The sequence below is a fragment of the Pseudomonas sp. 1L-C-7-B-C1 genome, from assembly GCF_057291635.1.
The window spans coordinates 55,522-113,192 of sequence record NZ_JBXAWH010000017.1; the positions used below are offsets into that span (position 1 = coordinate 55,522).

General features: G+C 60.2%; 47 protein-coding genes, 1 tRNA gene and 3 pseudogenes (2 of these 51 only partly in view). 23 read left to right on the plus strand and 28 right to left on the minus strand.

Translation table 11 applies throughout. The features are described 5' to 3' along the window. A protein-coding gene (locus tag AC0Z8Z_RS23320) for an amidase (protein ID WP_485620677.1) crosses the window boundary here: on the plus strand, positions 1-1,307 show its 3' portion. 433 nt of this gene lie to the left of the window's left edge; 1,307 of the gene's 1,740 nt are visible here — the last part of the coding sequence; its start codon lies off the left edge, out of view; its stop codon occupies positions 1,305-1,307. A gap of 162 nt (positions 1,308-1,469) precedes the next feature. On the opposite strand, the gene mgrA is transcribed toward AC0Z8Z_RS23320, so the two are convergent. Next, complete coding sequence (mgrA, locus tag AC0Z8Z_RS23325) at positions 1,470-2,507, minus strand: L-glyceraldehyde 3-phosphate reductase (RefSeq protein WP_485620678.1); 1,038 nt, start codon at positions 2,505-2,507, stop codon at positions 1,470-1,472. A 238-nt stretch (positions 2,508-2,745) separates the two neighbouring features. On the opposite strand from mgrA, the gene AC0Z8Z_RS23330 reads away from it, so the two are divergent. Then, positions 2,746-3,498 carry an SDR family oxidoreductase gene (locus tag AC0Z8Z_RS23330; protein ID WP_485620679.1) on the plus strand — a complete coding sequence of 251 codons (753 nt, stop codon included), beginning with the start codon at positions 2,746-2,748 and terminating at the stop codon, positions 3,496-3,498. A gap of 109 nt (positions 3,499-3,607) precedes the next feature. On the opposite strand, the gene betT is transcribed toward AC0Z8Z_RS23330, so the two are convergent. Both betT and epsC read right to left on the minus strand, forming a co-directional pair. Next, on the minus strand, positions 3,608-5,563 hold the full coding sequence (gene betT / locus AC0Z8Z_RS23335; RefSeq protein ID WP_485620680.1) for a choline transporter BetT: 1,956 nt from the start codon (positions 5,561-5,563) through the stop codon (positions 3,608-3,610). Between the two features lie 519 nt (positions 5,564-6,082). Further along, the gene (gene epsC, locus AC0Z8Z_RS23340; RefSeq protein WP_485620727.1) at positions 6,083-7,027 is read right to left on the minus strand and encodes a serine O-acetyltransferase EpsC; all 945 of its coding nucleotides are present in this window, start codon (positions 7,025-7,027) and stop codon (positions 6,083-6,085) included. A gap of 215 nt (positions 7,028-7,242) precedes the next feature. Here epsC and AC0Z8Z_RS23345 point away from each other — a divergent pair, with 215 nt between their 5' ends. The 12 genes from AC0Z8Z_RS23345 to AC0Z8Z_RS23400 all read left to right on the plus strand — a co-directional run bounded on the left by AC0Z8Z_RS23345 (position 7,243) and on the right by AC0Z8Z_RS23400 (position 20,106). Continuing rightward, complete coding sequence (locus AC0Z8Z_RS23345; protein ID WP_485620681.1) at positions 7,243-8,244, plus strand: D-cysteine desulfhydrase; 1,002 nt, start codon at positions 7,243-7,245, stop codon at positions 8,242-8,244. A gap of 230 nt (positions 8,245-8,474) precedes the next feature. Beyond that, positions 8,475-9,272, plus strand: coding sequence for a cystine ABC transporter substrate-binding protein (gene tcyJ / locus AC0Z8Z_RS23350; protein ID WP_485620682.1), 798 nt, complete (start codon positions 8,475-8,477; stop codon positions 9,270-9,272). Further along, positions 9,269-9,937, plus strand: a complete 669-nt coding sequence (gene tcyL / locus AC0Z8Z_RS23355; RefSeq protein ID WP_485620683.1) for a cystine ABC transporter permease — start codon at positions 9,269-9,271, stop codon at positions 9,935-9,937. Before tcyJ ends, tcyL begins: the two co-directional genes overlap by 4 nt. Before the next feature lie 3 nt (positions 9,938-9,940). Beyond that, positions 9,941-10,684, plus strand: a complete 744-nt coding sequence (gene tcyN, locus AC0Z8Z_RS23360) for an L-cystine ABC transporter ATP-binding protein TcyN (RefSeq protein WP_485620684.1) — start codon at positions 9,941-9,943, stop codon at positions 10,682-10,684. Positions 10,685-11,255: 571 nt separating this feature from the next. Beyond that, positions 11,256-11,990 (plus strand): hypothetical protein, encoded by a 735-nt coding sequence (locus AC0Z8Z_RS23365; RefSeq protein WP_205486008.1) that lies wholly within the window; start codon positions 11,256-11,258, stop codon positions 11,988-11,990. 519 nt (positions 11,991-12,509) lie between these two features. Further along, entirely contained in the window at positions 12,510-13,751 is a 1,242-nt protein-coding gene (locus tag AC0Z8Z_RS23370) for an SfnB family sulfur acquisition oxidoreductase (RefSeq protein ID WP_485620685.1), read from the plus strand. 37 nt (positions 13,752-13,788) lie between these two features. Further along, complete coding sequence (locus AC0Z8Z_RS23375) at positions 13,789-14,994, plus strand: SfnB family sulfur acquisition oxidoreductase (RefSeq protein WP_485620728.1); 1,206 nt, start codon at positions 13,789-13,791, stop codon at positions 14,992-14,994. Continuing rightward, a complete protein-coding gene (locus tag AC0Z8Z_RS23380) occupies positions 14,994-16,361 on the plus strand; it encodes an LLM class flavin-dependent oxidoreductase (protein ID WP_485620686.1) in 1,368 nt (455 codons plus the stop codon). The genes AC0Z8Z_RS23375 and AC0Z8Z_RS23380 overlap by 1 nt, the downstream gene beginning before the upstream one ends. A gap of 207 nt (positions 16,362-16,568) precedes the next feature. Continuing rightward, on the plus strand, positions 16,569-17,363 hold the full coding sequence (locus tag AC0Z8Z_RS23385; RefSeq protein WP_485620687.1) for a MetQ/NlpA family ABC transporter substrate-binding protein: 795 nt from the start codon (positions 16,569-16,571) through the stop codon (positions 17,361-17,363). Between the two features lie 2 nt (positions 17,364-17,365). Beyond that, positions 17,366-18,493 (plus strand): methionine ABC transporter ATP-binding protein, encoded by a 1,128-nt coding sequence (locus AC0Z8Z_RS23390; protein WP_485620688.1) that lies wholly within the window; start codon positions 17,366-17,368, stop codon positions 18,491-18,493. Beyond that, the gene (locus AC0Z8Z_RS23395; protein WP_122536756.1) at positions 18,483-19,127 is read left to right on the plus strand and encodes a methionine ABC transporter permease; all 645 of its coding nucleotides are present in this window, start codon (positions 18,483-18,485) and stop codon (positions 19,125-19,127) included. Before AC0Z8Z_RS23390 ends, AC0Z8Z_RS23395 begins: the two co-directional genes overlap by 11 nt. Before the next feature lie 352 nt (positions 19,128-19,479). Then, on the plus strand, positions 19,480-20,106 hold the full coding sequence (locus AC0Z8Z_RS23400; protein ID WP_485620689.1) for a class I SAM-dependent methyltransferase: 627 nt from the start codon (positions 19,480-19,482) through the stop codon (positions 20,104-20,106). 40 nt (positions 20,107-20,146) lie between these two features. Here AC0Z8Z_RS23400 and AC0Z8Z_RS23405 read toward each other — a convergent pair whose 3' ends face one another. Next, positions 20,147-22,348, minus strand: coding sequence for a glycoside hydrolase (locus AC0Z8Z_RS23405; RefSeq protein ID WP_485620690.1), 2,202 nt, complete (start codon positions 22,346-22,348; stop codon positions 20,147-20,149). 317 nt (positions 22,349-22,665) lie between these two features. Between AC0Z8Z_RS23405 and AC0Z8Z_RS23410 the strand changes: the two genes are divergently transcribed. Then, positions 22,666-23,115: a hypothetical protein gene (locus tag AC0Z8Z_RS23410; protein WP_485620691.1), complete on the plus strand. Its 450-nt coding sequence runs from the start codon at positions 22,666-22,668 to the stop codon at positions 23,113-23,115. 168 nt (positions 23,116-23,283) lie between these two features. Here AC0Z8Z_RS23410 and AC0Z8Z_RS23415 read toward each other — a convergent pair whose 3' ends face one another. The 11 genes and pseudogenes from AC0Z8Z_RS23415 to AC0Z8Z_RS23465 all read right to left on the minus strand — a co-directional run bounded on the left by AC0Z8Z_RS23415 (position 23,284) and on the right by AC0Z8Z_RS23465 (position 37,117). Further along, a complete protein-coding gene (locus AC0Z8Z_RS23415) occupies positions 23,284-26,424 on the minus strand; it encodes an efflux RND transporter permease subunit (RefSeq protein ID WP_485620692.1) in 3,141 nt (1,046 codons plus the stop codon). Beyond that, a complete protein-coding gene (locus tag AC0Z8Z_RS23420; protein WP_485620693.1) occupies positions 26,421-27,491 on the minus strand; it encodes an efflux RND transporter periplasmic adaptor subunit in 1,071 nt (356 codons plus the stop codon). Before AC0Z8Z_RS23420 ends, AC0Z8Z_RS23415 begins: the two co-directional genes overlap by 4 nt. After that, the gene (locus tag AC0Z8Z_RS23425; RefSeq protein ID WP_485620694.1) at positions 27,488-28,627 is read right to left on the minus strand and encodes an efflux RND transporter periplasmic adaptor subunit; all 1,140 of its coding nucleotides are present in this window, start codon (positions 28,625-28,627) and stop codon (positions 27,488-27,490) included. The genes AC0Z8Z_RS23420 and AC0Z8Z_RS23425 overlap by 4 nt, the downstream gene beginning before the upstream one ends. A 465-nt stretch (positions 28,628-29,092) precedes the next feature. Continuing rightward, entirely contained in the window at positions 29,093-30,127 is a 1,035-nt protein-coding gene (locus tag AC0Z8Z_RS23430; RefSeq protein WP_485620695.1) for an ABC transporter substrate-binding protein, read from the minus strand. Positions 30,128-30,214: 87 nt separating this feature from the next. Then, positions 30,215-31,081 (minus strand): ABC transporter permease, encoded by an 867-nt coding sequence (locus tag AC0Z8Z_RS23435; RefSeq protein WP_485620696.1) that lies wholly within the window; start codon positions 31,079-31,081, stop codon positions 30,215-30,217. A 39-nt stretch (positions 31,082-31,120) separates the two neighbouring features. Then, a complete protein-coding gene (locus tag AC0Z8Z_RS23440; RefSeq protein WP_463582539.1) occupies positions 31,121-32,002 on the minus strand; it encodes an ABC transporter ATP-binding protein in 882 nt (293 codons plus the stop codon). 14 nt (positions 32,003-32,016) lie between these two features. After that, entirely contained in the window at positions 32,017-32,910 is an 894-nt protein-coding gene (locus AC0Z8Z_RS23445; protein WP_485620697.1) for a TauD/TfdA dioxygenase family protein, read from the minus strand. Positions 32,911-33,216: 306 nt separating this feature from the next. Then, positions 33,217-34,005 (minus strand): MetQ/NlpA family ABC transporter substrate-binding protein, encoded by a 789-nt coding sequence (locus AC0Z8Z_RS23450; RefSeq protein ID WP_485620698.1) that lies wholly within the window; start codon positions 34,003-34,005, stop codon positions 33,217-33,219. A gap of 216 nt (positions 34,006-34,221) precedes the next feature. Continuing rightward, positions 34,222-35,037 (minus strand): annotated as a pseudogene (locus tag AC0Z8Z_RS23455) (sigma 54-interacting transcriptional regulator); the annotation flags it as partial. 135 nt (positions 35,038-35,172) lie between these two features. Continuing rightward, positions 35,173-35,754: an alpha/beta hydrolase gene (locus AC0Z8Z_RS23460; RefSeq protein ID WP_485620699.1), complete on the minus strand. Its 582-nt coding sequence runs from the start codon at positions 35,752-35,754 to the stop codon at positions 35,173-35,175. Between the two features lie 292 nt (positions 35,755-36,046). Then, positions 36,047-37,117: a fatty acid desaturase gene (locus AC0Z8Z_RS23465; protein ID WP_485620700.1), complete on the minus strand. Its 1,071-nt coding sequence runs from the start codon at positions 37,115-37,117 to the stop codon at positions 36,047-36,049. A 110-nt stretch (positions 37,118-37,227) separates the two neighbouring features. Between AC0Z8Z_RS23465 and AC0Z8Z_RS23470 the strand changes: the two genes are divergently transcribed. Continuing rightward, the gene (locus AC0Z8Z_RS23470; RefSeq protein ID WP_122624361.1) at positions 37,228-38,235 is read left to right on the plus strand and encodes an AraC family transcriptional regulator; all 1,008 of its coding nucleotides are present in this window, start codon (positions 37,228-37,230) and stop codon (positions 38,233-38,235) included. A gap of 12 nt (positions 38,236-38,247) precedes the next feature. Here AC0Z8Z_RS23470 and AC0Z8Z_RS23475 read toward each other — a convergent pair whose 3' ends face one another. Then, on the minus strand, positions 38,248-38,958 hold the full coding sequence (locus AC0Z8Z_RS23475) for a Crp/Fnr family transcriptional regulator (protein ID WP_485620701.1): 711 nt from the start codon (positions 38,956-38,958) through the stop codon (positions 38,248-38,250). Positions 38,959-39,064: 106 nt separating this feature from the next. Between AC0Z8Z_RS23475 and AC0Z8Z_RS23480 the strand changes: the two genes are divergently transcribed. Further along, positions 39,065-39,601: an Mpo1 family 2-hydroxy fatty acid dioxygenase gene (locus AC0Z8Z_RS23480; protein WP_485620702.1), complete on the plus strand. Its 537-nt coding sequence runs from the start codon at positions 39,065-39,067 to the stop codon at positions 39,599-39,601. Between the two features lie 221 nt (positions 39,602-39,822). Here the strand turns inward: AC0Z8Z_RS23480 and AC0Z8Z_RS23485 are convergent, their stop codons facing one another. From AC0Z8Z_RS23485 to dibA, 6 genes are all read right to left on the minus strand, one after another. Next, positions 39,823-40,812, minus strand: a complete 990-nt coding sequence (locus AC0Z8Z_RS23485) for a sulfate/molybdate ABC transporter ATP-binding protein (protein WP_485620703.1) — start codon at positions 40,810-40,812, stop codon at positions 39,823-39,825. Between the two features lie 3 nt (positions 40,813-40,815). Beyond that, on the minus strand, positions 40,816-41,688 hold the full coding sequence (cysW, locus tag AC0Z8Z_RS23490) for a sulfate ABC transporter permease subunit CysW (protein ID WP_074890084.1): 873 nt from the start codon (positions 41,686-41,688) through the stop codon (positions 40,816-40,818). Between the two features lie 12 nt (positions 41,689-41,700). Further along, on the minus strand, positions 41,701-42,522 hold the full coding sequence (gene cysT / locus AC0Z8Z_RS23495; protein WP_172610085.1) for a sulfate ABC transporter permease subunit CysT: 822 nt from the start codon (positions 42,520-42,522) through the stop codon (positions 41,701-41,703). A 69-nt stretch (positions 42,523-42,591) separates the two neighbouring features. Next, positions 42,592-43,602 (minus strand): sulfate ABC transporter substrate-binding protein, encoded by a 1,011-nt coding sequence (locus tag AC0Z8Z_RS23500; protein ID WP_485620704.1) that lies wholly within the window; start codon positions 43,600-43,602, stop codon positions 42,592-42,594. An 80-nt stretch (positions 43,603-43,682) separates the two neighbouring features. Continuing rightward, positions 43,683-43,865: a sulfur starvation response protein OscA gene (gene oscA / locus AC0Z8Z_RS23505; RefSeq protein WP_065990977.1), complete on the minus strand. Its 183-nt coding sequence runs from the start codon at positions 43,863-43,865 to the stop codon at positions 43,683-43,685. 203 nt (positions 43,866-44,068) lie between these two features. Further along, positions 44,069-45,991: a phosphodiesterase DibA gene (gene dibA, locus AC0Z8Z_RS23510; protein ID WP_485620705.1), complete on the minus strand. Its 1,923-nt coding sequence runs from the start codon at positions 45,989-45,991 to the stop codon at positions 44,069-44,071. A gap of 177 nt (positions 45,992-46,168) precedes the next feature. Here dibA and desA point away from each other — a divergent pair, with 177 nt between their 5' ends. After that, positions 46,169-47,353, plus strand: coding sequence for a delta-9 fatty acid desaturase DesA (desA, locus tag AC0Z8Z_RS23515; protein WP_172610088.1), 1,185 nt, complete (start codon positions 46,169-46,171; stop codon positions 47,351-47,353). A gap of 139 nt (positions 47,354-47,492) precedes the next feature. Then, positions 47,493-48,470 (plus strand): GGDEF domain-containing protein, encoded by a 978-nt coding sequence (locus AC0Z8Z_RS23520; RefSeq protein WP_122536733.1) that lies wholly within the window; start codon positions 47,493-47,495, stop codon positions 48,468-48,470. Between the two features lie 27 nt (positions 48,471-48,497). Here the strand turns inward: AC0Z8Z_RS23520 and AC0Z8Z_RS23525 are convergent, their stop codons facing one another. The 3 genes from AC0Z8Z_RS23525 to gabD all read right to left on the minus strand — a co-directional run bounded on the left by AC0Z8Z_RS23525 (position 48,498) and on the right by gabD (position 52,803). Continuing rightward, entirely contained in the window at positions 48,498-49,721 is a 1,224-nt protein-coding gene (locus AC0Z8Z_RS23525) for an HDOD domain-containing protein (protein WP_485620706.1), read from the minus strand. 164 nt (positions 49,722-49,885) lie between these two features. After that, positions 49,886-51,166, minus strand: a complete 1,281-nt coding sequence (gene gabT, locus AC0Z8Z_RS23530; protein ID WP_485620707.1) for a 4-aminobutyrate--2-oxoglutarate transaminase — start codon at positions 51,164-51,166, stop codon at positions 49,886-49,888. 194 nt (positions 51,167-51,360) lie between these two features. Further along, positions 51,361-52,803, minus strand: a complete 1,443-nt coding sequence (gabD, locus tag AC0Z8Z_RS23535; protein ID WP_133775679.1) for an NADP-dependent succinate-semialdehyde dehydrogenase — start codon at positions 52,801-52,803, stop codon at positions 51,361-51,363. Between the two features lie 327 nt (positions 52,804-53,130). Here gabD and AC0Z8Z_RS23540 point away from each other — a divergent pair. Together AC0Z8Z_RS23540 and AC0Z8Z_RS23545 are read left to right on the plus strand one after the other, a co-directional pair. Next, positions 53,131-53,207 (plus strand) — tRNA-Arg (locus AC0Z8Z_RS23540). Between the two features lie 120 nt (positions 53,208-53,327). Continuing rightward, positions 53,328-53,444, plus strand: a pseudogene (locus tag AC0Z8Z_RS23545) (type II toxin-antitoxin system RelB/DinJ family antitoxin); the annotation flags it as partial. 16 nt (positions 53,445-53,460) lie between these two features. On the opposite strand, the gene AC0Z8Z_RS23550 reads toward AC0Z8Z_RS23545, so the two are convergent. From AC0Z8Z_RS23550 to AC0Z8Z_RS23560, 3 genes and pseudogenes are all read right to left on the minus strand, one after another. Continuing rightward, positions 53,461-54,333: a methyl-accepting chemotaxis protein gene (locus AC0Z8Z_RS23550; protein ID WP_485620729.1), complete on the minus strand. Its 873-nt coding sequence runs from the start codon at positions 54,331-54,333 to the stop codon at positions 53,461-53,463. Then, a pseudogene (locus AC0Z8Z_RS23555) lies at positions 54,316-55,365 on the minus strand (methyl-accepting chemotaxis protein); the annotation flags it as partial. The pseudogene AC0Z8Z_RS23555 and the gene AC0Z8Z_RS23550, both read right to left, overlap by 18 nt. Positions 55,366-55,917: 552 nt before the next feature. Next, complete coding sequence (locus tag AC0Z8Z_RS23560; protein WP_485620708.1) at positions 55,918-56,544, minus strand: TetR/AcrR family transcriptional regulator; 627 nt, start codon at positions 56,542-56,544, stop codon at positions 55,918-55,920. Positions 56,545-56,709: 165 nt separating this feature from the next. On the opposite strand from AC0Z8Z_RS23560, the gene AC0Z8Z_RS23565 reads away from it, so the two are divergent. After that, positions 56,710-57,579: an NmrA family NAD(P)-binding protein gene (locus AC0Z8Z_RS23565; protein ID WP_485620709.1), complete on the plus strand. Its 870-nt coding sequence runs from the start codon at positions 56,710-56,712 to the stop codon at positions 57,577-57,579. Then, on the plus strand, positions 57,576-57,671 hold the start of the coding sequence (locus AC0Z8Z_RS23570; RefSeq protein ID WP_485620710.1) for an epoxide hydrolase family protein. The gene runs 1,059 nt beyond the window's last position; only the first 96 of its 1,155 coding nucleotides appear in the window; it begins with the start codon at positions 57,576-57,578; its stop codon lies off the right edge, out of view. The genes AC0Z8Z_RS23565 and AC0Z8Z_RS23570 overlap by 4 nt, the downstream gene beginning before the upstream one ends.

Genomic DNA, 57,671 nt, shown 5'->3' on the forward strand with positions numbered 1-57,671 from the left:
CCGTCGCCCGGTTGCGCGCTGCGGGGGCTGTCGTGTTGGGGCATACCATTTGCTCACGCTTTTCAGGCAGCACCGTCGGTGATTTCGGGTGTAACGCTTGGGATGTGGACAAAGTGCCCGGTGGCTCCAGCTCCGGATCCGCTATAGCCCCGATCGCTCGGCTGTGTGTCGCAACGCTGGGTGAGGAAACCGGCGGCTCCATGATCATTCCGGCCGCTGCCAACGGTGCCAGCGCCATCAAGCCGTCGCTGGGCTACGTATCGACCGGCGGCGTGATGCCGTTGCGCATAGGTTGGGATGTGGTCGGGCCGATGGCACGTTCAGTACAGGACGCGGCTCATCTCCTTGCCGCGATACAAGGCCCTGATCCCATTGGCGATCCGCAGACGCTGTACACGCCGCTGCCGTTTCCACAGATGCCGACCACACCACGTTCGGGAGAAACCCCGCTGGCGGGACTTACGATAGGCGTGCCACAGACTGACTGGATGTCTGCCTCAGACGCTCCTCCGGGACACACTTACGACCCCGACTATGGACTGGCGTTTGAGCGTTTCAAACAGCAGTTGCAGCAGCTCGGCGCAAGAGTGCTCGACTTTGAGGGAGTGAACATGGCCGATGAGGCGAACCGTCTTTATTACGCAGGCCCCGTCCTATGGACGATTGAAAACCCCTACATACCTGTAACACCAGTAATGGCGACGACTTACTGCCAGCAATACGAAGCGAATTACTGGCAAGCCGTCGAAGACTTTGCCGCGGGCCGACCTGACGACGACAAGGAAACACTTCTGCGCTACTACGGCACCGCATTCAAACACCCTGTCATAGAACAGATGCCGTGCTCAGTGCGAATAGAAGCGGAGCAGCGACGTCGCGCGCAGATGGCTTTATGGCAAGACGCTCTGGATGAAGCGGGCGTGGATTTCATGGTAGTCATGCCATTGGGCGCGCATGTAGGGTTTCGATTGGGACTGGGCGAGCCTTCCGGATTGCAAAATCAACGACGCTATTACGATCTGCCCAATGCATTGGGATGGCCGATGGTGACTTTTCCCATCGGCCATGGGACTACCGGCATCACCAGACCGTTGCCGGTAAACGCCGCGTTCTGGGGACCACGCTTCAGCGATGCCTGTCTGGTTCAGACGGCCTTGGACTATCAGCACCATTATCCCGAGTACCACCAACAGGCCCCCGATGATCCTCAGCTTCGAGCGCCTGCACTGCTTGCGCAGCCTTACTGGCCAATCACCCGCGAAAACTCGACAGATCCACTGGTCAGAGAAGGCAGTCTGCGACCATGAACAGCGATCCGACGGCACAACTGCCCTTCTTCGCCATCGCCTGGCGCCCAGCCAGCGCTCCAGCACAACTGGTAACGGATCGAGGCGAGCCTTATCTGACAGTGAACTGGCGTGCACCGCTGGGGGCGGTGAGCTATGCCCGCCCCCAGCGAAGTGAGCCGTTTACTCCGCTGAAGACGGCTTCTCCCACAGATTGATCCCGCCTTCCACCGCGAACCGGTCGATCTCGGCCAGTTCTTCCTGACTGAAATCCAGATTGTCGAGGGCACCGACGTTCTCAATGATCTGCTCCGGACGGCTTGCACCGATCAATGCAGACGTGACGCGCGGATCGCGCAGTGTCCAGGCCAGTGCCATCTGCGCCAGGCTCTGACCACGACGCTTGGCGATCTCGTTCAGCGCGCGCACATGCTCGATGTTCTGCTCCGATAAGTGTCCCGCCTGTAACGAGCCGCCGCCGGGACGGTTGACCCGTGCGTCTTTTGGAATGCCGTTCAGGTATTTGTCCGAGAGCAGCCCCTGGGCCAGTGCGGTGAACGCGATAACCCCCGAGCCGAGTTCTTCGGTGGTGTCCAACAGGTCTTTTTCCACCCAGCGATTGAGCAGGTTATAGGCCGGCTGATGAATCAGCAGCGGCACTTTCCACTCTTTCAGCAGACCTGCGATTTCTCGGGTTTTGGCACCCGAATACGACGAAATCCCGATATACAGTGCTTTGCCCTGCTGCACAGCCGTGGCCAGTGCGCTCGCAGTTTCTTCCAGCGGGGTGTCCGGGTCGAAGCGGTGGGAATAGAAAATATCGACGTAGTCCAGTCCCATGCGCTGCAGGCTTTGGTCGAGGCTGGCGAGCACGTACTTGCGTGACCCGCCGCCCTGACCGTAAGGCCCCGGCCACATGTCCCAGCCGGCTTTGCTGGAAATGATCAGCTCGTCGCGGTACTGCTTGAAGTCTTCCTTGAGCAGGCGACCAAAGTTGATTTCGGCACTGCCGTAGGGCGGGCCATAGTTGTTAGCGAGGTCGAAGTGATTGATACCCAGATCGAAGGCCGTGCGCAGCATCGCACGCTGGGTGTCGATCGGGGTGCTGTCACCGAAGTTGTGCCACAGACCCATGGAGAGCGCTGGCAACACCAGGCCACTGCGGCCTACGCGACGATAGGGAATGCGTTCATAACGGTTCTCGGCAGCGATGTAAGTCATCCGGTCCTCTCTTTCTTGTATGGAAGTCAGGTCACAAAACGAACCTGCGAGATTACTCGGATTTCTCTGCGGCGAGGGGGTTCAAGGGAGTGGACGAACGCTTCGCTTCAGCGCTGACAGATAGCCAGGGCCATTGCATTGTTCGCTGCAGCAGAACAATGAATGCGCTTCTGCGGCGTTTATCAGCGCGGTCTGCCATGTGAAGCTGCACTCACTCTCAATGAAGCGGAGACTCACCATGACGCAATCCACCCCACGCATCACCCGCCCTGTCGCCATCGTCACCGGCGCCTCCCGTGGTATCGGCGCTGAAATCGCCCGGCGCTTGAGCCACGACGGTTTCGCGGTGGTCGTGAACTACGCCAGCAGCGCGGCAGAGGCCGACGCCCTGGTTGCGCAGCTCAATGCCGATGGCGGTCAGGCCATCGCGATCAAAGCCGACGTTGCCAAGACTAACGAAGTCCGCGCGTTGTTCGAGCAAACCGAGACGCACTTGGGCAAGGTGGATGTGTTGGTTAATAACGCCGGCGTTATGAAGGCGTTGCCGCTGGCCGAGACCAGCGATGAGCAGTTCGATCAGGCGTTCAACATCAACACCCGAGGCACCTTCAACACCTTGCGCGAGGCCGGCGCGCGGATGAACGATGGCGGCCGCATCATTAACTTCTCCACCACTGCACTGGCGCTGAACCTGCCGGGTTACGCGATCTATAACGCGACCAAAGCAGCCGTCGAGGCCTTCACCCATGTGTTTGCCAAAGAGCTGCGCGGGCGGAATATCACCGTGAACGCAGTCGCGCCGGGTCCGGTAGCCACCGAACTGTTCCTGCACGGCAAGAGCGAGGAGCAAATTCAGCACTTCGCCAGCATGCCGCCGTTGCAACGCCTGGGGCAGCCGGAAGATATCGCCAGCGTCGTGTCGTTTCTTGCCGGCCCGGATTCAGGCTGGGTGAATGGGCAGGTGCTGCGGGCCAATGGTGGCTTGGCGTAAATAACCAAACTGCAGAAACGCGCGTGCCCGCGAAGATTTCGTGTCAGTCCCGGTTAGGGGACCGACACGACGCCATCGCGGGCACGTGTTTGCCTGCAAAGAAGCAGCCTCAACGCACCAGGTGCAGGAACTGCATATGGCGCTCGTACTGGTCGAGGATGTCGTTGATGACCTGTTCCTTGGTATAGCCCACCAGGTCGTAGTCCTGACTGCCCTCGCTCAGGTGAACTTCAGCGCGGTAATACCGGCGGTTGTTGAGCTGTTTTGAGCCCATGCCGCCGCGTGCGAAGGACGGCGTGAAATAGCCACGCATGGTCACTTGGTACACGAACGGACGCTCCTCACCGTGGCCGATTTCCAGGCCCACTGTGTCATTGGCCGGATCCGGCTGAGTCACCACGGTCAGTCCTTTCTCGACAAACACTGCCGTCACTTCTTCAATCGCCGGGCGCACGGTCTGGTCGAGAAAGCGGTAAACCTCATCACGGGACGGGAACGCCACGGCCTGGGTCAGACGCTGACGCCAGCCGCCACGCCGGGATCCGGAGACCGGTGCCAGTGAGTACAGCTGAGCGATCTGGCGCTGAGACTCCATGTAGAACGCTTTGTGCAGCCCCCACATCATCAGCAGCAGAATCAGCGAGAACGGCAGTGAGGTCAGCACCACCGCAGACTTCAGCGCATCGATGCTGCCCGAGAACAGCAAGCCGCTGGTGATCAAAGCAGTCATCACGCCCCAGAACACACGCAGCCATTTCGGGCCGTCTTCGTCCGGGCTGCCGCCTTTGGCAGACAGCGTCGAAAGCACCACGGTGCCGGAGTCGGCCGAGGTTACGAAGAACACGAAGCTGATGAACACCGTCACGGCAATGACCGTCCGGCTCCATGGGTACGTCTGCAGCATGAGATACAGCGTCATCGAAGGATCTTCGATGGCCGACTGGCCCAACGCAACCATGCCGTGGTTCAGCACCAGGTCGATTGCGCTGTTACCGAAAATCGACATCCACGCCAGGGTGAAGCCCAGCGGGATCAGCAGCACGCCGCAGACGAATTCACGAATGGTGCGACCACGGGAGATGCGCGCGATGAACAGACCTACGAAGGGTGACCAGGCAATCCACCACGCCCAATAGAATACGGTCCAGCCGCCCAGCCAGTCACTTGGGCCATCGTACGCATACACATCGAAGCTCTTGACCGGCAACGCGCCGAGATAATCGCCAATGTTCTGCACCAAGGTATTGAGCAGGTGCTGCGTGGGCCCGGCAAACAACACGAACAGCAGCAGCGCACAGGCCAGCAGCATGTTGATGTCGGACATGACCCGCACGCCCTTGTCGACGCCGGCGATGGCGACGAGGATTGCCGCGCCCATCATGAGGGTGATCAAACCGACCTGAATCCACTGGGTGTGCGGCACGTTGAACAGGTAGTCCAGCCCGGAATTCAGGTGCAGTACACCAAAGCCCATGTCGGCGCCGAGGCCGAAGATGGTGGCGATGATGCCGAAGCCGTCGACGGCGTAGCCGATCGGGCCGTTGATGCGCTTGCCGATCAGTGGATACAGCGCTGAACGCAATGCCAGCGGCAAGTTGTGCCGATAGGCGAAGTAGGCCAGCGCCATGCCGACGAAGGCGAACACGCCCCAACCGTGCAGGCCCCAATGCAGAAACAGCAGCTGCATGGCCTGACGTGCCGATTGGGTGGTCCCGCCCTCACCCTGGGGCGGCTGCAGCATATGGGTCAGCGGCTCGGACACGCAGAAGAAGAACAGCGTGATACTGATCCCGGCGGCGAACAGCATGCCCGCCCAGGACAGGTAGCTGAACTCGGGTTCGTCGTGGTCAGCGCCAAGCTTGATCTTGCCGTAGCCGGACAGCGCAGTGACCACAACGAACAGCAGGTACAAGGTCATGGCCAGCATGTAGTACCAGCCAACGGTGTTGGCGGCCCAGTTCTGTGCGGCGAGCAACCAGGCGCCCGAGGCTTCCGGGAAGCCGATCACGACCAGTCCGAAGATCAGGATAAAGCTGGCGGCGAAGTAGAAAACGGGGCCGTTCATGCGAACAGCCGAGCCGTTTGGAGCGCTTGAATTATTCATATGAATACCGCCGCGCGGGCGAGGGGATCGATCATGGAACGTGAATGCGGCAAAGGTAGGCCTCCTGAGATCAGCGGGCAGCGAACCACCGGTTTAACTTGATTGAACGTTCAATTAAAGCACGAAAAGACAGCCAGAGACTAATGCACAGTGGCGTGACGCTCACTCAGGCGAGGGTAGGACGGACGCCGAAAGCCTTTCGTTCCGTGGGTTCGGGAGGGTTTTCAAAGAACTGAATAAATTGCGGAGTGACACGCCGCCTTCCCGGCTAAAGCCGGTCCCACACGATGTACGCGATCGATCAGTGGGACCGGCTTCAGCCGGGAAGAGGCCAGCGTGCGCACCCGAAGATCTGCGACATGACGACTGACGACTTCCCGGCTAAAGCCGGTCCTACACTATGTACGCGGTCGATTAGTGGGACCGGCTTCAGCCGGGAAGAGGACAGTGCGCGCACCCTGAAATTTGCGATATGACGGGCTACTTCGGACAACCATCCTCGTGCTGCAGGCTCGCCTGATTGACGTTGCTGCCCGCCGGGACGCCGCGCGTCAGCCACACATTGCCGCCGATGGTCGAGCCCTTGCCGATGGTGATGCGCCCCAGAATCGTGGCGCCGGCATAGATCACCACGTCGTCTTCGACGATCGGATGACGCGCATGCCCTTTGAGCAATTGCCCGTCTTCATCAGACGGGAAACGTTTGGCACCCAGCGTAACGGCTTGGTAGATGCGCACGCGCTCGCCGATGATGGCGGTCTCGCCGATGACCACGCCGGTCCCGTGGTCAATAAAAAAGCTCGGGCCGATCTGCGCACCGGGATGGATATCGATGCCGGTGGCGGAATGGGCAAGTTCGGCGCTGATGCGCGCCAGCAGGGGCAAACCGTTGTGGTACAGGTGGTGGGCCAGACGGTGGTGAATCACCGCCAGAATGCCCGGGTAGCACAGCAACACTTCATCGACACTGCGCGCGGCGGGGTCACCGTGGTACGCCGCCAGCACGTCGGTGTCGAGGATGCGGCGAATGGTCGGCAGCGCGCTGGCGAAATCCTGAATCAGCCGCTCCGCATGCACATCCGCGCAGCTGGCATCCTGGCCTTTCTGCCGGGCGGCGTAGCGCAATTCGAGCCGCGTCTGGTCGAGCAGCGAGTTCAACGCCACGTCGAGGGTGTAGCCGACGTAGAAATCCTCACTCTCTTCGCGCAGGTCCACCGGCCCCAGCCGCATCGGAAACAGCGCGCCGCACAACGCATCGAGAATGTCGCGCATGGCCTCTCGGGAAGGCAGTTCGCGGCCGCCCTTCTCGCCGCTGATTCGGCCGTTGCTGGTACGCCAGTCATCACGCGCGGCGCGCAATTCGCCCACAATCCGCTGCAATTGCCAGTGGCCGGTCACGCCCTCGGCGCAGGACTCCGGGGACAGGTCGGGAATAGTGCTCACGCAGATTTCTCCTCAATTCAACGGCGAGTCAGGCTGTAACGGCCGAAGTGGAATCACTCTACGACATCCCTTCGCGGCAAAAAAATAACAATTTTCGTGGGGCTTCTGCGCAGAGGATGAAGGACGCTGGGCGGTTGCCCTGTAGGAACCGTCTGCCTATAGTCCTGCGACCCAATTGCAGACCTGTCGACGCCACCATGATCAAACAACAGCTCGCCCGTTTTAATCGTCTGGAATTGCTCGGCGGTCCCACGCCCTTCGAAAAGCTGGAACGCCTTTCGACCTGGGTCGGCCGCGACGTCTACGTGAAGCGCGACGACATTACGCCGCTGGCTATGGGCGGCAACAAGCTGCGCAAGCTCGAATACCTCGCGGCCGATGCCCTGGCTCAAGGGTGCGACACGCTAATCACCGCGGGCGCCATTCAGTCCAATCATGTGCGCCAGACGGCCGCCCTCGCCGCCCGCCTCGGCCTGGGCTGTGTGGCGCTGCTGGAAAACCCGATTGCAACCGACGACAGCAATTACCTGGGCAACGGCAATCGCCTGTTGCTGGATTTGTTTGATACCAAGGTCGAGCTGGTCGAGAACCTCGACAACTCCGATGAGCAACTGCAAGCCCTGGCGAGCCGACTGCGCCTCAGCGGCAAAAAGCCCTACCTGGTGCCGATCGGCGGCTCGAATGCCCTCGGCGCATTGGGTTATGTGCGCGCAGGTTTTGAACTGGCCGAGCAGATCAAGCAAAGCGGCCTCTCATTCGCAGCCGTCGTGCTCGCGTCTGGCAGTGCCGGCACCCACAGCGGCCTGGCATTGGCCCTTGCCGAGGAGTTGCCCGAGTTATCGGTGATTGGGGTGACCGTGTCGCGCCCGGAAGAAACCCAGGCGCCCAAAGTTCAGCGCTTGGCCGAGCAAACGGTAGAGCTGCTGGGCGAATCACTGCCCGCCGCATTCAAGGTGCAGCTGTGGGACGAATACTTTGGCCCACGGTATGGCGAGCCGAATGCCGGCACGCTTGCGGCGATTCGGCTGGTGGCCAGTCATGAAGGGCTGCTGCTGGACCCGGTGTACACCGGCAAAGCCATGGCCGGACTGCTCGACGGCGTTGGCCGGCAGCGTTTCGAAGACGGGCCTATCGTCTTTCTCCATACCGGCGGCGCGCCTGCCTTGTTTGCGTATCAAGACGTCTTCTCGGCGAGATAGGGCCTTGGTCGCGCTCCTGTTCACAGGGCGGTCCGGGCCATTTATTCGAAAAACTGATAAGCGGTCCGCTTTTTATTATTTTTCATCGCTGGATTCGAGTCTTATGATCGCCGCCAGCCGGCGCGCAGAGCCCCGCAGGCGACTGAAAAAGCTGGATAAACGCGTGATGCCAACGTAGCTTCGTCGGGTCTGATACTTGCCTGACATTCCAATTAAACCAGGGGACTTTCATGAACATGTCTGCAATCCGCCGCACCTTTCTGTTGTCGGCCTTCAGCCTGATGCTGGGCACGGGTCTGGTCAGCCAGGCTATGGCTGGCGATCAACTGGCAACCATCAAAAAGAACGGAACCCTCAACGTCGGCCTGGAAGGCACGTACCCACCGTTCAGCTTCGTGGGTGAGGACGGCAAACTGACCGGCTTTGAAGTGGAGTTCTCTGAAGCACTGGCCAAGGAACTGGGCGTCAAGGTCAAGCTGCAAGCCACGCCGTGGGCTGGCATTCTGGCTGCGCTGGAATCCAAGCGTCTGGATGTCGTGGTCAATCAGGTGACCATCTCCGACGAGCGCAAGAAGAAGTACGACTTCTCCGAACCCTACACCGTGTCGGGTATTCAGGCGTTGGTGCAGACCAAAGACGTCGGCGTGATCAAAACCGCTGCTGACCTGAAAGGCAAAAAAGTCGGCGTCGGCCTGGGCACCAACTACGAAGAGTGGCTGAAAGCCAACGTGCCTGATGCCATCGTCAAAACCTACGACGATGATCCGACCAAATACCAGGACCTGCGTGTCGGCCGCATCGACGCCATCCTCGTCGACCGCCTCGCTGCACTGGAACTGGTTGCCAAGACCAAGGACAAGCTGGCGGTATCCGGCGAAGCGTTCTCCCGTCAGGAATCCGGTGTCGCACTGCGCAAGGGTGAGCCTGAATTGCTGGACGCGATCAACAAAGCCATCGACAAGCTGCGCGCCGACGGCACCCTCGCCAAGCTGTCGGACAAGTACTTCAAGGCTGACGTGACCAAATGATCCCAGAGAGCCTTCAGCTCGCGCTGGATTCCGCGCCCTTCCTGCTCAAGGGCGCGTATTACACGGTGGGCTTGAGCCTGGGGTCGATGTTTTTCGGATTGGTGCTGGGCTTCGGCCTGGCACTGATGCGTTTGTCAAAGATCTGGGTCATCAGTGCCATTGCCAGGGTTTACGTGTCGTTCTTCCGTGGCACGCCGCTGCTCGTCCAGCTGTTCATGATCTATTACGGCCTGCCGGACCTGGGGATTGAACTGGATGCGATCACCGCAGCGCTGATCGGCCTGTCGCTGAACATGGCCGCGTATGCCTGCGAAATCCTTCGGGCCGCGATTGCGTCGGTGGACCGAGGGCAATGGGAAGCCGCTGCGAGCATCGGCATGACGCGCGCCCAGACCATGCGCCGCGCCATTCTGCCGCAAGCTGCACGCACCGCGTTGCCGCCCTTGGGCAACAGCTTTATTTCACTGGTCAAGGACACGGCGATGGCCGCCACCATTCAGGTGCCGGAAGTGTTCCGTCAGGCGCAGCTGATCTCCTCGCGGACGCTGGAGATTTTCACCATGTACCTCACCGTTGCGGTGATCTATTGGGTGCTGTGCAGCATCCTGGCGCATTTTCAAAATCGCTTGGAAGCGCGGGCCAACCGCCACGATGTGGAGTCCTGAGGCATGATCACGGTTGAAAAACTGACCAAGCAATTCAAGGGCAACGAAGTGCTGAAGGGCATTGACCTGAAGGTCGAGCCTGGCGAAGTGGTGGCAATCATCGGCCCTAGCGGGTCGGGCAAAACCACGCTGCTGCGCTGCCTGAATCTGCTGGAAGTGCCTACGAGCGGCAGCATTATCGTGGGCGACATCAAAGTCGATTTGAGCCGCCCGTTAAGCCAGCAGCAGGGTTTGATCCGGCAACTGCGCCAGCATGTCGGGTTCGTCTTCCAGAACTTCAATCTGTTCCCCCACCGCACCGCGCTGGAAAACGTCATCGAAGGCCCGACCGTGGTCAAGAAGATGCCCCGCGAACAGGCCATTGAGCTTGGCCGCGCGCTGTTGGCGAAGGTTGGCCTCGCGGGCAAAGAGGACGCGTATCCACGTCGACTGTCCGGCGGTCAACAGCAGCGTGTGGCGATTGCCCGGGCGCTGGCCATGGAGCCCGAGGTCATTCTTTTTGACGAACCAACCTCGGCGCTTGATCCTGAGCTGGTGGGCGAGGTGCTCAACACGATTCACGCTCTTGCGCTGGAGAAACGCACAATGGTCATCGTGACCCACGAGATGAGCTTCGCGCGGGACGTCGCCAACCGGGTGATCTTCATCGACAAGGGCATCATCGTCGAGCAGGGCGAAGCGAAAGCGCTGTTCGCCAATCCCAAAGAAGAACGCACAAGGCAGTTTCTTGAGCGCAGCAGGAATTAGTCTGACACGTTATGTGTTTAAAACGGCGCCAACAGGCGCCGTTTTCTTTGTCGTTCATATTTAGAAAAGCGTTGACCCACTAAAAGTCCTACTATTTCAACGCCGGCTAGCCGTCATCAATCTATCTATTTTTTCAATACGAACAGCCCTCACTCTCTCCACTTCCCCGCAACGTTGATTGACCATTTCTTCACCCACAAATAACTGCCGCTGACACTTCTCATCAGCTTGCTGGCTGTGGAGTACCGCGTGCCCGGCGGCTCAGGTAGGACCACAGTCACACTTCCCTCCCCATAAGCAACGCACAAGTGTAGGAAACTTCCGCATTTGCGTTACACACACTTTAAAAACTTAATTACGGTTGACACAAACATCGCAACACAATTAGCTGAAATCGCTCTCGGTGTATTTTCTTTCCAAAACGGCAACCCTCTAATTACCACCGTTTGTAATGTTTGCCATGTCTGCGCATCCCGGCGTGTACTAGTGCCAGTCGTTTTCACGCTGCAGTTGCGATGAATTAACCACCTGACTTGCCTTAACCCAGGCACACATTCGAAGAGTATTAAAGATGATCCATACCCCAGTAATGACTCAGTCTTTCAAGCTGATGGCCCCGTATCTTCCGCAGTCGAACAAGCACGGGATTGGCGCCCTTGCGGCGGCCGATCTGCAGGTACACATTGATCCCTGGCCAGAGATGGACTGCGGTGACTTGATCGAATTGTTTTGGGGAGGCTGTTATGCCGCATCAAAACTTCTATCAGAGTCTGACATCGGACATACATCCGTCCTACATGTACCCGAAAGTTTTCTTCGAAGTGGAAAAGTTAAAACCTACTATCGCGTTACAAAGATAGGCAGCGAACCCATTAAGTCGCCCGGTGCCAAGCTATGGGTCAAACTGGAGACTCCCGGCGGTCAATTGGTTAGCGGCGAGGGTGATGAGAATCAGGGACTGGCACCCGTGACGTTTGCCGAGTCAGTCATGCAAGGCGGTTTGACGGCGCGCCACTTCGATGAGGGCGTGCAACTCACTCTCGACGCTTATCCCAACATGGACGCCTACGATGAAATCACCCTGCGCTGGGGCGACATGCGTCTGGATCTGCCAGCGCTCACTCAAGACGACGTCGGTATGCCTATTGTTGTGGACGTACCGGCGGAGTTGGTGCGCGAGGCGGGCGATGATCCGCATCTGGAGGTGAGCTATTGCGTGATTGACCGTGTCGGAAACAACTCGCGCTGGGCGCCGCCGCGGTTAATCAAGGTGGCGACCGACATGACCGATGAGGCCGAAACTTGATAACGGCCCCCTTCAGGACGCTGTCGCGGCGCAGCATCAACGCGCTGCGACACGTCTGCCGCCCGCCTCCTCTGGCCTCGCGCCTCCAATCACATGCCGCAAACGTGATCGACGCCACAGATCAGTCACTGAGAGGAAACCTCCCACATCATCTGCATCAGCGTCCTACAGGTCCCCTCCTCACTACGCGAAAACAGACTGCTAGCCTGCGGTGAAACCCCTCACGAGGTGTCCACCATGCCCTGCAGACATATCGTCAAGTACATGATTCTGGCCCTGGCTATCGGTTCATGCCTGACCTACACCCAAGCCACGGCGCTGGCGACGGCGACGGCAGCCGACGTATCACCTTCTATGCTTATTCCTAAATGTGAGTTTATTTAATTTTTATACACGCTTAGGGTATATGCACCGGACCACCGGACCATCGTCATTGCTCGCCGCCACCGCGGTATTGATTCGAGGTTCGAATGGTTAAGCACAACGACTCCAGTGCTCGCGCTCGTGAAGGTCACCACCATGACTGATCTGAACGCACTCTCTGTCCAGCACACCCTGGACGTGGCTCCTCCCCTGCTCCCCGCCAACCTACTGCGCAACGATGCCGACGCCATTGCGGCGGCCCATGAACTGGCCGCCGTCGTGCGCACCCATGCCGCCATGCGAGACCGTGAGCGGCAATTACCTTGGTCGGAAATCGAGCTGTTCACCCGCAGTGGTCTGGGCGGCATCTCGGTACCGCGGATCTATGGCGGGCCACAGGTCTCATTCGTGACCCTCGCCGAAGTCTTCGCCATCCTGTCGGCAGCCGACCCTGCCGTGGGCCAGATTCCGCAAAACCACTTCGGTATTCTCAATTCGCTGATCGGTAGCGCCTCAGAGGCTCAGAAACAAACCCTCTTCGCCAGCGTTCTCGGCGGCGCACGCATCGGCAATGGCGGCCCAGAGCGGGGGACCAAAAACACCCTCGATATCCGTACGCGACTGACTGCAGACGGTGACCAGTTTTTGCTCAACGGCCGCAAGTTCTACTCGACCGGCGCGTTGTTCGCCCACTGGGTCGCGGTCAAGGCCATCAATGACGACGGCAAGCAGGTGCTGGTGTTCGTGCCACGCGGGACGCCGGGGCTGTACATCATCGACGACTGGTCCGGCTTCGGTCAGCGCACCACCGCCAGCGGCAGCGTGCTGCTGGAAAACGTGCGCGTGAGTGGCGAGCTGGTTGTTGATAACTGGAAACTGGGCCTGGCGCCGAACATTCAGGGTGCGGTGTCGCAACTGATCCAGGCGGCCATTGATGCAGGCATTGCCCGGGAAGCCATCGACGAAAGCATCCGTTTTGTGCGTGAGCGTTCGCGACCGTGGATCGACGCCAATGTCGAGCGTGCCAGCGACGACCCGTATGTGATCGCCGACATCGGCAAGTTGAAACTCGAACTGCACGCCGCCGAAGCACTGTTGCGCAGGGCTGGCCGTGTGCTGGATGAAATTGCCGCCGAACCCATCGACGAACACTCAGCGGCGCGGGCGTCCATCGTGGTTGCCGAAGCCAAGGTGCTGACGACACAGGTCGCCCTGCTCGCCAGCGAAAAACTGTTCGAGCTGTCGGGCAGTCGCGCGACGCTGGCCGAATTCAATCTTGATCGTCACTGGCGCAACGCGCGGGTTCACACCCTCCACGACCCGGTGCGCTGGAAGGTCCACGCCGTCGGCGCCTGGCACCTGAATGGCGCCTTGCCTGCCCGTCACTCCTGGATATAACCAGAGCACTGGAAGCACACCTATGAGCCTTCAACCCTTGCCGCGTGACACGCAGGCGACCGCCGTGACCGCGATCATTCGTGACGACGCCGAGGCGCTGCGCATCGCGCGCACGTTGGCGGAAAATTTCAGACAACAGAGTGCCATTCGAGATCGTGAACGGCGGCTTCCCCATCAGGAACTGGAGGCGTTTTCGCGCTCGGGCCTGTGGGGCATCAGCGTGCCGAAGGCCTTTGGTGGCGCCGGCGTGTCCAATATCACCCTGGCCGAAGTCATCCGAATCATCTCTGCGGCCGACGCTTCGCTAGGGCAGATCCCGCAAAACCACTTCTACGCGCTGGAAGTCCTGCGGGTCAACGGCAGCCCGGCGCAGCAGGCGCGGCTGTACGCCGAGGTCCTCGCCGGTCAACGCTTCGGTAATGCGCTGGCCGAACTGGGCACCAAAACCGCCCACGACCGCACCACCCGACTGAGTCGCGACGGCAATGGCTGGCGCATCAACGGCCGCAAGTTCTACGCCACCGGCGCCCTTTACGCACAACGCATACCGACCTCGGTCGTGGATGACAGCGGCGTGCAGCAGTTGGCGTTCGTGCCGGCGAATGCAGCAGGGCTGAGCGTGATCGACGACTGGAGCGGCTTCGGCCAGCGCACCACGGGCAGCGGCTCAGTGGTGTTCGATAACGTGTATGTCGAAGCCGATGACGTGGTGCCGTTTCAAACTGCCTTCGAGCGCCCGACCACTGTCGGCCCTTTGGCGCAGATCCTCCATGCCGCCATCGACACCGGCATCGCCCGCGCCGCATTTGAAGACGCGCTGCATTTCGTACGCACCCGCACGCGGCCATGGATCGACTCCGGCATCGAAAAAGCCGTTGATGACCCGCTGACGCTGCACAGCTTTGGCAAACTCGGCATTCGTCTTCACGCCGCCGAAGCCTTGCTCGAACGTTCGGGCGAATGCCTTGATCGGGCCCAGGCCGAGACGACGCCGGAAAGTCTGGCGCAGGCATCGATCGCCGTGGCGGAAGCGCGGGCGATCAGCACCGAGATCTCATTGGAAGCCGGCAGCACCTTGTTCGAACTCGCCGGTTCCCAAGCCACGCTGGCGGAGCACGGCCTTGACCGGCACTGGCGCAACGCGCGGGTCCACACGTTGCACGACCCGGTGCGCTGGAAGTACCACGCCATCGGCAATTACTACCTCAATGACGTCAACCCGCCACGCCGGGGGACGATTTGATGAGCAAGAAAAAGATCCTGCTCAACGCGTTCAACATGAACTGCATCGGCCACATCAATCACGGGTTCTGGACTCACCCCCGGGACACGTCGACCCAGTACAAGACCCTCGACTACTGGACAGATCTGGCGCAGTTGCTGGAGCGCGGGCTGTTCGACGGCTTGTTCATCGCCGACATCGTCGGGGTTTATGACGTCTATCAGAACTCGGTGGACGTCACGCTGAAGGAGTCGATTCAGTTGCCGGTGAATGATCCGCTGCTGCTGGTATCGGCCATGGCCGCGGTCACCAAAAACCTCGGCTTCGGCCTGACCGCCAACCTCACCTACGAGGCGCCGTACCTGTTCGCCCGGCGCATGTCGACCCTGGATCACCTGACGCGCGGACGCGTCGGCTGGAACATCGTCACCGGGTATCTGGACAGCGCCGCGCGCGCGATGGGCCTGACCGAGCAGATCGAACATGACCGCCGCTATGACCAGGCCGATGAATACCTGGAGGTGTTGTACAAGCTGTGGGAAGGCAGTTGGGAGGACGATGCGGTGATCGAGGACCGTCAGGCGCGCATCTACGCGCAGCCGGAAAAGGTCCACTACGTGCGGCACAGCGGCGAGTTCTATCAGGTGGAGGGTTATCACCTGTGCGAGCCGTCGCCACAGCGCACGCCAGTTTTGTTCCAGGCCGGAAGCTCCGAGCGCGGTCTGCAGTTTGCCGGCAGCAACGCCGAGTGCGTGTTCATCAGCGCGCAGAACAAACCCGCAACCCGCGAGCAGGTCGACAAGGTCCGCGCGAGCGCGGTGGCCGCCGGGCGCAACCCGGATGACATCAAGGTGTTCATGGGCCTCAACGTCATCGTCGGCCCCACCGAAGAAGCGGCCCGGGCCAAGCATGCGGAATACCTGACTTACGCCAGCGCCGAGGCCGGGCTCGCCCATTTTGCCGCGTCCACCGGCATCGACTTTGCCGACTACGCGCTCGACGAGCCGATCCAGCACGTGAAGGGCAACGCCATTCAGTCAGCGACGAAGATTCTCAAGAACAACGACTGGACCCGTCAGAAGTTACTCGATCAGCACGCCTTGGGCGGCCGTTACATCACGCTGATCGGCTCGCCCGAGCAGGTGGCCGACGAGCTGGAATCGTGGATTGCGGAAACCGGCCTGGACGGCTTCAACCTGACCCGCATCGTCACTCCGGAGAGCTACGAGGATTTCATCGATCTGGTGATCCCGGAGCTGCAGCGAAGGGGTTCGTACAAGACCGCTTACGAGCACGGCACCTTGCGCGAGAAGCTGTTTGAGGGCGGTGACGCAAGACTGCCGGAACGGCATGCGGGGGCGAGCTATAGAACACAGACCAACCTGTAGGAGCTTGCCCGCGAACGCGCTGTGTCAGTCACTGTATGTGTGCCTGAACCGCCGCCTTCGCGAGCAAGCTCACTCCTACAGTAGAAAGATTTTTATTCACAAATGATGTGACCGGTCCCAATCCATGTGGGAGCGAGCCCGCTCGCGAAGACGGCTTCACAGACACCCAAGCATTCAAACCAGACCACTGACACGGATTACCCCTCAATGATCAAAACCCTCCTCACCCTCGCGCTGTCCTTAGGCCTGTTTGCCGGCGTCACCCACGCTGCCGATCAACCGCTCAAAGTCGGCACCACCGCCGCGTTTGCCATACCGCTGGAAGCGGCCGTCGCCGAAGCCGAGAAACAGGGCCTGAAGGTGGAGCTGGTGGAATTCACTGACTGGATCGCGCCCAACGTCAGCCTCAACGCCGGCGACATCGACGTGAATTACTTCCAGCACATCCCATTTCTGGAGAATGCCAAAGCCGCGTCGGGTTTCGATCTCGTGCCCTACGCGCCGGGCATCATCAACAACGTCGGGCTGTATTCGAAGAAGTACAAAAGCTTCGATGAGCTGCCAACCGGTGCCACCGTCGCAATCGCCAATGACCCGATCAACAGTGGCCGCGGCCTGCAACTGTTGGCCAAGGCTGGCTTGATCACCCTCAAGCCGGGCGTTGGCTACAAGGCCACCGAAGACGACATCACCGCCAACCCGAAGAAGATCAAGCTGATTCAGGTCGAAGCCGTGCAACTGGTGCGCGCCTATGACGATGCCGATCTGGTACAGGGCTACCCGGCCTACATTCGTTTGTCGAAGACCTTCGACGCCGGCTCGGCGATCCTGTTCGACGGCCTCGACCACCCGGAATACGTCATTCAGTTCATCATCAAACCGGACCACAAGAATGACCCGCGTCTGGCCAGGTTCATCGACATCTACCAACACTCGCCGGTCGTGCGCGCCTCCCTGGATAAGGTCAATGGCTCGCTGTATCAGGTTGGCTGGAAGAACTGATCATGACGGCATCCGCCCAACGCGCTTTGACGCTTGAGAGTGCTGCTCCTCATGCCGCCGAGCAATCAGAACTGCACCCGGAGAAGCAACACGCCCATGTGCGCTTCATCAATCTGGGCAAGGTCTATGAAGGCCCGCAAGGCCCGGTGCCGGCGCTTCAGGGCATCGATCTGGATATCCAGCGCGGTGAGGTGTTCGGCATCATCGGCCGCAGCGGCGCTGGCAAATCGTCGCTGATCCGCACCATCAATCGTCTGGAGAAACCCAGCAGCGGCCGCGTGCTGATCGATCAGGTGGACATCGGCGACTTCAATGAAGACACGCTGGTGGCGCTGCGCCGACGCATCGGCATGATCTTTCAGCATTTCAACCTGATGTCGGCTAAAACTGTGTGGCAGAACGTCGAGCTGCCGCTCAAGGTCGCGGGCGTGCCGAAGGCGCAGCGCCAGCGCAAAGTTACCGAACTGCTGGAGTTGGTCGGGCTGGAGGGCAAGCACAGGGCCTATCCGGCGCAGTTGTCGGGCGGGCAGAAGCAGCGCGTCGGCATTGCCCGGGCGCTGGTGCATGATCCGGCGATTCTACTGTGCGACGAAGCGACCTCGGCCCTCGACCCGGAGACCACGCAATCGATTCTGGGCCTGCTGCGCGAGATCAATCAACGCCTCGGGCTGACGATCATTCTGATCACCCACGAGATGGCGGTGATTCGAGAAATCTGCGACCGCGTGGTGGTGCTGGAAAAAGGTGAAGTCGTTGAGCAGGGCCCGGTCTGGCAGGTATTCGGCGATCCGCAGCATGAGGTGAGCAGAACACTGCTGGCACCGCTGCAACATGCGCTGCCAGAGGATGTTCACGCGCGCTTGCAACCGCAGCCTTCCAATCATCACGCCAGCGTTGTGCTGGATCTGCAATTCACCGGCGGCGATGGCAAGGAGCCTGACCTGTCCGCGCTGTTCAATGCCTTTGGCGGGCGCGTGAGCCTGCTGCATGGCGGGGTCGAACGTATTCAAGGGCGTGCACTGGGTCATCTGTTGCTGGCGGTGAGTCACTCGCCGCTGTCAGCGGAGGAATTGCTCAATCGCGCCCGCAAGCACGCGCATCAGGCGGAGGTACTGGGTTATGTGGCTTGATCGTCTCTGGCAGGGCGTTATCGACACCTTCCTGATGGTCGGCGTGTCGTCGCTGATCGCATTGATACTGGGCATTCCACTGGCGGTGATTCTGGTCACCAGCGGCAAAGGCGGCATTTTTGAAGCGCCCAATGTAAACCGTGTACTGGGCGCGTTCGTGAATATCTTCCGTTCAGTGCCGTTCCTGATTCTGATGGTTGCGCTGATCCCGTTCACGCGGCTCATCGTCGGCACGACCTACGGCGTATGGGCGGCGGTGGTGCCGCTGACCATCGCATCGACACCGTTCTTCGCGCGTATTGCGGAAGTCAGCCTGCGCGAAGTTGACCATGGTTTGATCGAAGCGGCCCAGGCGATGGGCTGCCGCCGCTGGCACATCGTCTGGCACGTGCTGCTGCCCGAGGCACTGCCGGGCATCGTCGGCGGATTCACCATCACCATCGTGACGATGATCAATTCGTCGGCCATGGCCGGTGCGATTGGCGCTGGCGGTTTGGGCGACATCGCTTATCGGTATGGTTATCAACGGTTCGACACCCAAGTGATGCTCACGGTGATCGTGTTGCTGGTGATCTTGGTGGCGGTGATTCAGTTGGGCGGGGATCGATTGGCATTGCGGCTGAACAAGCGGTGATCAAAGGGCGCCTTCCCTGCAGGACCGGCTGAAGCCGGTCCCACTGTCGGCATGCGTTGATTCAGTAGGACTTGCTTTAGCCGGGAAAACGTCAGGCGTCACACTGCAAAATTAATGGTGCTGCCACGGGCCTCTTCCCGGCTGAAGCCAGTCCCACTAACGGCATGCGTTCATTCAGTAGGACTGGCTTTAGCCGGGAAAGCGTCAGGCGTCACACTGCAAAATTAATGATGCTGCCAACGGCCTCTTCCCGGCTGAAGCCGGTCCTACCAAAAGGCATGCGGTTCCGCCAGGAGATTGCAATTCGTGAGCGGGGTATATTGGCGGCTTTCCACGCTCAGACGGCCGCACGATGAAACTCGACCCACATGATCTCGCCCAGATCACCGCCACTACCCTCGGCAATTACAATGAGGTCGCCGAGGGCTTTCGCGAAGGCACTCGTGATCATGACGTCAGCCAGAACATTGATGCGTTGCTGCGCAACATCACCGGCCTGGCGCCGTTCCAGATTCTCGATTTCGGGTGCGGGCCAGGGCGTGATCTTCAGACATTTTCTGCCATGGGCCACATCGCCACCGGACTGGACGGCTCCGAACGCTTCGCTGAGATGTCCCGCGCCGACAGCGGCTGCGAAGTGCTCCATCAGAACTTCCTTGAGCTGAATCTGCCCGCCGAACGTTTCGACGGCATATTCGCCAACGCCTCGCTTTTCCACGTCCCCCGACAGGAGTTGCCTCGGGTGCTGCGCGAGCTGCACGGCGCGTTGAAGCTCGGCGGCGTGCTGTTCAGCTCCAATCCCCGGGGCGACAATCAGGAAGGCTGGAAAGGCGAGCGCTTCGGTTCATTTCATGATCTCGAATCGTGGAGCGCGTTACTGACCGAGGCCGGGTTCAGCGAAGTCGAGCACTACTACCGACCGCCGGGATTGCCGAGGGAGCAGCAGCCGTGGCTGGCGAGTGTCTGGCGCAAGGTATGACGGTTTGGGGGCTGCAGTAGCGTCCTGAACACCGGGTGCATCAGCCGCCTTCCCCTGTTACGTGATAAACGCTGATCGCTCCGTCAGGCCCAAACGCCGTCACGCTATGCTCTGCAAACGAACGGCCCACTGCCTCACGCGGCGTGCCATCGAAGTTCGCCACCAGCCTTGTTCCGTCCGCGAATGTGGTCTGCTGAACCAGTCGATCATGGGTCAGCCAGCTAAATGCCGTCATCGCCTGGTTGCCAAGGCGCTCGTGCAATGGCCTGAAAAAACTGTCCTGTCGCTGCATCACCGGCAACCGCTCGGCCAGCGTCGCGCTGCTCAGGTGATACAGCGGCGGCACGTTATAAAGCAGTTGAGCGAGCTCGTTGTCCTGCCTGACATTCACCAGTTTCAAGCTGTCGAACAGCCAGTGGTGAGTCGTGATGACTGATCCATGGAATACGGTTTGATACAGCGGCAGACGGGTCGTCGGGTTGAAGTGAACGGTGCGATAAGGCTCCTTGATCGGCACCGGTTTGAAGAACACGTCCGGCTGCTCCGGTGGATACCAACTCCCTAGGTACCAGCGGGAGGACTTGTGCTGACTGAGGTCCGAATCACCCCAGCCGATCACCGGCGTCTGCATGCCGTGAGCGAAAAGGATGCCTGCGGCGGTGACAGCATTGCCGTCCTCGGAACCTGAGGGCAGCGCTCGGGCTTCAGCCACCCACTGCGAAGCACTGACATTGGCGGCGGCGTTCTGCATCTGGGTCATGGTCGCGCCGGGGCGATAGCTGTCAAACAGCATCCCCGTGGCGTAGGCATCCAGAAACCAACTGTTGAAACCGGCGACGGCCTGTACAGCCGTAATTCGCGCCTCCATTAACGGCCGGACACAACGTGGATCGGTGTAATGCCCGGACTGCTGAAAACCTGCCTTGAACGTGCCGTCCTTCAGCACGATGGCGCATTGACGATGTGCGTCGCTGCCCAGGTGAGCGGTCACCCAGTCCGGATTTTCATGGGTCGCCAGAGCCGTTTCGTAGGAGTCATAGGGCGCAATCAGATAGCCTGCCTGTACGGCGGAGCGAACGGCCTCTGGATGCCAGAGCCCACCCTCCCAACCTTCGCCGAGCCCAAGCCACAGGCGGGACAGACCGGATGCTTGCAGATCTTTGACTCCCTTAAGGGACAGCGCGCCGCCCCAGGTTGACGGGTCGTCAGCAAGGGCGCCGACGAACAGGCGGGCAACTTCCTCGCGGAGCTTGCTGTAACGCGAGGCCAACCGCGACATGTCGGGCTGGGCATCACGTTGCCAGGCTTGCCTTGCGACAGAGTTGAGCGCGCTGTTGAGACTGCGCAGCAGGGCGACCCGTTGCCAGTGTTGCAACTGCCCATGGCTTCCACTCAGCGCAACCAAGGCCTGGTTATCCAGCCGCTTGCGCAGTTGCACGGCCAGTGGCTCATTGGACGCAAGTACCTGAGTCAGGCGCTCCCATGATTTAACGTCCCCAGGCGCGAGCAAGTCGTTGCCCCACAGATACACGTGGGCGGCGCCGAGCAGCTTGCGCCCCTCCGGGGTTTTCTCGAACTTGCTTTCGAGCGTCTGATATTCGCCATTGTCGATGAGCCACTGTCGATAGCGCCTTGCACCGGCCAGCGGATCGGGGGCGTCCAGAGACAGGCGAAGGGTCATTGGCGCACTGACATCCAGCGCCGTGAACTCATGACGGGCGGACAACCCCAGCGCGACACCCTGCGAATACAGACTCAGACGATTGTTGAACGGGTTGGTCAACAGCCAGGTCAGGGTGAACGCGCCGTGGTCCATTCCCCACAGCGGCAAGCTCAGGTCCTGTGTGGTGTTGATCTCGCCCTGGGCCACCAGAAACTGTTGCCAGACACTGTCCCCCCGAGGGACGTAATGACCCTCCGCCATCGGCCAGATCAGCGCCTTGCCCATGGCCTCGCCCGGCTGGTTCAGGAACTCCAGCACACCGGCATCCCGGGCCTTGATGGTCAGCAAGAGGTCGCGTTGCTGCAGCCGGACTTCGAGATGCCAGGCACCGTCGTCCCACTGCCACGCGAGGGAGTTCTGCGAAGCCTTGAGCTCACTGACGCGATGCGCCTTGACCCCGCTTGATGCCTGCAAGGCAGGTTGCCCGGTTGGCGAGACGCGGATCGCGAGTGTCTGCGGATCAACGTTCACCCGCCAGAAGTCGTTTTCCAATGTCTTGGCCGAACTGCTGGACATCATCAGCCAGCTAACCATAAGGCAAACACACAAGCGCACTGAGAGAGATGGCACGTCGAGCCCCGCTAATAGATTCAGCGGGGCACAGTAAGGCAGGGACAGGTGAGTGTCTGTCAGACCGATCCTAAATCTCGGCGGGGTCTTCAGCCGCCTCGCAAAAAACCGCCTCGCCCATTTCAAATGGATTGCGTGACTGTCATTTCTGACAGTAGCCCCTTCCTGTTCCCGCGCACACACTGGGCCCGCGCCATGAGTGCCAACCACGATCCGGTTGTCTGATGAACACAGGCTGCCAATCGCCAATCAGCAAGGGAACGACGATGAGTAATTTATTGGAAAACGGTGACTTCGCATCCGGCGAATTAGAACCTTGGACTACTACCTCCAGTGAGGATATCTGGGAGATCAAGCCAGATGGCGCGGGTTACTACATTCAACTGGCAAAGGCGGGCAGCCTGTCCCAGTCTATCCCGGAAGGCGGTTATAAACCCACGGCGTTGACGTTCGAGGTCCGGGCAGGCGAAGTCGTAAAACCCGGCGATTTCGTGGTGTTCAGTTACGCGGCGTTCGTCACCGCGCCGGACGGAGCAGAGGTGTTCGCGGACATCTCGGGAGCAACCAAGGAGTGGCAGCCAGTCACGCTCAATATCGATCGAAAAACGACCGCTGCCAGTACGGTAACTGTACAGGTCCACACTGCCAGCGATCCTGAAACGTTAAAAGCTCAGGCAGGGCAGGTACATTTCAGAAATTTCCAACTCATCCAATAGCGCGCCGTGGCATCGACTCAGTGGGGACGGCTCCAGCCGGAAAGAAGCAGTTTGTACATCATCAGTTTTGCGGTGTGATGTTTAACGCCTTCCCGGCTAAAGCCAGGTCCCACTGGGTGCGTGGCTCGTTCCAGTGGGACTTGACCGCTTCCGCCTCAACCGCCGGTATCAATGCGCAGGGGAAGACGCGCCATCGTCCGCATCGTCATCACGGCGATGTTGCTCCTCCTGTTGGCGCTCCTGGTGCTTGCTCCGCTCCTCGTCACTCGGCTCCTTTATCTTGTACCAGGCCACGTACAGCGCCGGCAGGAACAACAGCGTCAGCAAGGTCGCGATGATGATCCCGCCGATCATCGCGTAGGCCATCGGCCCCCAGAACACTTCGCGGGCAATGGGGATCATGCCCAGGCTCGCCGCCGCGGCGGTCAGCAGGATCGGTCGACGACGGTGTTCAGTCGCTTCCGCCACCGCGTCCCACGGCAGATAACCGGCCACCTCGTATTCGTGAATCTGGGTCACCAGAATCACCGAGTTGCGGATGATGATGCCGATCAGTGCAAGAATTCCGAGGATCGCCACAAAGCCCATGGGCGTCCCGGTCGGCACCAGCGCGAGCACTACGCCGATCAACCCCAACGGCGCCACGCTGGCAACGATGAACATCTTTTGCACGCTGTGCAGCTGGATCATCAGGAACGTCGCCATCAGGAAGATCATCAACGGTACGACCTTGGCGATCGGCCCTTGGGCCTTGCCGCTCTCCTCCACCGTCCCGCCGGTAGCGATCTTGTAGCCCACCGGCAAACCGGCGGCGAACTTGTCGATCTCGGGCTTGAGCTCCTTGACCAGATCGGTCGGCTGCATCTCGTCGCGTACTGCGGCCTTGAGCGTGATCGTCGGTTTGCGATCACGACGCCACACCAGCGGCTGCTCCAGCTCATAACGCACATTGGCGAAGGCCAGCAGCGGAATCGAGGTGCCCTGGGGCGTGACGATCTGCAGGTTCTGCAGGGTTTCCGGCGACCCGCGCTCGGAATCCACCGCACGCCCGACGACGTTGATCAGGTAGATGTCGTCGCGCACCTGGGTCACTGCCGAGCCGGTCACGATGCTGTTCATCAGTTGCGCAACGTCCTCGGACGACAATCCCAACTGCCGCGCCTTGTCCTGATTGATGTCGATACGCAGGACTTTACCCGGCTCGTTCCAGTCGTAGATCATTTCGCCGATGTGTTGATTCTGGTCGAGCAGGGTGGCGAGTTCGATGGCGTGCTGGCGGACTTGGTCAATGTTGTCGCCGCTGACCCGGTACTGAATCGGACGCCCTACCGGCGGCCCCATTTCCAGCGGCTGCACGTAAGTGCCAATGCCGACGAATTCATCACGCAGGCGCTTTTTCAAACGTTCGGTCAACGCGCCGCGCTCTTCCAGCCCTTTGCTGACGATCACCAACTGCGCGTAATACGGGTTTTCCAACTGCTGGTCCAGCGGCAGGTAGAAACGCACCGCGCCTTCGCCGATATAGGTGCTCCAGCTGACGATGTCCGGATCGTCCTTGAGGGAAGCTTCGAGCTTATCCACCGCGCGGCGCGTCTCGTTGATCGAGGCGTTTTGAGGCAGATTGAGGTCGACCAGAATCTCGGGGCGGTCCGATGAAGGGAAAAACTGGTTCTGCACAAAGCGCATGCAGAACAGCGACGTGGCAAACAGCAAGATCGTGATGATGATGGTCAGCCAGCGATGGCGCATGGCCCAGAACATTGATCCGTTGAAGGCTCTTGCGATGCGTCCGGGCTTGGCGTTCTCGTCGTGCTTCTTCACGTTCTCGCTGAGAATGTGCACGCCGATCACCGGCGCAAACAACACGGCGACGACCCACGAGACCAACATGGCGACGGCAATCACAGCGAACAGGGTGAAGGTGTATTCCCCTGCCGAACTGGCGTTCAGGCCGATCGGCACGAAGCCCGCGACCGTCACCAGCGTACCGGTGAGCATCGGGAAGGCCGTCGAGGTGTAGGCATAGGTCGCGGCCTGGGCTTTGGTGTCGCCTTTTTCGAGGCGCGACACCATCATCTCCACCGTGATCATCGCGTCATCGACCAACAGGCCAAGGGCAATGATCAGGGCGCCCAGGGAAATACGCTGCATGGTGATGCCGCTGTATTCCATGAACACAAAGACCATCGCCAGCACCAGCGGGATCGAGCAGGCAACCACCAGCCCCGCGCGCATGCCGAGGCTGATGAAGCTCACGATCAACACGATCACCACGGCCTCGAACAGCGCGCTGGTGAAACCGCCTACGGCCTTCTCGACCACCTGCGCCTGATCGGACACCACATGAACGCCGACGCCAATTGGCAGGTCCGCGGTCGCGGCGCTCATACGTTCATGCAGCTGCTTGCCGAACTCCTGAACGTTGCCGCCCTTCTTCATGGCGATGGCCAGGCCGATGGCGGGCTTGCCGTCGAAGCGGAACAGCGGCTTGGGCGGATCGGCGTAGCCGCGCGTGATTTCGGCAATATCGCTCAAGCGATAGAAGCGATCGTTGAGGCGCAGGTTGACGTTCTCAAGATCTTTTTCCGACGCGAACTGGCCGGAGGTGCGCACCGAAATTCGCTCAGGCCCGGCTTCGATGACCCCGGCGGGCGTCACGGTGTTCTGCGATTGCAGGCTCTGCACGACCTGACGCTGATCAAGCCCCAGGGCCGCCAGTTTGCGGGTGGAGAAGTTCAGGTACAGCACTTCATCCTGCTCGCCGATCATTTCGACTTTGCCCAGGCCCGGCACGTCGCGGATCTGGACGCGCACTTGCTCCACGTAGTCGCGCAACTGGCGCAGGGTCAGGCCGTCGGAGGTGAAGGCGTAGATCGAACCGTAAACGTCACCGAACTCGTCGTTGAACGCCGGCCCTTGCAGGCCTTGAGGGAACTGCCCGCGAATATCGTCGATCTTCTTGCGCACCTGATACCAGATGTCGGGTATGGCCCCGGCGCTGGTGGTGTCGCGCAGGTAAACGAAGACCGTGGACTCGCCCGGCCGGGTGTAGCTCTTCACATAGTCGAGGGAGTCGAGTTCTTCGAGCTTTTTCTCGATGCGGTCGGTGACCTGCTCCAGGGTTTCGTCCACGGTCGCGCCCGGCCAGCGGGTTTGTATGACCATGGTCTTGATGGTGAACGAAGGGTCTTCTTCGCGGCCCAGATTCATGTAGGAAAACACGCCCATCAGCAGGCCGACGAACATCAGGTACCAAACGAAAGACTGATGCTTGATTGCCCAATCGGAGAGGTTGAACGTCCCTTTCATCGCGGGCTTTCCTTATCGACTTTGATTTTCTGCCCCGGCTTGAGGCTGTTGACCCCGGCGGTTACCACGTGATCGCCGTTGTTGACGCCACCGTCCAGGATCGCCGAGCCATTGCTGCGGCTGACGATATTGACCGCGCGTGGCGAGACTGTCTGGTTTTGCATGTCGATGATCCAGATCTGGGTCTTGCCGTCGACTTCCTGCACGGCCGTGGCGGGCAGCTCGATGCGCGGTTTGATCGCCGAGCTGAGGGTCACACTGATCGCCGTACCCAAACGGAAGGCCGCTGGCGTATCCGCCAGGGTCAAACGTGCGCGACGGGTGCGGGTGGTGCTTTCGGCCTGGGGCTCGAGTTCGCGTACCGTCGCGGTGGTGTTGATCTCCGGCTCCAACTGGCTGGCGACCGTGAACACGACGTCGCTGGGCAGTTGCTCACCCAGTTGCGCCGGCAGGTCAATGACTGCCTCCTTGATGTCAGGGCGCGCCAGCGTCACCACCTGCTCACCTGCGCTGACTACCTGGCCGGCCTCGACTTTCCATTCGGTGACGACGGCATCGTGATCGGCGCGCAGTTCGCTGTAGCTCAGTTGGTCTTTAGCCTGCTGCATCGCGGCCTTGGCCTGATCGTAGGACGACTGCGTGGTTTTCAGGTCAGTGACCGCGACATCCAGCGCGGCCTGGGCGCCAACACCGCGATCGAACAGCTCTTGTTGGCGACGGGCGTTGGCTTGGGCGTTGATCAACTGGGCTTCGACCCGGGCCAGATCGCCCTGGGTCGAGCGCACCTGATTCTGTTGGTCAGTCGGGTCGAGGACGGCGAGCATGTCGCCCTTCTTCACCTGTGCACCGACATCGACGCTGCGCTGGGCGATGCGTCCCGATACGCGAAAGCCCAGGGTGCTTTCATAGCGCGCGGCAATGTTGCCGGCAAAGCGACCCAGGTTTTCCTGCGCCTGTGGCTTCACCTCGATGAACAGGACCGGCCGAACCGGTTCCGGCGGCGGCTCTTCCTTGCTGCACGCGCTCAATAGCAGACCGATCAACACGATTCCCGACAGACGCTTCATTGCTGGGCTCCCGACGGCTGTTTCGAGAGATCGGTGTACACATCGGCGAGTTCCACCTGCATGTCCGGGTGGAGCAACTGGTTACCGGCAACGACCACTTTTTCACCATTCTTCAAACCGTCGACAATGATCACCTTGCCTGTCAGATAGCGCCCAACCGTGACGCCGCGCAGGCTGACCTTGTTGTTGCCATCGACCACCCACACCGCTGGCTTGCCGAGCTGATCGCCCAGGCCTTTGGTCAATGCGGACCATGGCAGCTCGACGCTGGTTTTGGCCGGCACGCTCAGGGCGGCACTGACCACCGAACCCAGGTCCATGCCCGGCGGCAGTGAGGCGAGCGCGATTTTCACTTGCAGCGTGCCTGTCTGCGCCGACACGGCCGGGGTGACTTCGCGGACTTTACCGACGGCCTTGACCTTGGGGTTGTCCAGCAACGTGACTTCCACCGGCTGATCAGTGGGCGGGTTAACAAAAAGCGATTCGTAAACGTTGAACACGGCATCGCGTTCGCCGTCACGGGCCAGGCTAAAGATCGGTGCCGTCGGTTGCACGACCTGGCCGACTTCGGCCTGCCGCGCGGTAATGATGCCCGGCGCATCGGCGATCAAGGCGGTATAACTCAGTTGCTCGCGGGCATTGGCCAGTTGCGCCTGGGCGGCTTTGAGCGCGCTCTGGCTGCTGTGCAATTGCGCCTGTGCCGAGTCGTACTCACTGCGGCTGGTGTAGCCCTTGGGCAAGAGCTTTTCCTGACGCACGAAAGCAGCGGAGGTTTGCTTCACGCGGGCCTGCTCGGCGGCGACGGCAGCGATGGCCGAGTCGACGTTGGTCTGCAGGTCTTTGGGGTCGAGCTTGGCCAGCACTTGTTTGGCCGACACCCGATCGCCAACATCCACCGACCGCTGAATGATCTTGCCGCCCACGCGGAACGAAAGTTGCGTCTGCACCCGCGCCTGAACATCGCCGGTCAGCGCCACGTCTGCGGCGAAATCGGCCGTCTTGACCTCCTGCGCCTGCACGCGTGCGCGCACCGGTTCCTGGGGCTTTTCCTTCTCACAGCCAGCAAGAATGGCCAGGCACAGACCGAGGGAGAGAACGGTCACACGACCATGAAAAAAGAGGGGTTGGGCGGGCATGCAAGCTCCTTGTGCCAATGCCGTTGCGACACCGCGCCGCCGGACGCCGTAGCGATGTGATCATGCGACTGTGAGCGTTGATCAGGGTTCCTTGACCCACCTTGATATGGGCGCGCGGAACGCAGGCGCAATGTATGCCGGGACGTGGGCTAACACAATGCATTCGCGAGCAAGCTCACTCCCACAAGTTTGTGCCAAGCCCAATGTCGGGGGCGGACGCAAATTCCCTTTAGGAGCAATCGGAGGTTACGACGGTCGCGAAAGCGGCGGGTCTTTGACATGAATGTTGGCTGACACACCGCAATCGCGAGCAAGCTCACTCCTACAATTTGTGGCGTAGCCGACATCTGCGTCGGGCGCAAATCCCTGTAGGAGCAATCGGAGGTTACGACGGTCGCGAAGGCGGTGTGGCTGACGCACCGCCCCCCATCAGGCAGGTCTAAACAGACCGACCAACGTTGAGGATCAACTTCCGGCACCACCGTGGGCTTCTTCGAAGAAGAAGTCCTTCCAGCTGTCAGCCTTGTTTTTCAGCACACCCAGCTCATGGAGCTTTTCGGCGTAGATGAACGTGCGCTGGGGCACGACGGTGAAGTCGATTTCCGGGTCGGAGACGATCTTCTCCACCAGCGGCAACGGCAGTTTCGATTTCTCGACGTCGATGTAGGTCTTCGCCGCCGCAGGCTTGTCAGCCTTGATGATCTTCTCGGCCTCGGCCAGTGCGTCGTAGAACGCTTTGTAGGTCTTCGGATTTTCGTCGTGGAATTTCTGAGTGGTGTAGAGCACGTTGAACGTTGCCTGGCCGCCCAGCACATCGTAAGAACTCAGCACTTTATGCACGTTGGGGTTTTCCAGCTCCTGATACTGAAACGGAGGACTGGAGAAGTGCGCGCTGATCTCCGACCCGCCGGCAATCAGCACCGACGTGGCGTCCGGGTGCGGCAGGCTGACGGAGATGTTGTCGAATTTCTTGAAATTGTCGTTCCCGAACAGCTTGGCGGTTTCGATCTGCAACGTACGCGACTGGAACCCTACGCCCGCCGCCGGCACCGCGATGCGGTCCTTTTCAGTGAAGTCGTTGAGGGTCTTCACGTTGGGGTTGTTGCTGAGCAGGTAGTTGGGCATCGAGCCCAGCGAGGCGATGGCCTTGACGTTCTGCTTGCCCTTGGTCCGGTCCCAGATGGTCAGCATCGGCGGTACGCCCGCCGACACCACGTCCAGCGCGCCAGCCAGCAGGGCTTCATTCATCGCGGTGGCGCCGGAGATGCTGTTCCAGTCGACCTTGATGTCCAGGCCCTGCTCCTTGCCATGCTTCTCGATCAGCTTCTGCTGCTGAACGACGTCCAGAATCAGATAACCGATGCCGAACTGCTGGGCGATGCTGATCTTGCCTTCAGCGTGAGCGCCGCTGCTCAACAAAGCGCCAGCCAGACCCAGGGCGGCGGCGAGCGCGGTCAGTGTCGGGCGTTTGAAAGGTGCAGCTGTTTTCAGAAATTCCATACATTTCTCACGATGAAGGCGAAAGGGGTGACGGACTCATGGCCCATTCAGCGGCCACAAGGCGGAGCGTTCGTTTGATAAAGCAGATCAGCGCTGCATGCCCCACCGCTTCACGGTCAGGCGCTCGACGTTACTGAACAGCAGGTTTTCCACCAGCAGACCAATGATGATCACCGCCGCCAGACCCGCGAATACCTTGTCGGTGTACAGCTCGTTGCGGTTCTGGAAGATGTACCAGCCCAGACCGCCCTTGCCCGAGGACGCGCCGAACACCAGTTCAGCGGCGATGAGGGTTCGCCAGGCAAACGCCCAGCCGATCTTCAGGCCTGCGAGAATCGACGGCAGCGCAGCGGGGATCAGGATGTACCAGACGAACCGCAGGCCCTTGAGGCCATAGTTGCGCCCGGCCATGCGCTGGGTTTCAGAGACGCCGAGAAACCCCGCGTACGTGTTCAATGCCAGCGCCCAGAGCACGGAGTGCACCAGCACGAAGATCAGGCTGTTCTCACCCAGGCCAAACCACAGCAGCGACAGCGGCAGCAGCGCGATGGCCGGCAACGGGTTGAACATCGCCGTCAGCGTGCCGAGCAGGTCGCGACCCAGTTGGGTCGACACCGCCAGCGTGGTCAGACCAAACGCCAGGACGATGCCGATCAGGTAACCCTTGACCAGGACCGTCAGGGAGATCCAGACCTTGGTCAGCAATTCGCCACTGGCGATGCCGTCGATAAACGCCGAAGCGGTTTGCAGAAAGCTCGGCAGCAGCAGGTCGTTGCCCTGAATGCGCGCGGCGATTTCCCAGATGACTGCCAGGGCGACGAGGATGACGGCCTTGCGCACCCAGCTGACCTGCCAGATGCGTTGCGCGAGGGGAATGTCGCGCGCCAGGTCTTCCTGAGTGAAAGGCTCCAGCACGACTTCGTATTCTTCCCGCAGAGGGGGTGAAAGGCTCATGGGTGCAATCTCTTGAGGGGGCAGCTCGGCGAACCGCGATCAGTAGGCAATACGAACATCCTGAAACCGCAGATCCGGCTCGACCGCAGGCGCTTCGCCCTCGTCGAACAGCAGCCGGTGGATGCGCTGCGCAGATGCCTGAAACTCGACGCCGCCGAGGCTCTTCAAGTTGTACTGATGGCTGTTGATCTCGGCGCGCACGCGGCCAGGATGGGGCGAGAGCAGCAGAATCCGGTTGCCCACCACCAGCGCTTCCTCGATGGAGTGGGTCACGAACAGCAGCGTAAAGCGCACCTCTTCCCACAGCTCCAGCAGCTCTTCCTGCATCTTGCGACGGGTCAACGCATCAAGCGCGGCGAAGGGCTCGTCCATGAGCAGGATCTTGGGCTGCATCGCCAGCGCCCGGGCAATCGCCACGCGCGCCTTCATGCCGCCGGACAACGTATGCGGATAGGCATCGGCGAAAGCGCTCAGGCCGACTTTCTCCAGGTAATACCGCGCACGCTCCTCGGCTTCGCGACGCTTAAGGGTGCGCGAAGCCAGCAGCGGAAACATGACGTTCTGGATCACCGTCTTCCATGGCGGTAACTGGTCGAATTCCTGAAACACCACAATTCGGTCCGGCCCCGGCTCCTTTACCTCCTGGCCGGCCAGACGAATCTGCCCTTCGCTGGGCTGAATGAACCCGGCCACGGCCTTGAGCAGCGTTGACTTGCCGCAGCCCGACGGGCCAAGCAGGACAAAACGGTCGGCCGGATCGATTTCAAAACTGACTTGATGGGTGGCCCGCACCACGCGTTCCGGCGTGCGGTATTCAAGGCTGACGCCCTGTACTTGCAGCAGCGCTTCAGCGGTGGGCTGATTGGCCTGGTGCGCGTTCAAGCGATCGCTAGCCGTGTGGCTTTGCAGAACAGCGTTCATGGAGCTCTCCTGAATCAGAACGGCGCATCGCCCTGAATGGTGGTGCGGTGAAGGCGACGGCGCAGGTGATCGGGCGTACCACCGGCCAGATGAATCAGCGAACGGTTGTCCCAGAACACCATGTCGTTCTCCTGCCACTTGTGGCGGTAAACGCCTTCCGGACGAACGCTGTGGGCGTACAGCTCAGTCAGAATCGCCTGACTCTCGTCTTCCGGCAGGCCGACGATGTGGGTCGTAAAGCCTTCGCTGACGAACAGCGCCTTGCGCCCGTTTTCCGGGTGGGTACGCACGATCGGGTGGCTGACTACCGCGACCTGGGCCAACTGTTCAGCGCTGAGGGTCGGGCGCCAGTTATCGGCGTTATGCCCATGGCTGTAGCGCGAGGTGTAGCTGTGCACGGCGCTGCGACCTTCCACGGCTTTGCGCAGGTGCTCAGGCAGCGTGTCCCAGGCCAGGTGCATGTCAGCGAACAGGGTGTCGCCGCCTTCGCTTGGCAGCTCCTGTGCGTAGAGCATCGAGCCCAGGCTCGGCAGCTCTTTGTAGGAAAGATCCGAGTGCCAATACTTGCCAGCGTCGCCCAGCCCGACCGGCTGACCGTTCTCGACAATATTGGAGACGATCAGAATCTCGGGATGATGGGCGAGCAGGAATTGCTTGAGCACGTGAATCTGTAGAACGCCAAAACGGCGGCTGAAATCGATCTGTTGCTGTGGAGTGATGTGCTGATCGCGAAAAACGACAACGTGGTAATCGAGATGCGCTTGGTGCACGCGGGCAAAATCGGCGTCGTTGAGCGGACGGGACAGATCCAGACCGACGATTTCCGCGCCCACCTTTTCGGCGAATGGACGCACATCGAACGGCTGACCGGGCGCTTGCGCGGAAGAAGCGTGGGAGGCTGCTGGCATGAGAACTCCGACTCCAAAAGGTGTGGCTGAGGAGGGAGGACTTTAAAGCTATAAGAAGCGAATTTTAAATATCGTTAGAGCATATGCATAGCGCCGAACGACCTAGGGACGGCCGTCGGCCATCATCGTCATCAGCGCAGTCGCAAGCCGATGAACGCTGACGATCCATGAGCTCTGAACGCAAAAACCGCGCTTGCCCGGCACCATTCCCTGCACCCGATGACAATGCGTCAGCGGAGCGGGAACAGCGATGGGCAAGCGCGTTTTTATCAATGAACGCGCTGCAATCGCGCGTTCAGGCCTTCATCAGAACGCCGGCAATACCGCGCCGTCGTACTTCTTGTTGATGAAGTCTTTGACTTGCTGGCTGGTCAACGCCTTGGACAGCTTCTCGATCGCGTCGGTATGGGCGTTGTCGGTACGGGTCACCAGGTAGTTCACATACGGCGAGTCGGCACCTTCCAGAATCAGCGCATCCTTTTTAGGGCTGAGCTTGGCTTCCAGCGCGTAATTGGTGTTGATCAAGTCCAGGTCAACCTGATCCAGCGCGCGCGGCAGCAGCGCCGATTCCAGCTCGCGGAATTTCAGTTTCTTCGGGTTGGTAGCGATGTCTTTCGGCGTCGACAAGGCGTTGGTCGGGTCCTTCAGAGTGATCAGGCCGTTCTTCTGCAAAAGCAGCAGGGCGCGACCGGCGTTGCTGCCTTCGTTAGGGATGGCAACGGTTGCGCCGTCAGGCAACTCGGCGATCGACTTCCACTTCTTCGAGTAGCCGCCGAACGGTTCGACGTGTACGCCGACGCCAGTCACCAGGGTGGCGCCCTTGCCTTTGTTGAAGCCATCCAGATAAGGCTTGGTCTGGAAGTAGTTGGCGTCCAGACGCTTCTCGTTCAGTTGCACGTTCGGCTGCACATAGTCAGTGAAGACCTTGATCTGCAGGTCCACGCCTTCTTTGGCCAGTTCAGGCTTGATCAGCTCGAGGATCTCGGCGTGCGGAACAGCGGTAGCGCCCACGACGAGCTTCTCGGCCGCTTGAGCAGCGCTGATGCCCAGGGAGAGAGCAGCCGCCAGTGCGGTGAACAAAAACGTCTTCTTCATGCGATGTCCTTAGTAGAAATCGGGTCGCCTCGTGGGCGACTTGTCTTCGGTCTGCCGCGGGATCGCCCCTTGGCAGGGTGGCGGCTGATGCGGACAGTACCGAGATTTTTTATTCCGAGACAATACTTTTTAGTCGGATGGTTATGCTTTTTCGTTCTCAGTGAGCATTTTGCCACCTCACCGCTTGGCGCCAGGGCCGAGGCGTCATCAGCGAACAGGCAGATTCAGATGCTCGGGCAGGATCTCCGCGCCGCTGCTAACCAGCAGCGCGAAGTGGATGACGTTCTCCAGCTCCCGCGTGTTGCCCGGCCAGTAATGGGCTTCGAGCACCCGCTGCGCGTCTTCGCTGATCAACGGCATCTCGAAATCGAAGCGCTGGCTGTAAATCCCCAGGAAGTATTCGGCCAACGGCAGGATGTTGCCCGGCTGCTCGCGCAACGCCGGCAGGTCGAGGCGTCCTTCGTTCAAGTAGCGATAAAGCCGCTCATGGAATTTGCCGGCGGCGACAGCCAGGCGCAGATCGATGCTGGTCGCGGCGACCAGCCTGACGTCGACCTGGCTGGGCTGCGTGGCGCCGACGCGGGTGACTTCGTGGTTCTCCAGCGCGGCCAGCAACTTTATCTGAATGGCCATGGGCAGATCGGCGATCTCATCCAGATACAGCGTGCCGCCCGTTGCGGAGCCGAACCAGCCGGCCCGACTGCTGGCAGAACCGCTGTAGGCGCCAGCGGCGTACCCGAACAACTCGGCGTCGGCGTAGGTCGAGCTGATAGCGCCGCAGTTGACCGATACGAACAACCCGGCCCGGTCGCTGCCACGGTGAATATGACGCGCCAGCAATTCCTTGCCTGTGCCGGATTCGCCGCGGATCAGTACCGGCAAGTCCAGCGGCGCCAGCAGCTCCATCTCTTCACGCAATTGGCGCGATCGCGGATCGATGAACACCAAGGCATTGGCGCGGATGCTCAGCGGGCTTTTTTCAGCATCAGGGAAGGTCAACAGCGGGTTGCTCGAAATGTCGGAAAGGCTCATGGCAGGCTCCCGCCCCGGCCATCCATTGACCGAAGCGTTTTTAAAAAAAAGGCCGCAGCGCCTGTCGGTTCACTGCGGCGAAAATGACCGTGAGAAAAGAGGTCTCAGGCGCAACGACCGGCGCGAAAGTGGTGGTCATGCGCGGCGGCGGTTGAAATGCTCGATGCGGCCTTGCAGCCGGTACAGGTAAGCGAAACCCTGTTCCCAGCGTTGATGGCCGGACTTCACGTTGATATGACCCGCGCCGCTAAGGATGCCGATTTCCGCGCCCCAGTTGCGGGCCATTTCCATCGCGCGCAACGCGCTGACGGCTGAATCGTTGTCCGAGCTGACGACTTGGGTCGGGAACGGCAGCAGGTGCTCGGGAATCGGCGCGAAATTACGAATGGCAGGCGGGCAATTGGGCCGTTCGACGTCCGCGGGGGCCACCAGCAGGGCGCCTCGCACCTGACGCAAACTCGCCAGTGGCGCCAGCTGCGCCCAATGGGCGACGGTCACGCAACCCAGGCTGTGGGCGATGAGAATCACCGGCGTGCTGTCAGACGCGATAGCGCGTTGCAGCTCAACCACCCAATCTTCTCGACGCGGCTTGAGCCAGTCGGCCTGCTCCACACGCACGCTGTTGGGCAGGCTGTTCTGCCAGTGGGTTTGCCAATGGTCGTCGGCAGATCCTTGCCAGCCTGGCACGATCAGGTAACGGATCGATTCGTTATGCATGGCCTTCGCCTCCTGCATGCTGCGTTCATGGGGGCGAGTATAGGGATCGGACATATATTCGAAAAAGAATAAGAAGCTATTTATTAATAGCTCGAAAATATATGCCGCAACTTCAGGGGACGGCCCAAAAAAGAGGGCCACCCCCTGCCTTAAAGGGGTGACCCTGAGAATCACGCTGTCTGCCCCCAGCTCGCCGGGGATGAGCAGAGATTAAGGGACGGTTGTTACAGAAATTTTTATCCGGAGAAATTCCCCACAAGCCGGCGAGACTGGCGCAATGGGCCGCAAGGTATTAACCCCGCGCAGGCTTGAGCACCGGTTCACTCTCGGCCACCCGTTCAAACCGGTTGGCCCGGCCGAAGGTGCCGAAATCATTGAAGCGCACCCCCATTTCGGCCATCACCTTGTGCGCAACGGGCGCCGTCATCTGGCGTATGTAAAACGGCTCCTTCACCACGAAGTGATGAATACCGTGGGTGCTGCCGAAGTTGAAGCAGAACGCCTGCAGCGGCCACATCCACCACGGATTGAGCACTTGGGTCTGCTGCATGACATTCCCCATCTCGACGTCGCCGTAGTAATGCATGTTCGAACTGACGAAATGCAGACAGAAGGTACGCAGCACGTTCGGACCCACCAAAACCACGACAGCGACGTCGATGACGTGCATGACCGCCAGCGTATTCGCCGACCAGTCAATCGAGCTGCCCATCAGGCCGGCAATGCCGTTGGCGGCATGGAAGCCAAGAAACACGTACCAAGCGCCCCAATTGAGCAGGGCCAACGGCGCATAGACACGCAGGGTGCGCTTGAGAATGCTGAATTTATGCGCCCAGGTTTTCGCCCGCAGCATGCGGATCAGCGACGACATGACGTTGTCGCCCACCATCAACAGCCGCGCCAGGCCCCACGGCTCGCCATTGGTGATAGCGCGCTCTTCCATATCCGCCTCGGTCCCGGACACCTTGTGGTGATTAAGGTGCAGGTGCCGACGAATCCAGGGATTGATCGTGCTCGGACGCGCCAGCCAGACCAGCGCCAGCATCAGGTTATGGGGCACGCGCTGCTTGCGGAAATACATGCTGTGGATCAGGTCGTGTTCAAGCTCGTGGGTCAGCGAAGCGAAGAACGCGTTCAGCAGCAGACACGCCCACCAGGCCAGGTAACCCCCGAGATAGAGCGCCGCGCTGCCGATCATGCCGGCGAGTGCGAAACACAGAATGCCGGCGCCGATGGCGTCCTGGTGCCGCAGCACTGGATACCGTTCTCGCAGCACGGCGCCATGGGCGGACACCACCGCGCGAATATGCGCTGATCGTTGTTGTGCATTCAGTCCGGCAGCACTTGCAGAAGTGTCCTGCATGCTTCCATTCTCCGGTTTCAGGATGAAGAGACGTGGCACCACTGTGCCGCTTGAGCCGGGATGCTGCCTGACCGTGAACGCCAATCTGTAGACCGGAAGCGCCAACCTGTATGCCTGAGCCGAGCATCCTCGCCAGCTGGACCCGCGCCCTGCGCAAGCAACTCGATGCCCTCGGCCTCGACAGTCTCGCGCTGAGCCAGGCTGCGGGCCTGGATCCGCAACTGATGGATAATCCCAACGCGCGATACCCGGTGACAGTGACCACCCGTTTTTGGGAACTCGCCGTGCAGGCCAGCGGCGATCCGGCGCTGGGCTTGCGGGTGTCACGGTTCGTCAGCCCGACGACTTTCCATGCGCTCGGTTACGCGCTGGTCGCCAGCGGCTCGTTGCGTGAGGTGTTCGAGCGCATCGTGCGTTATCACCCGGTGGTCAGCGACGCGCTGGTCATGAGCTTTGAACGTGTGGACGAGCGTTACGAGTTTCGCTTCCGCGTGCCCGACGGCAGTCCGATGCCGGCCAATGAGGCCATGGACGCTTTCGCCGCGATCTATGTGCGCACTTGCCGCAACCGCTTGGGACGTCATTACGCGCCGCTGGCCGTGCACCTGATGCGGCCACAGCCTGAAGACCCGCAGCCCTGGCATGACGTCTTCCGTGCGCCGCTGTTCTTCGGCGCAGCGGACAACCTGCTGAGCTTTGCCTGCGACGATTTCGACAGCCATCTGGACGATGCCAATCCGGAGCTGGCCGAGCATAACGAGGCTGTGCTCAACCGCACCCTTGAGCAACTCAGCGCACTGACCTGGGAGCGCAAGGTCCGGGGCGCCATCGAGGCCCAACTGCCGGAAGGCGAACCGTCAGCCGAGCACATCGCCCACACGCTGCACCTGAGCCTGCGCAGCCTCCAGCGCCACTTGGCCGACGAGGGTTGCCGCTACGATTTGCTGCTCAATCAGTGCCGGCAGAATCTGGCGCTGCAACACATGCGCGACCCGGGTTGCTCGCTCAGCGAAGTCGCCTATCTGCTTGGCTTCGCGGACACCAGCAGTTTCAGCCGCGCGTTCAAGCGCTGGACCGGCATGACGCCCAGTCAGTATCGCGAAGGCTTGAACCGCTGATCGATGAGGCCCTCACACGCCCGCGCCGGTCAGCCGATGAAGGGCCGTCTCGCGTAGCCATTCGGTGTCCAGCACATGGATCAGGTCATGATCGCGGCGCACGATCTGCCGTTCGGCGAACTGCCCCAACACCCGCTCGACCACCTCACCGCTCAGCCCGAGGCAGCGATTGGACGCCATGTCGGCGAGGGGCACGCTGCGCACGGATCGGTCCATCTCGCCATAGGCTTCGGCCAGCATCAGCAGCCGAAACGCCACCCGTTCCTCGGTGGGCAACAGGGTGATGTCTTCAATGGCGGGCACCGCGAGCCCGAGCTTGCGCCCCAGCAGCCCGCGAAAATGGCGCCACAACGGCGGGTGATCTGTCAGCAGTTGCTTGAGTGGCGCATGGGACATGTGCAGGAGAATGACCGCGCCCTGGGCGAACACATCGTGGGTCGCGGGCAGGTCGTCGAATAGCGAGGCTTCGCCAAACCAGAACGGCCGATAGCCTTCTGCCGGGGGCATGTCCGCTTGCTGCGGTTTGAGGGGATTGATGCGCAACGAGCCCGTGAGCAACGCGTACAGGCCAGGCGCCGGATCACCGCGCTGGAAGATTGATTTGCCGGGCGTCACCCGGCGCTGCCGCATGCCGGTCAGCAAGCTATCCTGCAACAGCGCAGGCAGATCGCGGAACCATCGGTCGTTGATAAACCATGAGCGCCATTGGGTTCCATTCGTCATGTGAATCTCCTTTTGATAGCCGGCGTTTTTGTTGCAGGCTGAACTGTCCAGCGGGCTCAGCCGAAAAAATCAGCGGCATGATCCACGCATCCATAGAGGAATAACAATGAAAAACCTCGTCGATCACCTCAGCCAGTACGCGGCCTACCACCGCGACACCCGCAATATCGTCACCCACTTCGTCGGCATTCCCCTGATCGTGATTGCGGTGGCCGTGCTGTTGTCACGCCCCGGTTGGACCAGTTGGTCCCTCGGCGGGATTTGGGTGTCCCCCGCCTTGCTGGTGAGTCTGGCCGCGACGCTTTTCTACCTGCGGCTGGATGCCTTCTTCGGCGTACTGATGGGTGTCCTGCTTGCGCTGTGCCTGTGGCTCGGCGCAAGCCTGGCGCAACAGACCACCATGGTCTGGCTCAGCGCCGGCGTCGGGTTGTTCGTGCTCGGTTGGGCGATTCAGTTTGTGGGCCATCATTACGAGGGCCGCAAGCCGGCGTTTGTCGACGACCTCACAGGCCTGATCATCGGCCCGCTGTTTGTCGTCGCCGAAGCGGCTTTTCTGCTGGGAATGAGAAAGAAGTTGCAGCACGCCATCGAGGCGCGAGTGGGCAAGACGCACCGGCGGGATCTGAAGAAGGCTGCGGTTTAGAACTGTGTTTTAACAACCAGTCAGATCGATCGTCGAAGGACATCGCTGATGTTCCTGCGGATAAAGGAATGTGGGAGTGAGCTTGCTCACGAAGGCTGGATTCCAGCCGCTGAAAATCTAGCGGATGTAATGGCCTCTTCGCGAGCAAGCTCGCTCCCACAAGATGTGTATTTACCCCCAGACAGCGCGGTGGCCGAGCTGTCCATTTGATCAGAGAGCGCTTAAATACTCTCCCGCTTCTGCCAGACCTTCGGCTTGAAGAACAACGTCTCGCCCCGCGCCAGTCCGGTCAGGCTGTCGTGGTCTTTCACGACTTCCGCTTCGATCAGCTCGGGTTGCCCTTCGACTTTCAGCGTCACACGGGTCGTGGCGCCCAACGGACGGATGTCCCGTACCTCCGCTGCGTGGTGCCCTTCTACTTCATGCCGGGACAACGACACCTCATGGGGGCGGAACAACACGTGGTTGTCATCGCCCAGGTGCAGGCGGTTTGAATCACCCAGAAAGTGATACACGAAATCACTGGCCGGGTTCTCGTAGACATCGCCGGGCGAGCCGATCTGCTCGACCACACCCTTGTTCATCACCACGATCCGGTCCGCGACTTCCATCGCCTCTTCCTGGTCGTGGGTCACGAACACAGACGTCAGGTTGATGTCCTCGTGCAACCGCGCCAGCCAGCGACGCAGTTCCTTGCGCACCTTGGCATCCAGCGCGCCGAACGGCTCGTCCAGCAGCAGCACTTTGGGCTCAACCGCCAACGCACGGGCCAGGGCAATCCGCTGACGCTGGCCGCCCGACAATTGCTCCGGATAACGATCCGACAGCCAGTCCAGCTGCACCATGTTCAGCAGCTCATGCACTTTGACGGCGATCTGGCTCTCGTTCGGGCGCTGGTTCTTCGGCTTCATGCGCAGGCCGAAGGCGACATTGTCGAACACCGTCATGTGGCGGAACAGCGCGTAGTGCTGGAACACGAAACCCACGTTGCGATCACGCACGTCGTGACCGGAGACATCCTCGCCGTGGAACACGATGCTGCCTTTGTCCGGCGTTTCCAGCCCGGCAATGATGCGCAGCAGTGTGGTCTTGCCACAGCCGGACGGGCCCAACAGCGCCACGAGCTCGCCACTCTGGATATCCAGACTGATGCCGTCGAGGGCCTTGAAGGCGTTGAAATTCTTGCTGACGTTACGGACTTCGATCGACATGAATTATTCCTCCGCCGCGTTTTTGCGCAGACGGCTAATGCGCGCTTCGCTCCACTGCTTGAGCAGCAGGATGAACAGCGCAAGGATCAATAACAGGCTCGCCACGGCAAATGCAGCCACGTGGTTGTACTCGTTGTAGAGAATCTCGACATGCAGCGGCAAGGTATTGGTCACGCCGCGAATGTGGCCCGAGACCACAGACACCGCGCCGAACTCACCCATGGCCCGCGCGGTACACAGCACCACGCCGTAGATCAGGCCCCATTTGATGTTGGGGACGGTTACGTGCCAGAACATCTGCCAGCCATTGGCACCCAGCAGGCGCGCGGCTTCTTCTTCCTGGGTGCCCTGCTCCTGCATCAGCGGGATCAGTTCGCGGGCCACAAACGGCACCGTCACGAAGATGGTCGCCAGCACGATGCCCGGCAGGGCGAAGACGATCTGGATGTCGTGGTCCTGAAGCCAGGGGCCGAACACGCCACGGGCGCCGAACATCAGCACGTAAATCAAACCGGCGATTACTGGTGAGACCGAGAACGGCAGGTCGATCAACGTGACCAGAATTGCCTTGCCGCGGAACGAGTATTTGCTCACGCACCAGGCCGCGGCTACGCCGAAGACTACGTTGAGCGGCACCGAAATCAGCACCGCGAACACGGTGAGCTTGAGGGCCGACAGCGCGTCGGGCTCCAGAATGGCCGCGAAGAATCCGCCGAGGCCGTTACTCAAGCCCTGGCCTATCACCACCACCAACGGCAGCAACAGGAAGAACGCGAAGACCAACCAGCCAAGGCCGATCAGAATGCGCCGCGACACCGCGCTGCCACGACGGGCAGCATTGGCGGAGGACGCAGCAATGAGCGATGAATCAGACATAGGTGCGCCTCCTCAGTTAGGGGTTTCGATGCGTCGCTGCAACAGATTGATCAGCAGCAACAGCACGAACGACACCAGCAGCATCATCACGCCAATCGCCGTGGCGCCGGTGTAGTCGTATTGGTCGAGCTTGACCATGATCAGCAACGGCAGGATCTCGGTCTTCATCGGCATGTTGCCGGCGATGAAAATCACCGAGCCGTACTCCCCGACACCCCGGGCAAAGGCTAGCGCAAAGCCGGTCAGCCAGGCAGGCAACAAGGCCGGCACGAGGATGTGACGAAACACCTGAAGAGGTTTGGCGCCAAGGCACGCCGCGGCTTCTTCGACTTCCCGGGGGATGTCCGCCAGCACCGGCTGAACCGTGCGCACCACAAACGGCAGGGTGACGAAGGTCAACGCCAGGGTGATGCCGAACGGGGTGTAAGCGATTTTGATGCCCATGTCGGCAGCGAACTGGCCGATGAAACCATTCGGCGCGTACAGCGCGGTCAGCGCGATACCGGCCACGGCGGTGGGCAATGCGAAGGGCAGATCGATCATCGCGTCGATGATCTTGCGACCGGGGAAGGTGTAACGCACCAGCACCCAGGCCAGCAGCGTGCCGATGACGCCGTTGATGATCGCCGCGAAAAACGCGGTACCGAAACTCAGCCTGAGCGCTGCGAGCACGCGAGGCGCCGTGACGATGTTCCAGAACTGAACGGCGCTCAGCTGGGACGCGTGGATGAACATGACCGCAAGCGGTATCAGCACAATCAGACTGAGGTACACCAATGTGTAGCCCAGCGTCAGCCCGAAGCCGGGTATGACGGGGGATATGCGTCGCGACATAAAAGTCCTTGGTTTACACACGTTACCCGGAACGAGTCCGGGTCCTTTTATTCCGTGGGGGCGCTGCAGTTACTGCGGGATGTAGATCTGATCGAACACACCGCCGTCATCGAAGAATTTGGGTTGAGCCGACTTCCAGCCGCCGAAATCTTTATCGATGGTCAGCAGATTCAGTTTAGGGAACTGCTTCTCGTACTTGGCCGCGACTTCTGTGTCACGAGGACGATAGAAGTTCTTCGCCGCGATTTCCTGACCTTCCTTGCTGTACAGGTGCTTGAGGTATTCAGTGGCGATCTCGGTGGTGCCGTGCTTCTCGGCGTTCTTCTCGACGACGGCCACGGGAGGTTCGGCCAGAATCGACAGCGAAGGTACGACGATGTCGAACTTGTCGGCGCCGCCGTCTTCTTTCAGCGCCAGAAAGGCTTCGTTTTCCCACGCCAGCAACACATCACCCTGACCGTTGTTGACGAAAGTGATGGTCGAACCGCGCGCACCGGTGTCCAGCACAGGGACATGCTTGAACAGCTTGCCGATGTATTCCTTGGCCTTGGCTTCATCGCCACCATTGGATTTCAGGCCATAGCCATAAGCAGCCAGGAAATTCCAGCGCGCGCCGCCCGAGGTCTTTGGGTTGGGCGTGATCACCGACACGCCGTCCTTGATCAGGTCGCCCCAGTCGTGGATGCCTTTCGGGTTGCCCTTGCGCACCAGGAACACGATGGTCGAGGTGTACGGGGTGCTCGCGTCCGGCAGCTTGGTTTGCCAGTCCGCGGGAATGGTCTTGCCCAGCTTGGCGATTTCGTCGATGTCGCCGGCGAGCGCCAGGGTCACCACGTCGGCGGGCGAGCCGTCGATCACCGAGCGGCCCTGCTTGCCCGATCCACCGTGGGACTGGTTGATCTTAACGGTGTCGCCCGGATGGGATTTTTTCCAGTAGTTGATGAATTCGGCGTTGTAGTCCTGATACAGCTCGCGCGTAGGGTCGTACGAGACGTTCAGCAGGGTGAAATCCTTGGCGACAGCAGAACCGGCAAACACCGCACTGGCGAGCGCGGCCAGCGCATAACGACGAATGGACATGAATCAGGCTCCTGGACAAATGGTGCTGTTGGCTTTTTCTAGTTTTAGGTCATGCGGTGTTCGTCATGCGGGAACGTGGCTCAACCCTGCTTGTTGCTCGGATTCTGCAGGCGGAATTTCTCCTTGCGCTCGATCTGGACCACCTGCGCGTTATGCACCGTGATCTCAACCGCGCCAAAGCGCAGGTCACGCAGCGCGCTTTGAATTTCACGCAAAATGCTTGCTTCGTCCTGGCCGTCAACGCTACGTAGAGATGCGCTCATGTTCATGCTCCTTGAAAGATTTTTGCCGCAGCGTGGGGGCAAACGCTGCTGGTGGCGTGAGCGCGATATTAGAGACGCAGAGATATTCTTAAAAAGACTATTTAAGAATTCAGATATAACCAAAAGGCATTTACGGAGGGTGTGTTCAGCCAGCCGCTTTAAAAGCGGCGATGGGACCTGTAAGCGGTGGCCATGCTGCCGTCTTAAGCAGAGACAAAAACCGGCGCATGGTGCCAGTCGATCTGTTCCGCCGGCATGGGCCGCGCAAACCAGTAGCCCTGGCCCAGTTCACAGTTGTGCTTGAGCAGGAAGCCGGCTTGATTGGCCTGCTCAATGCCTTCTGCCAGCACGCGCATGCCCATGGCCCGTGCCAGAGCGATGATGGCGTTGACGATCGCGATGTCGTCATCGTCGTCCGGCAATCCGGCCACAAACCCCTGATCGATCTTGAGTTTCTGGACCGGCATGCGCTTGAGCCGCAGCAGCGACGAATACCCTGTGCCGAAATCGTCGATAGACAATTTCAGCCCCAGGTCCCGCAGTCGGTGCATCTGTTCGATGGCTTGGTCGGGGTCGTCCATGATCGCGCTTTCGGTGACCTCAAGCTCCAGAAACTCCGATGCCAGGCCGGTTTCGTCCAGCACCTTGGCCACCCGACGATCAAGATCTCCACGACCAAACAGTCGACTGGACACGTTGACCGCGACGTAGGAGATCGCCACGCCCTCCGCAAGCCACTCCCCCATCTGCCGACAGGCTTCGGTCAGCACCCAGTTGTCGATGTCGGCGATCAGCCCGCTTTGCTCGGCGATGGGGATAAATTCACCGGGCGAGACCATACCGCGCGCCGGATGCTGCCAGCGCACCAACGCCTCAACGCCCTCGATACAGCGGCTGTGGAGGTTATGAATCGGCTGATAAAACACCCGCAGCTCGTTCTCCTCGACAGCCTGTCGCAGCTCGGCGGCCAACTCGACGCGGCGCTGGGCATGGGCAGTCAATTCGGCGGTGTACATCGCGTAGCTTTCACGCCCCTGATGCTTGGCCTGAGACAGCGCGGCGTCGGCATTACGCAATAGCTGTTCGGCGGTCAGCGCATCGTAGGGGAAGATGCTGATGCCGACGCTGGCCGTCAGAAACAGCGATTGCCCGCTGACCATAAAAGGCTCACGCAATCCCTCCAGAATGGTCTGCGCCAGTTCGGCGGATTGAGCGACCTGCTGGGCGTTTTCGAGCAGAATCGCGAATTCGTCGCCGCCCAGCCGCGCCAGCGTGACGCCCTTCTCCAGATGAATTTGGAGGCGCTCGGCAGCAGCTTTCAACACTTCGTCCCCGGCGCTGTGGCCGAGGCTTTCGTTGATGTGCTTGAAGTGGTCCAGATCGACGAGCAACAGCGCCAGGCTGCGCTTGTTGCGACGTGCGTGGGTGTGCGCCTGTTCGGCACGGTCAGTGAACAGCAGGCGATTGGGCAGACCGGTCAGCGGGTCGTAATGGGCGAGATGCGCCAGCTCGCGCTCGGAATGCTTGATCGAAGAAATGTCGGAAAACACCGCAACGAATTGAGTGATCTCGCCCTGCTCATCCCTGATCGGACGAATGCTTTGCCACTGCGGGTAGATCTCGCCGCTTTTGCGCCGGTTCCAGATCTCGCCGCTCCACTGCCCGGCGCTGAGAATGGTCTTGAACATGCGTTCGTAGAATTCAGGGCCATGGCGCCCTGATTTGAACGTACTCGGGCGCAAACCCAGCACTTCGTCCTGCTGATACCCGGTGATCTCGCTGAAGGCGCGATTCACATGCACGATCACGCCTGTGGCATCGGTGACCAGCACGCCTTCCAGCGTGGTATCGAACACGGCCGCTGCCAGTCGCAAACGCTGCATGTCCTCATCCCGGCGCGCCAGCTCGGCGACGCCCATGAAGCCCAGCAGTCGCGAGCGAGCCAGATAAATCAGCAGTGCGCTAAGGGCCAGCCAGAGGTAACCGCCGGTCTGCTGCGCCCGTGCCAGTACGGTCGGCTCTTCAATCAGCCGCGGCAGCAAGTAGTCGTTGATCGCCAGCCACACCATCGACACAACCCCGTACAACGTTGCGGTGCGTAGCGCATCCCGGGTAATGCTCGACATAAATAGAAACGACCTTGCGAAAGTCGGAAATTATAGAACAAGAAACATCTTGCGACGCTTCTCTGAAACACCGACTGTTTTTATCTGTGAGCTAAGTGATAATGCGCCCTTCTGTCTCAGGGTCCGTTCAGGCGGATCCGTACATCGCACGCGTTACAACCGAGGGCAACTCAGCCTATGTGGAACAACGGTCTGCTCGACCTTTCCGTCTGGCAATTGGTCGCAGTCACCCTGGCGATGACACACGTCACCATCGTCGGCGTCACGGTCTATCTCCATCGCTATTCAGCGCATCGCTCCCTGGAACTCAACGCAGGGCTCAAGCACTTTTTCCGTTTCTGGCTGTGGCTCACCACGGCGCAGAACACCCGCGAGTGGACCGCTATCCACCGCAAGCACCACGCCAAATGCGAAACCGTCGATGACCCGCACAGTCCGGTCATCAAGGGCCTGTCAACCGTGCTGCGCAAAGGCGCCGAGCTGTACCGCGCTGAAGCGGAAAACCCTGAGACGCTGCGCATCTACGGCAAAAACTGTCCCGAGGACTGGATCGAGCGCAACCTCTATTCGCGTTATCCCCTGTTGGGTGTTGCGATCATGGGCGTGATTGATCTCGCCCTGTTCGGCGTGATCGGCATCACCGTCTGGGCGATCCAGATGATGTGGATTCCGGTGTGGGCGGCGGGCGTGGTCAACGGCCTTGGCCACGCGGTCGGCTATCGCAACTTCGAATGCCGCGACGCCGCCACCAATCTGGTGCCCTGGGGCATTTTGATCGGCGGTGAAGAGCTGCATAACAACCACCACACCTACCCCAACTCGGCCAAGCTGTCGGTCAAGCGCTGGGAGTTCGACATGGGCTGGGCGTGGATCAAAGTGTTCAGCTGGTTGCGCTTGGCAAAAGTGCAGCGGGTCGCGCCGATTGCGCACCGCGTCGAAGGCAAGGGCCATCTGGACATGGACACGGCGATGGCCATCTTGAACAACCGGTTCCAGATCATGGCCCAGTACCGCAAGTTGGTCATCGCGCCATTGGTCGCGCAGGAACTGGCGAAAGCCGATGCCTCTGTACGTCATCAGTTCCGACGTGCCAAGCGCCTGCTTTCCCGCGAGCCAAGCCTGCTTGAAGACAAGCATCAAGCGCGCATCCAGACCATGCTGGAGCACAGTCAGGCACTGAAAGTGATCTACGAGAAACGCCTGGCGCTGCAGCAGATCTGGGCGAAGACCAGCAGCAATGGTCACGACATGCTGGCGGCCATCAAGGAGTGGATCCACGAGGCCGAAGCCAGCGGTATTCAGTCGCTGCGTGACTTCGCCGATCAGCTGAAAACCTACTCGCTGCGGCCTCACCACGCTTGATGCCGTTGATCGGTGACCATTCGTCTGGGTGGCACCGATCGGAACTTAGTGCCATTAGTCCTATCTCACTAACACCTTCGCACTATGCTGTGTGACATGTTGTGGCATGCGCCGCACCTTATTCTGAGATGCAGTGCTCATGGACAACCAGACTCCCCACGTTGAGACACCCGCCGCAGCAGAAACCCTTCTGGCGCTGATGCATGCCCAGGCGGAAGTGGCGCGCCTCAGCGAGCGCGAGCAGCTGTTCAGTTCTCTGCTGGTCAGCGTCAACGCGGTGTTATGGGCGTTCGACTGGCAGACGCAACGCATGATCTATGTCAGCCCCGCCTACGAGCGCATTTTCGGCCGCTCGGCCGGCTTGCTGCTCGCGGACTACAGCGAGTGGCGCGACAGCATTTACCCCGACGATCTGGACTACGCCGAGCGCAGCCTGAGCGAAGTGCTTGAGAAGGGCTCCATCGAAGACCGCGAGTACCGGATCATTCGTGCTGACGGCCAGGTCCGCTGGCTGAGCGACAAATGCTTTGTCAGCCATCAGGTCGAGCACAGTCAGCGCCTGATTGTGGTGGGCATCGCCGAAGACATCACCGAGAAAAAGCACCTCGAAGACGAGCTGCAGCGTCTGGCCACCACCGACGTCCTCACCCAGAGCAGCAACCGCCGGCACTTCTTCGAATGCGCTCAACGCGAGTTCGAGCAGGCGCGTCTGCAGGGCACGCCGATGGCGTTTCTGTTGCTGGACGTGGATGATTTCAAGCTGGTCAACGACACCTACGGCCACCAGGAAGGTGATCTGGTGCTGCAACGCATTGCTGAATGCGGGCGCAAGACGCTGCGCCGTGGGGATCTGTTCGGGCGGATCGGTGGTGAGGAATTTGCCGCCGTATTCCCGGGCTGTGCGCCCGAAATGGCCCAGCAGATTGCCGAGCGGTTACAGCGTGAGATTCAGCGCCTGAGCTTTCAGTGCAATGACAAAACCTTCGGTATCACCGCCAGTCAGGGGCTGACCAACCTCGGCGAACAGGACCAGAGCCTTGAAGCGCTTTACGCCCGCTCTGACGCTGCGATGTACCAGGCCAAGCGCCAGGGCAAGAATCAGATCGTGTTGGTATAAGCCTGCTTTTCTGAAATCAGCCTCTGGCTAAGCCACCGTCTTGCGACGCACCCCTTCCAGATCCGACTCGCTGATCTTCAGCAGCCGGGCCGATTTGCTTTTTGCCAGCGCCTGCAGCGGGTCTTCAAGTCCCAGTGAACCCATTTGTCCCGCGACATTCATTGCCAAAATCTCGCGGGTAAAAACGCCGGTGTTGTATTGATACACCGCCGCGATCAACTCGCGCAGCTCCAGCGGCAGCCGCCAGCGCGTACGCAAAGCCGAGCCGAACGAGGCCGAATACTGCGCCAGCGCGCGGCGAACAGTTGCCTCATCCAGCGAACCGCCGGCAATCAGCCAGTCCTGCAAACAGCGCAGCACCGTCAGTTCCCCCAGGCCCCTGAGCAAGCCGGCGCAGTAACAGCGCTCATGATCCAGATCCAGCTTGCGCGCCAGCGTGCGCGCGCAGTCGGCGGTGCGTTGCGAGACCTCCCAGATTTCGGTGGCGTGAAGCAATAACGCTGCATCCGTCAGCACCGCGCCGCGCTTGAGCGCCAGACCCTGAACCAGGTTGACGCTCTGGGTGCCACCCAGCACGGCAAGCGCCTGACCCAGTGTTTGCACGGGCTTGCCCTGGTGTTGCGACGCGCTGCTCGCTGCGGCAATCAGCAGCGCGGTAACGTGGGGGTCGTGGCTCAACGCCTTTTCCAGCAGCTTCAGGTCAACACCCGATGCCCCTCGACTGCTGGCCACCGCCGCCGTCACATCAACGAATAGCGGCCCGCCATCGGCCATTTCCCGGCGCTTCTCCAGAAACGCATCCAGCCCGACACCCGGCGCCAACGCCGGTACCGCACAGGCAACCTGCGCGCCATCCTGCAACAGCAGCGTTTCGAGCCGTTGGCGCAGGCCTTCCATGTTCAGGGGTTTGGTGAGGTAGGCGGTGGGCGCCAGCTGCACGGCCTCGCGGACACTGACGCTGTCGCTGCGACTGCTCAGCAGAATGAAACGAACCGGCGGCTGGCGACGCAACTGCCGCAGCCCGCGAAGCAGGCTCAGTCCGTCGACGCCCGGTAACTCACGGGATGCGATCACCAGGTCCGGGATGTACCCGCTCATCAGCTCGATGGCCTCACGGCCGTTTGAACAGATATCCAGTTGCGCGTCGCAACGTACGTCCAGGACCAATTCGTTGAGCATCTCACGGGCCCACGGGTCCGCTTCAGCGATCAACACGCGGGGAACGGCTAGCGCCTCTACAACGGTCATCATGACTCTCCGGCATCAGTCTCCTTACCTTAGTCAAAGACTGAGAAAGGGGACAAACCGAGCGAGAAATTTCTGACCTCACTGACGAAAAAACCTGCCGAAGCAGGTTTTTCCTGATGGAGCGGTCACATTCTTATCAAATGTGCCTGCGGCTCATCGGCATGAAGTCAGGCGATTTCAGCGAAGCATTCTTCGATGATCTTCAGGCCTTTGTCCAACTGCTCGTCCGGCGAGGTCAGCGGGACCAGTACGCGCAGTACGTTGCCATAGGTGCCGCAGGACAGCAGGATCAGCCCCTTGTCACGGGCCTTGGCAATCACTTGTGCCACGGCAGCAGCGTTAGGTTTGTGGGTGTCGCCATTCTCGAAGCACTCGACGGCGATCATGGCGCCCAGCGCGCGGACTTCACCGATGACCGGGTACTTGGCCTGGATGGCGCGCAGACCAGTGACCAGACGCTCGCCCACGGCCTTGCAACGATCAAGCAGGTGCTCTTCTTCGAACACCTCCATGACCGCCAGCGCCGCAGCGCACGCGATCGGGCTACCGGCATACGTACCGCCCAGACCGCCCGGCGCGATGGCGTCCATGTATTCAGCCTTGCCGCACACGCCGGCCAGCGGGAAACCACCGGCGATGGATTTGGCGAAGGTGGTCAGGTCGGCGCTCACGCCCATCTGTTCCATGGCGAAGAAGGTGCCAGTACGGCCAGCGCCGGTCTGCACTTCGTCAGCGATCAGCAGAATGCCGTGCTTGTCGCACAGTTCGCGCAGACGCGCCATGAACGCCTTCGGCGCCACATAGAAACCGCCCTCGCCCTGCACCGGCTCGATGATGATCGCGGCGATGTCTTTAGGCTCGGCGTCGTTCTTGAAGATGCGCTCGATGCTGGCGATCGAATCGTCAACGCTGACGCCGTGCAGCTCGTTCGGGTAGATGGCGCGGAAGATACCGCCCGGCATCAGGCCCATGCCGGCCGAGTACGGCACGACTTTACCGGTCAGACCCAAGGTCATCATGGTGCGGCCGTGGTACGCGCCGGTGAAGGCGATGACGCCCGCACGGCCGGTCGCGGCACGGGCGATCTTGACGGCGTTTTCAACCGCTTCAGAACCGGTCGTGACCAAAAAGGTTTTCTTGGCGAAATCGCCCGGCACCTTGGCGTTGACCTTCTCGCACAGCTCGACGTAGGGCTCGTACGCCAGCACCTGGAAGCAGGTGTGGGTCAGCTTGGTCAGTTGCTCTTGCACGGCCGCGACGATTTTCGGGTGCAGGTGACCGGTGTTCAGTACCGCAATGCCGCCGGCGAAGTCGATGAACTCGTTGCCTTCAACGTCGGTGACGGTGGCGTTCTTCGCGGACTCAGCGAAGATCGGGTGAATTTGACCAACGCCGCGGGGGATAGCAGCTTCGCGGCGTTTCATCAGGGATGCGTTAGTTTTGCTCATCATTTCCTCATTCGCCGCTCATCGGGCGGCGTGGTTCAAGGATCAAGCAGCGGGGGTCAACAGCAACAGCATACGATGATCGACTGTCGCGGCCTCCCGGCCACCAATAGGTTGGTGCCACTGAAACCTGCGAAACGGCGCTCTCGCGTCCCGCAGGTTGTCGAACAGTTACTTCACTCTGCCACTCAGCGGGTTCAGATGCTGAGGCAGAGGTATTTGATTTCCAGATAATCTTCGATGCCGTACTTGGAGCCTTCGCGACCAAGACCGGACGCCTTGACGCCGCCAAACGGCGCGACTTCGTTGGAGATCAGGCCGGTGTTAATGCCCACCATGCCGTACTCCAGCGCTTCAGCCACACGGAACACGCGGCTCAGGTTCTGCGCGTAGAAATACGACGCCAGACCGAACTCGGTGTCGTTGGCCATGGCGATCACTTCGGCTTCGTCTTTGAAGCGGAACAGCGGGGCCAGCGGACCGAATGTTTCTTCCTTGGCCACGGCGGCGTTTTTCGGCACGTTGACCAGGATAGTCGGTTCGAAGAAATTGCCTTCCAGGCTGTTGCCGCCACTCAGCACTTTCGCGCCTTTGCTCAACGCGTCAGCGATGTGTTCCTTGACCTTGGCCACGGCCTTTTCGTCGATCAGCGGACCGGTGGTCACGCCGTCAGCCAGGCCATCACCCACTTTCAGCTTGGCGACGGCAACCTGCAGCTTCTCGGCGAAAGCGTCGTAGACTGCGTCCTGCACGTAGATACGGTTTGCGCACACGCAGGTCTGGCCGTTGTTGCGGTACTTGGAAATGATCGCGCCTTCAACGGCCTTATCCAGGTCAGCGTCGTCGAACACGATGAACGGCGCGTTGCCACCCAGTTCCAGCGAGACCTTCTTGATGTCGTGGGCGCATTCAGCCATCAACTGGCGACCGATCTCGGTCGAGCCGGTAAACGACAGTTTGCGCACGATCGGGTTGCTGGTCAGTTCGCTGCCGATATCGCCCGCGCTGCCGGTCACCACGCTGAACACGCCCGCCGGAATGCCAGCGCGCTCGGCCAGTTCAGCCAGTGCCAGTGCGGAATACGGAGTTTGCGAAGCGGGCTTGAGCACCATGGTGCAGCCTGCCGCCAGCGCCGGGCCGGCCTTGCGGGTGATCATGGCGGCAGGGAAGTTCCACGGCGTGATCGCAGCGGTGACGCCGATCGGTTGCTTGAGGACGATCAGACGCTTGTCCGGCTGATGGCCCGGGATCACGTCGCCATAGACGCGCTTGGCCTCTTCGGAAAACCACTCGATAAAGGAAGCCGCGTAAGTGATTTCGCCTTTGGCCTCGGCCAGCGGCTTGCCCTGCTCCAGGGTCATCAGGCGACCGAGGTCGTCCTGGTTTTCAATCATCAGTTCGAACCAACGACGCAGCTTGGCGCCACGCTCTTTGGCGGTCAGCGCACGCCAGGCCGGCAGCGCCTTGTCAGCGGCCTCGATGGCGCGGCGGGTTTCAGCAGCGCCCATCTTTGGCACAGTGCCGAGAATCTCGTTGGTCGACGGGTTGTTGACCTTGATGGTCTGGCCACTGTCGGCATCAGCCCAGGCGCCATTGATGTACGCCTGCTGGCGGAACAACTTCGAGTCTTTGAGCTGCATTGCGGCCTCCTGAACAGCACCGCACGCGGCGGAGCGAATGGTTGTGTGCGGGTGCCTCGGACGAGGCCGCCGCCGGATATAACTGTCGCCGGCCCTGATTGGAGAATAGAAGAAAGGCCGGGCGGGGCGTTTGAAATCTCAAACGAATCCTAGGGACAACAGGGTTAAAGGACAAGAGTGCGTTCGAAAAAAAGAACGGGTGGGAATTGGGGCAGTACTGAATCCGGATCAGCGTAGCCGCCAATGTGCCGAAACGTGTGAAATTGAGAACAGTGAGTCACCGGCATGGACGCACGTCGGCCAGATGAGTATTATGGCGCCCGCATTGCACCTGTAGCTCAGCTGGATAGAGTACTGCCCTCCGAAGGCAGGGGTCATGGGTTCGAATCCCGTCAGGTGCACCATTATTGATTCAGGTTCGCTTAACGTGTCCTGAACTCAGCTACAGACGAAGAAGCCCGCCATTGAGCGGGCTTTTTTGTACCTGAGCGTTCGTAAAGGTGTCCGGCTCAATCCCACGCTGTGGTCAACTCCCGTTACGTCCGGTCCTTCTCACTCAAGGAGACGAAGTGTTGATCTCCGTGGCGTGCGAGCGACTTGCAGCGCCGCAGCGCGTTAAGGTTTCGCTGGTGGCCGGCTAATTATCTTCCCAGCCGCTTACACCACAAACTTACTCACCAACCCCTGCAAATGCACACCCAACCGCGCCAGCTCAACGCTTGAAGCTGCTGTCTGTTCACTCGCGGAAGCGGTCTGTTCGGAGATGTCCCTCACACTTAGAACACTGCGGTTAATTTCTTCGGCCACCGCACTTTGCTCTTCGGCAGAGGCGGCGATTTGCTGATTCATCGATTCGATGGTTGAAATCGAGCGACTGATATTGCCGATCGAAGCCCCTGCATCCCGCGCCAGCTCCACGCTGTTGTCAGTCAGAAGGCGACTGTTTTCCAGGGTGGTCGCAACCTGTGCGGTCCGGCTGTGCAGACCACCGATCAATGTCGCAATTTCTTCAGTCGACGCTTGGGTGCGCTGCGCCAGGCTTCTCACCTCGTCCGCAACAACCGCAAAACCCCGTCCGGCTTCGCCAGCGCGCGCGGCTTCGATGGCGGCATTGAGTGCCAGCAAGTTGGTTTGCTCGGCGACAGCCTTGATCACGTCAAGCACGCCGCCAATCTTGTTGCTCTCTTGCTTGAGCTCATCCATGGCGGTTTTCGAATGACCCACTTCGGTTGCGAGCTTTTCGATCTGAAGCACTGCCTTGGCGACCACTGCATCGCCATCGCGGGCTTCTTTGGAGGCGCTGACCGCCGCATCTGACGCCTGCTCTGCATTCCTCGCCACTTCCTGAACCGTGGCGGCCATTTGGTTCATGGCTGTTGCGACCTGATCAGTTTCGGTTCGCTGGCTGTTAACGCCCGCGCTGGTCTGCTCGGTCACCGCCGACAGCTGTTCGGCAGCGCTCGCGATCTGGGTGACGCTATCACGCAAGCCGCCAATCAACTGCCTCAGGTTGGTGGTCATTTTTTGCATGCTGATTTGCAGCAGGCCCAGTTCGTCTCGCCTTGCCGTTACTTCGCTGTAGGTCAGATCGCCGTTTGCTACTCGATCAGCCAATTGCAGCGCCTCGCGAAGCGGTCCCACGATGAGGCGGGTGATGACCCATGCAGCCAATGCGCTGATGATGAGGGCAATGCTGAGCCATATGATCAACATCTTGTTGGCTTGACCCACGTCTTCAATACGCAGCGAGACCTGGTTCTGTGCCAACTGATCGGCGGAGGCCAGCAGGACTTCGATGTTTTTCGTGATACCTGCTTGTCCCTGGTTGATCGCGACCTGTGCTTCTGAAAACTGAGCAATGGCGGCCTGGTATTTACTCAGTGAAGCCTGGAGGCCCTTGATGGCATCAGGTTGAAATCCGGCGGCTTGCAGGGATTGGACGTTGTTCATGACTGCGGCGATTGAAGCGATCGCCAGCTGCTGCGCGTCAGGCTTGAGCGTGAAGGTGTACCCACGCACATCAAAGCGCATTTTCTGAAAAAGCGTCAGCGCTTGCCCGACTGCATCTCGCTGTGCGGACGTGCCCTCCGGCGAATTGGAGAGGGTGGCTAAACGTAGCAGCACCTCCAATGCCTCATCGGCGGCGCTGCCAGACACGGCTCGACTTGCTTCACGCGTATGGGTCGCATTGATGATGTCGTTGTAAAAACCTTTATAGACCGTCATTGCGGCTGTCGCCGTCTTTACATGGGGAATATTGAGATCGGAATCCAGAATCTGGCGCAAATAAGCCAAATGAGCGTCCAGGTTGTCGTAGGCTTTTTGCCAAGTGGCAGCGTTGGCGTCGTCGGAATTCTGGGCGTAGACCAGCCGGGCGATGCGCATGTCCCGGGTCAAGGTTGTGAGCTTCGCAATGTCAGACACGCGTTCGCTTCGCTCACTGAGTGAGGAGATTCCTGTCCAACCCGTGAGGGCAATAAGGACAGTAAATATGATCACCAGGGTGAAGCCGAGTACGAGCTTTGACCTGACGGTCATATTGATCAAGATATTCTTTAGCATGGCGCCCTCAGAAAGTTATAGGTATTCACATAGGAGAGGGCTACTCCATGCCATTCCTACCGCCTTAAACTTCGGCTCGCCACAACTAAACTTTAGTGAAATATCGTTCTTTTCATACACTTTCCACTTAATCCTCTACTTACATCAGCGAAACTATCACACATAAAAAGTTCAAATTATTTGCCGTTTCTTTGTGAGTCCGATAGACGGTTACACTGACCGGAGGCATTGGATCCACCTGGGCTCAGGCAGTTTGGACTGATGCCTGGCCCAAGCCAGGTGCGGCAGGGTCGCGCCTCTCAGGGCTGATGAGTTAGGAACTTCTCCACTCGGCGGATGGACCGGGTTAAGCCAGACACGAAAAACACCTACTGTTTTTAGTCAGTGTGAGTACTGCTAAGCACATGGCAACTTTGAGTTTAAAAATTTAGTGCCGCGAGCGTTGAACAAATCAGTCCTCACACGGGTCGCTTTTAGTTGATCTCACCTTAACTTCCGCGAGGCTTCTACCGTTCAGACTCATCACCTGGCAATCGCAAGAACCCGGAGCACTTACTCCAGCAAACCGGCGGCCTGAACCAACTTCAGCCCCCATTCCACTCGTTCGGGAATGGCTTGGATCAACTGCTCCCGGTCTCCACCCAGCAGCGCTCTGAGCTGATGGGGCGCGAATACCAGATCGATAAATTGAAGAGCCAGCGCATCAGGATCCGAGGGTTGGTCTGGGCCCGCCATGATGGCGGAGCGCACTCTGGTGAAGCCGCCTTCCCACCCGATGCGGTTCACTTCGGCCGCCAGAAGCGGGGTCCGACTGGAAGTAGCGATCACCAGTCGCATCATTGCCAGGGTATCGGGTTGCAGCGCATGTTCGAGGATGCCCTGGCCCACATGCCTTAAGCGGCCTTCGAGCGGAAGCGCGGGAATCTCCTCGGCAGGCGCCAATAAGGTCGCGACGTGGCGCCTCACCACGGCTTCGAACAATGCCTCTTTATTGGCATAGCGCGCATAGAGGGTGGCTTTGCTGGCGCCGGCCGCCCGGGCGATGTCTTCGCATGAGGTGCCTTCGACGCCCTTGGCCAAAAAGCGCTGCAGCGCAGCGTCCAGCAAGCGACGCTCGGCATCGCCCGCCTGGCTTTGCCTGGGCCTGCCGCCTTTGGATTTGGTCGTGATCAACGTCATGGCCGGCAACTTACCTACCTCTTGTTTGCCCGTCAACTAAACGGTAACGTTCAGTTAAATCGACGCAGGCATGCGCCGTCCTCTACCCTTTTAAACTGACCAAGAAGGCGCTTTGTGGATCACACGACTGCTTTACCCATTGTGGTTGCCGGCGCCTCAGGAGACTTGGGCCAACGCGTAGTCCGGGCGCTGGTTGAGCGCCGCGCCCATGTCATCGCGCTGGTTAGGCCAGGCACTGAACAAGCCCGGCTGACGGGTCTGCGCAGCAGCGGCGTCACCGTCACGCCCGTTTCCCTGGATGACGCTCAAGGCCTGCGCCGTGCCATTGCCGGCTCAGGTTGCGTGGTGTCCACGCTCAACGGCCTGGAAGAGGTGATCATCGAGCAGCAAGGCAGGCTGTTGCAGACCGCTGTTGCCGCTGGGGTTTCCAAGTTCATTCCCTCGGATTACTCGCTCGACTACACACGCACCCGTCCTGGGGAGAACCGCAACCTGGACCTTCGCCGACGCTTCGCCACCCGTCTCGATACAGCCGACATCGCCGTCACCTCAATCCTCAACGGTGGCTTTCTGGAGCTGCTCGAAGGCGACGCGCCTATTGTGCTCCCCGGCCGCCGAGTGCTGCATTTCGGCGACGCGCAACAGCCGCTGGACTTCACTGCCAAGGACGACGTCGCTGCCTTCACCGCCGATGCCGCGCTTGATCACAACACGCCCCGTTTTCTGCGCATTGCCGGCAACAGCGTCTCCCCCGCGCAGATTGCCAACATCCTCACCGCGCTGACCGGGCAGCATTACCGCACCCTGCGCCCCGGGAATATCGGCGCGCTGTCCGCCCTGATCTACATGGTGCGTGCGCTCACGCCTGCCAGTGACAAGCCCTTCCCCGCCTGGCAAGGCATGCAATACCTGCGAGACATGATGAGTGGGCGCGGCAAGCTGCTCAGTCTGGACAACGACCGTTATGGCCAACGTGAATGGGCATCCGTCCGTGACACATTGGCCCGTACTCATGTGCAAGGGATCAAGCAATGACACACCCTATCGAATCGTTTCCTCTTCAAATTCCCCAGGCGCAACTCGACGATCTGGCCCAGCGCCTGGCGCAAACCCGCTGGCCTGACCCG

What these genes read in the sequence shown, in the direction of transcription:
- mgrA (WP_485620678.1), bottom strand. Translation starts at nt 2,507, where the DNA reads ATGACTTACATCGCTGCCGAGAACCGTTATGAACGCATTCCCTATCGT.
- AC0Z8Z_RS23330 (WP_485620679.1), top strand. Translation starts at nt 2,746, where the DNA reads ATGACGCAATCCACCCCACGCATCACCCGCCCTGTCGCCATCGTCACC.
- betT (WP_485620680.1), bottom strand. Translation starts at nt 5,563, where the DNA reads ATGAACGGCCCCGTTTTCTACTTCGCCGCCAGCTTTATCCTGATCTTC.
- AC0Z8Z_RS23345 (WP_485620681.1), top strand. Translation starts at nt 7,243, where the DNA reads ATGATCAAACAACAGCTCGCCCGTTTTAATCGTCTGGAATTGCTCGGC.
- tcyJ (WP_485620682.1), top strand. Translation starts at nt 8,475, where the DNA reads ATGAACATGTCTGCAATCCGCCGCACCTTTCTGTTGTCGGCCTTCAGC.
- tcyL (WP_485620683.1), top strand. Translation starts at nt 9,269, where the DNA reads ATGATCCCAGAGAGCCTTCAGCTCGCGCTGGATTCCGCGCCCTTCCTG.
- tcyN (WP_485620684.1), top strand. Translation starts at nt 9,941, where the DNA reads ATGATCACGGTTGAAAAACTGACCAAGCAATTCAAGGGCAACGAAGTG.
- AC0Z8Z_RS23365 (WP_205486008.1), top strand. Translation starts at nt 11,256, where the DNA reads ATGATCCATACCCCAGTAATGACTCAGTCTTTCAAGCTGATGGCCCCG.
- AC0Z8Z_RS23370 (WP_485620685.1), top strand. Translation starts at nt 12,510, where the DNA reads ATGACTGATCTGAACGCACTCTCTGTCCAGCACACCCTGGACGTGGCT.
- AC0Z8Z_RS23380 (WP_485620686.1), top strand. Translation starts at nt 14,994, where the DNA reads ATGAGCAAGAAAAAGATCCTGCTCAACGCGTTCAACATGAACTGCATC.
- AC0Z8Z_RS23385 (WP_485620687.1), top strand. Translation starts at nt 16,569, where the DNA reads ATGATCAAAACCCTCCTCACCCTCGCGCTGTCCTTAGGCCTGTTTGCC.
- AC0Z8Z_RS23390 (WP_485620688.1), top strand. Translation starts at nt 17,366, where the DNA reads ATGACGGCATCCGCCCAACGCGCTTTGACGCTTGAGAGTGCTGCTCCT.
- AC0Z8Z_RS23395 (WP_122536756.1), top strand. Translation starts at nt 18,483, where the DNA reads ATGTGGCTTGATCGTCTCTGGCAGGGCGTTATCGACACCTTCCTGATG.
- AC0Z8Z_RS23400 (WP_485620689.1), top strand. Translation starts at nt 19,480, where the DNA reads ATGAAACTCGACCCACATGATCTCGCCCAGATCACCGCCACTACCCTC.
- AC0Z8Z_RS23405 (WP_485620690.1), bottom strand. Translation starts at nt 22,348, where the DNA reads ATGATGTCCAGCAGTTCGGCCAAGACATTGGAAAACGACTTCTGGCGG.
- AC0Z8Z_RS23410 (WP_485620691.1), top strand. Translation starts at nt 22,666, where the DNA reads ATGAGTAATTTATTGGAAAACGGTGACTTCGCATCCGGCGAATTAGAA.
- AC0Z8Z_RS23415 (WP_485620692.1), bottom strand. Translation starts at nt 26,424, where the DNA reads ATGAAAGGGACGTTCAACCTCTCCGATTGGGCAATCAAGCATCAGTCT.
- AC0Z8Z_RS23420 (WP_485620693.1), bottom strand. Translation starts at nt 27,491, where the DNA reads ATGAAGCGTCTGTCGGGAATCGTGTTGATCGGTCTGCTATTGAGCGCG.
- AC0Z8Z_RS23425 (WP_485620694.1), bottom strand. Translation starts at nt 28,627, where the DNA reads ATGCCCGCCCAACCCCTCTTTTTTCATGGTCGTGTGACCGTTCTCTCC.
- AC0Z8Z_RS23430 (WP_485620695.1), bottom strand. Translation starts at nt 30,127, where the DNA reads ATGGAATTTCTGAAAACAGCTGCACCTTTCAAACGCCCGACACTGACC.
- AC0Z8Z_RS23435 (WP_485620696.1), bottom strand. Translation starts at nt 31,081, where the DNA reads ATGAGCCTTTCACCCCCTCTGCGGGAAGAATACGAAGTCGTGCTGGAG.
- AC0Z8Z_RS23440 (WP_463582539.1), bottom strand. Translation starts at nt 32,002, where the DNA reads ATGAACGCTGTTCTGCAAAGCCACACGGCTAGCGATCGCTTGAACGCG.
- AC0Z8Z_RS23445 (WP_485620697.1), bottom strand. Translation starts at nt 32,910, where the DNA reads ATGCCAGCAGCCTCCCACGCTTCTTCCGCGCAAGCGCCCGGTCAGCCG.
- AC0Z8Z_RS23450 (WP_485620698.1), bottom strand. Translation starts at nt 34,005, where the DNA reads ATGAAGAAGACGTTTTTGTTCACCGCACTGGCGGCTGCTCTCTCCCTG.
- AC0Z8Z_RS23460 (WP_485620699.1), bottom strand. Translation starts at nt 35,754, where the DNA reads ATGCATAACGAATCGATCCGTTACCTGATCGTGCCAGGCTGGCAAGGA.
- AC0Z8Z_RS23465 (WP_485620700.1), bottom strand. Translation starts at nt 37,117, where the DNA reads ATGCAGGACACTTCTGCAAGTGCTGCCGGACTGAATGCACAACAACGA.
- AC0Z8Z_RS23470 (WP_122624361.1), top strand. Translation starts at nt 37,228, where the DNA reads ATGCCTGAGCCGAGCATCCTCGCCAGCTGGACCCGCGCCCTGCGCAAG.
- AC0Z8Z_RS23475 (WP_485620701.1), bottom strand. Translation starts at nt 38,958, where the DNA reads ATGACGAATGGAACCCAATGGCGCTCATGGTTTATCAACGACCGATGG.
- AC0Z8Z_RS23480 (WP_485620702.1), top strand. Translation starts at nt 39,065, where the DNA reads ATGAAAAACCTCGTCGATCACCTCAGCCAGTACGCGGCCTACCACCGC.
- AC0Z8Z_RS23485 (WP_485620703.1), bottom strand. Translation starts at nt 40,812, where the DNA reads ATGTCGATCGAAGTCCGTAACGTCAGCAAGAATTTCAACGCCTTCAAG.
- cysW (WP_074890084.1), bottom strand. Translation starts at nt 41,688, where the DNA reads ATGTCTGATTCATCGCTCATTGCTGCGTCCTCCGCCAATGCTGCCCGT.
- cysT (WP_172610085.1), bottom strand. Translation starts at nt 42,522, where the DNA reads ATGTCGCGACGCATATCCCCCGTCATACCCGGCTTCGGGCTGACGCTG.
- AC0Z8Z_RS23500 (WP_485620704.1), bottom strand. Translation starts at nt 43,602, where the DNA reads ATGTCCATTCGTCGTTATGCGCTGGCCGCGCTCGCCAGTGCGGTGTTT.
- oscA (WP_065990977.1), bottom strand. Translation starts at nt 43,865, where the DNA reads ATGAGCGCATCTCTACGTAGCGTTGACGGCCAGGACGAAGCAAGCATT.
- dibA (WP_485620705.1), bottom strand. Translation starts at nt 45,991, where the DNA reads ATGTCGAGCATTACCCGGGATGCGCTACGCACCGCAACGTTGTACGGG.
- desA (WP_172610088.1), top strand. Translation starts at nt 46,169, where the DNA reads ATGTGGAACAACGGTCTGCTCGACCTTTCCGTCTGGCAATTGGTCGCA.
- AC0Z8Z_RS23520 (WP_122536733.1), top strand. Translation starts at nt 47,493, where the DNA reads ATGGACAACCAGACTCCCCACGTTGAGACACCCGCCGCAGCAGAAACC.
- AC0Z8Z_RS23525 (WP_485620706.1), bottom strand. Translation starts at nt 49,721, where the DNA reads ATGATGACCGTTGTAGAGGCGCTAGCCGTTCCCCGCGTGTTGATCGCT.
- gabT (WP_485620707.1), bottom strand. Translation starts at nt 51,166, where the DNA reads ATGAGCAAAACTAACGCATCCCTGATGAAACGCCGCGAAGCTGCTATC.
- gabD (WP_133775679.1), bottom strand. Translation starts at nt 52,803, where the DNA reads ATGCAGCTCAAAGACTCGAAGTTGTTCCGCCAGCAGGCGTACATCAAT.
- AC0Z8Z_RS23550 (WP_485620729.1), bottom strand. Translation starts at nt 54,333, where the DNA reads ATGCAAAAAATGACCACCAACCTGAGGCAGTTGATTGGCGGCTTGCGT.
- AC0Z8Z_RS23560 (WP_485620708.1), bottom strand. Translation starts at nt 56,544, where the DNA reads ATGACGTTGATCACGACCAAATCCAAAGGCGGCAGGCCCAGGCAAAGC.